Source organism: Pseudomonas putida NBRC 14164, from assembly GCF_000412675.1.
Classification (GTDB): Bacteria; Pseudomonadota; Gammaproteobacteria; order Pseudomonadales; family Pseudomonadaceae; genus Aquipseudomonas; species Aquipseudomonas putida.
Genome location: NC_021505.1, coordinates 4165958 through 4222021, shown reverse-complemented (window position 1 = coordinate 4222021; position 56064 = coordinate 4165958). Strand labels below are relative to the sequence as shown.

The 56064-nt window shown below is 61.6% G+C and carries 55 protein-coding genes and 3 pseudogenes (2 of these 58 only partly in view); 33 read left to right on the top strand and 25 right to left on the bottom strand.

Annotated features, from left to right (window positions below; all coding sequences use genetic code 11):
• The 6 genes from fadB to PP4_RS18665 form a co-directional block, all read left to right on the top strand.
• A protein-coding gene (gene fadB / locus PP4_RS18690; RefSeq protein WP_016500746.1) for a fatty acid oxidation complex subunit alpha FadB crosses the window boundary here: on the top strand, positions 1-535 show its final stretch. 1613 nt of this gene lie to the left of the window's left edge; the window shows 535 of its 2148 coding nt (coding positions 1614-2148); its start codon lies beyond the left edge, outside the window; its stop codon occupies positions 533-535.
• A gap of 31 nt (positions 536-566) precedes the next feature.
• A complete protein-coding gene (gene fadA, locus PP4_RS18685; RefSeq protein ID WP_016500745.1) occupies positions 567-1742 on the top strand; it encodes an acetyl-CoA C-acyltransferase FadA in 1176 nt (391 codons plus the stop codon).
• Positions 1743-1818: 76 nt separating this feature from the next.
• Positions 1819-2070, top strand: a complete 252-nt coding sequence (locus tag PP4_RS18680; protein WP_016500744.1) for a DUF1653 domain-containing protein — start codon at positions 1819-1821, stop codon at positions 2068-2070.
• A gap of 100 nt (positions 2071-2170) precedes the next feature.
• Positions 2171-4780 (top strand): type I DNA topoisomerase, encoded by a 2610-nt coding sequence (gene topA, locus PP4_RS18675; RefSeq protein WP_016500743.1) that lies wholly within the window; start codon positions 2171-2173, stop codon positions 4778-4780.
• Between the two features lie 172 nt (positions 4781-4952).
• Positions 4953-5468: a DUF6586 family protein gene (locus PP4_RS18670; protein WP_016500742.1), complete on the top strand. Its 516-nt coding sequence runs from the start codon at positions 4953-4955 to the stop codon at positions 5466-5468.
• Between the two features lie 50 nt (positions 5469-5518).
• Positions 5519-5752, top strand: coding sequence for a hypothetical protein (locus PP4_RS18665; protein ID WP_004376430.1), 234 nt, complete (start codon positions 5519-5521; stop codon positions 5750-5752).
• 50 nt (positions 5753-5802) lie between these two features.
• Here PP4_RS18665 and sulA read toward each other — a convergent pair whose 3' ends face one another.
• Together sulA and lexA are read right to left on the bottom strand one after the other, a co-directional pair.
• Positions 5803-6279: an SOS-induced cell division inhibitor SulA gene (sulA, locus tag PP4_RS18660; protein ID WP_016500741.1), complete on the bottom strand. Its 477-nt coding sequence runs from the start codon at positions 6277-6279 to the stop codon at positions 5803-5805.
• A 13-nt stretch (positions 6280-6292) separates the two neighbouring features.
• Positions 6293-6901, bottom strand: a complete 609-nt coding sequence (gene lexA / locus PP4_RS18655) for a transcriptional repressor LexA (RefSeq protein ID WP_016500740.1) — start codon at positions 6899-6901, stop codon at positions 6293-6295.
• 216 nt (positions 6902-7117) lie between these two features.
• Between lexA and PP4_RS18650 the strand changes: the two genes are divergently transcribed.
• From PP4_RS18650 to nagZ, 3 genes are read left to right on the top strand one after another with little or no spacing between them, the layout of a single operon-like run.
• Positions 7118-7825 (top strand): TetR/AcrR family transcriptional regulator, encoded by a 708-nt coding sequence (locus tag PP4_RS18650; RefSeq protein ID WP_016500739.1) that lies wholly within the window; start codon positions 7118-7120, stop codon positions 7823-7825.
• Positions 7826-7865: 40 nt separating this feature from the next.
• Positions 7866-8390, top strand: coding sequence for a L,D-transpeptidase (locus PP4_RS18645; RefSeq protein ID WP_016500738.1), 525 nt, complete (start codon positions 7866-7868; stop codon positions 8388-8390).
• 22 nt (positions 8391-8412) lie between these two features.
• On the top strand, positions 8413-9411 hold the full coding sequence (nagZ, locus tag PP4_RS18640; RefSeq protein ID WP_172439606.1) for a beta-N-acetylhexosaminidase: 999 nt from the start codon (positions 8413-8415) through the stop codon (positions 9409-9411).
• Between the two features lie 196 nt (positions 9412-9607).
• On the opposite strand, the gene PP4_RS18635 is transcribed toward nagZ, so the two are convergent.
• Genes PP4_RS18635 through mfd form a run of 3 tightly spaced genes read right to left on the bottom strand, consistent with a single transcriptional unit; the run spans position 9608 to position 16961 of the window.
• A complete protein-coding gene (locus PP4_RS18635; protein ID WP_016500736.1) occupies positions 9608-12925 on the bottom strand; it encodes a DEAD/DEAH box helicase in 3318 nt (1105 codons plus the stop codon).
• 4 nt (positions 12926-12929) lie between these two features.
• Positions 12930-13502, bottom strand: coding sequence for a CsiV family protein (locus PP4_RS18630; RefSeq protein WP_016500735.1), 573 nt, complete (start codon positions 13500-13502; stop codon positions 12930-12932).
• A 9-nt stretch (positions 13503-13511) separates the two neighbouring features.
• Entirely contained in the window at positions 13512-16961 is a 3450-nt protein-coding gene (mfd, locus tag PP4_RS18625) for a transcription-repair coupling factor (protein ID WP_041167814.1), read from the bottom strand.
• Between the two features lie 167 nt (positions 16962-17128).
• On the opposite strand from mfd, the gene PP4_RS18620 reads away from it, so the two are divergent.
• From PP4_RS18620 to sthA, 3 genes are all read left to right on the top strand, one after another.
• Complete coding sequence (locus PP4_RS18620) at positions 17129-18592, top strand: glyceraldehyde-3-phosphate dehydrogenase (RefSeq protein ID WP_041167813.1); 1464 nt, start codon at positions 17129-17131, stop codon at positions 18590-18592.
• Positions 18593-18803: 211 nt separating this feature from the next.
• Positions 18804-19802 (top strand): FAD:protein FMN transferase, encoded by a 999-nt coding sequence (locus PP4_RS18615; RefSeq protein ID WP_016500732.1) that lies wholly within the window; start codon positions 18804-18806, stop codon positions 19800-19802.
• A 203-nt stretch (positions 19803-20005) separates the two neighbouring features.
• Positions 20006-21400: a Si-specific NAD(P)(+) transhydrogenase gene (gene sthA, locus PP4_RS18610; RefSeq protein ID WP_016500731.1), complete on the top strand. Its 1395-nt coding sequence runs from the start codon at positions 20006-20008 to the stop codon at positions 21398-21400.
• 48 nt (positions 21401-21448) lie between these two features.
• On the opposite strand, the gene PP4_RS18605 is transcribed toward sthA, so the two are convergent.
• Both PP4_RS18605 and PP4_RS18600 read right to left on the bottom strand, forming a co-directional pair.
• Complete coding sequence (locus PP4_RS18605) at positions 21449-22165, bottom strand: glycerophosphodiester phosphodiesterase (protein ID WP_016500730.1); 717 nt, start codon at positions 22163-22165, stop codon at positions 21449-21451.
• A 31-nt stretch (positions 22166-22196) separates the two neighbouring features.
• Positions 22197-22781, bottom strand: a complete 585-nt coding sequence (locus PP4_RS18600) for a PilZ domain-containing protein (RefSeq protein ID WP_041167812.1) — start codon at positions 22779-22781, stop codon at positions 22197-22199.
• Positions 22782-22874: 93 nt separating this feature from the next.
• On the opposite strand from PP4_RS18600, the gene PP4_RS18595 reads away from it, so the two are divergent.
• The 3 genes from PP4_RS18595 (at position 22875) to PP4_RS18585 (ending at position 26119) form a co-directional block, all read left to right on the top strand.
• Entirely contained in the window at positions 22875-24125 is a 1251-nt protein-coding gene (locus PP4_RS18595) for a lipoprotein-releasing ABC transporter permease subunit (protein ID WP_016500727.1), read from the top strand.
• Between the two features lie 7 nt (positions 24126-24132).
• The gene (lolD, locus tag PP4_RS18590) at positions 24133-24816 is read left to right on the top strand and encodes a lipoprotein-releasing ABC transporter ATP-binding protein LolD (protein WP_169725112.1); all 684 of its coding nucleotides are present in this window, start codon (positions 24133-24135) and stop codon (positions 24814-24816) included.
• Positions 24817-24877: 61 nt separating this feature from the next.
• On the top strand, positions 24878-26119 hold the full coding sequence (locus PP4_RS18585; RefSeq protein WP_016500725.1) for a lipoprotein-releasing ABC transporter permease subunit: 1242 nt from the start codon (positions 24878-24880) through the stop codon (positions 26117-26119).
• Positions 26120-26748: 629 nt separating this feature from the next.
• Here PP4_RS18585 and PP4_RS18580 read toward each other — a convergent pair.
• Together PP4_RS18580 and cinR are read right to left on the bottom strand one after the other, a co-directional pair.
• A complete protein-coding gene (locus PP4_RS18580) occupies positions 26749-28101 on the bottom strand; it encodes a heavy metal sensor histidine kinase (RefSeq protein WP_016500724.1) in 1353 nt (450 codons plus the stop codon).
• Positions 28098-28778, bottom strand: a complete 681-nt coding sequence (gene cinR, locus PP4_RS18575) for a two-component system response regulator CinR (RefSeq protein ID WP_016500723.1) — start codon at positions 28776-28778, stop codon at positions 28098-28100. The genes PP4_RS18580 and cinR overlap by 4 nt, the downstream gene beginning before the upstream one ends.
• Before the next feature lie 182 nt (positions 28779-28960).
• Between cinR and PP4_RS18570 the strand changes: the two genes are divergently transcribed.
• Positions 28961-29470 (top strand): cupredoxin domain-containing protein, encoded by a 510-nt coding sequence (locus PP4_RS18570; RefSeq protein WP_016500722.1) that lies wholly within the window; start codon positions 28961-28963, stop codon positions 29468-29470.
• A gap of 68 nt (positions 29471-29538) precedes the next feature.
• Positions 29539-30369 carry an NADPH-dependent 7-cyano-7-deazaguanine reductase QueF gene (gene queF / locus PP4_RS18565; protein WP_016500721.1) on the top strand — a complete coding sequence of 277 codons (831 nt, stop codon included), beginning with the start codon at positions 29539-29541 and terminating at the stop codon, positions 30367-30369.
• Between the two features lie 143 nt (positions 30370-30512).
• Here queF and PP4_RS18560 read toward each other — a convergent pair whose 3' ends face one another.
• Together PP4_RS18560 and PP4_RS18555 are read right to left on the bottom strand one after the other, a co-directional pair.
• Entirely contained in the window at positions 30513-30776 is a 264-nt protein-coding gene (locus PP4_RS18560) for a DUF4404 family protein (protein ID WP_016500720.1), read from the bottom strand.
• A 122-nt stretch (positions 30777-30898) separates the two neighbouring features.
• Positions 30899-31465: a hypothetical protein gene (locus PP4_RS18555; protein WP_016500719.1), complete on the bottom strand. Its 567-nt coding sequence runs from the start codon at positions 31463-31465 to the stop codon at positions 30899-30901.
• Between the two features lie 201 nt (positions 31466-31666).
• Between PP4_RS18555 and PP4_RS18550 the strand changes: the two genes are divergently transcribed.
• Positions 31667-32374 (top strand): MlaA family lipoprotein, encoded by a 708-nt coding sequence (locus PP4_RS18550; RefSeq protein WP_016500718.1) that lies wholly within the window; start codon positions 31667-31669, stop codon positions 32372-32374.
• Positions 32375-32405: 31 nt separating this feature from the next.
• Here the strand turns inward: PP4_RS18550 and PP4_RS18545 are convergent, their stop codons facing one another.
• A complete protein-coding gene (locus tag PP4_RS18545) occupies positions 32406-32705 on the bottom strand; it encodes a PilZ domain-containing protein (RefSeq protein ID WP_016500717.1) in 300 nt (99 codons plus the stop codon).
• A 271-nt stretch (positions 32706-32976) separates the two neighbouring features.
• Between PP4_RS18545 and rssB the strand changes: the two genes are divergently transcribed.
• Both rssB and rssC read left to right on the top strand, forming a co-directional pair.
• Positions 32977-34158 (top strand): two-component system response regulator RssB, encoded by a 1182-nt coding sequence (rssB, locus tag PP4_RS18540; RefSeq protein WP_016500716.1) that lies wholly within the window; start codon positions 32977-32979, stop codon positions 34156-34158.
• The gene (gene rssC / locus PP4_RS18535) at positions 34155-34637 is read left to right on the top strand and encodes an anti-sigma factor antagonist RssC (RefSeq protein WP_016500715.1); all 483 of its coding nucleotides are present in this window, start codon (positions 34155-34157) and stop codon (positions 34635-34637) included. The genes rssB and rssC overlap by 4 nt, the downstream gene beginning before the upstream one ends.
• Positions 34638-34705: 68 nt before the next feature.
• On the opposite strand, the gene PP4_RS18530 is transcribed toward rssC, so the two are convergent.
• The 5 genes from PP4_RS18530 to PP4_RS18510 all read right to left on the bottom strand — a co-directional run bounded on the left by PP4_RS18530 (position 34706) and on the right by PP4_RS18510 (position 40406).
• Complete coding sequence (locus PP4_RS18530) at positions 34706-36544, bottom strand: alkaline phosphatase D family protein (protein ID WP_016500714.1); 1839 nt, start codon at positions 36542-36544, stop codon at positions 34706-34708.
• 219 nt (positions 36545-36763) lie between these two features.
• Entirely contained in the window at positions 36764-37690 is a 927-nt protein-coding gene (tal, locus tag PP4_RS18525; RefSeq protein ID WP_016500713.1) for a transaldolase, read from the bottom strand.
• A 203-nt stretch (positions 37691-37893) separates the two neighbouring features.
• Complete coding sequence (dusA, locus tag PP4_RS18520) at positions 37894-38904, bottom strand: tRNA dihydrouridine(20/20a) synthase DusA (RefSeq protein ID WP_041167810.1); 1011 nt, start codon at positions 38902-38904, stop codon at positions 37894-37896.
• Between the two features lie 408 nt (positions 38905-39312).
• Positions 39313-39603, bottom strand: a complete 291-nt coding sequence (locus tag PP4_RS18515; RefSeq protein WP_016500711.1) for a DUF1330 domain-containing protein — start codon at positions 39601-39603, stop codon at positions 39313-39315.
• The gene (locus tag PP4_RS18510; protein ID WP_049824920.1) at positions 39600-40406 is read right to left on the bottom strand and encodes an NAD(P)H-dependent oxidoreductase; all 807 of its coding nucleotides are present in this window, start codon (positions 40404-40406) and stop codon (positions 39600-39602) included. The genes PP4_RS18515 and PP4_RS18510 overlap by 4 nt, the downstream gene beginning before the upstream one ends.
• Positions 40407-40454: 48 nt before the next feature.
• Between PP4_RS18510 and PP4_RS18505 the strand changes: the two genes are divergently transcribed.
• Positions 40455-41411 (top strand): LysR substrate-binding domain-containing protein, encoded by a 957-nt coding sequence (locus PP4_RS18505; protein ID WP_016500709.1) that lies wholly within the window; start codon positions 40455-40457, stop codon positions 41409-41411.
• Here the strand turns inward: PP4_RS18505 and PP4_RS18500 are convergent.
• Complete coding sequence (locus tag PP4_RS18500; protein ID WP_016500708.1) at positions 41393-42262, bottom strand: AraC family transcriptional regulator; 870 nt, start codon at positions 42260-42262, stop codon at positions 41393-41395. The two genes, PP4_RS18505 and PP4_RS18500, sit on opposite strands and share 19 nt — an antisense overlap.
• 129 nt (positions 42263-42391) lie before the next feature.
• Positions 42392-42808, bottom strand: coding sequence for a GFA family protein (locus PP4_RS28140; protein WP_080642804.1), 417 nt, complete (start codon positions 42806-42808; stop codon positions 42392-42394).
• A gap of 208 nt (positions 42809-43016) precedes the next feature.
• Here PP4_RS28140 and PP4_RS18495 point away from each other — a divergent pair, with 208 nt between their 5' ends.
• The 5 genes from PP4_RS18495 to PP4_RS18475 all read left to right on the top strand — a co-directional run bounded on the left by PP4_RS18495 (position 43017) and on the right by PP4_RS18475 (position 46871).
• Positions 43017-43544 (top strand): DUF3455 domain-containing protein, encoded by a 528-nt coding sequence (locus tag PP4_RS18495; protein ID WP_016500706.1) that lies wholly within the window; start codon positions 43017-43019, stop codon positions 43542-43544.
• A gap of 108 nt (positions 43545-43652) precedes the next feature.
• Positions 43653-44201: a sigma-70 family RNA polymerase sigma factor gene (locus PP4_RS18490; RefSeq protein ID WP_041168100.1), complete on the top strand. Its 549-nt coding sequence runs from the start codon at positions 43653-43655 to the stop codon at positions 44199-44201.
• Positions 44198-44905 carry an anti-sigma factor gene (locus PP4_RS18485; protein ID WP_016500704.1) on the top strand — a complete coding sequence of 236 codons (708 nt, stop codon included), beginning with the start codon at positions 44198-44200 and terminating at the stop codon, positions 44903-44905. Before PP4_RS18490 ends, PP4_RS18485 begins: the two co-directional genes overlap by 4 nt.
• A gap of 95 nt (positions 44906-45000) precedes the next feature.
• Positions 45001-45462, top strand: coding sequence for a MerR family transcriptional regulator (locus PP4_RS18480; protein ID WP_016500703.1), 462 nt, complete (start codon positions 45001-45003; stop codon positions 45460-45462).
• Between the two features lie 155 nt (positions 45463-45617).
• Complete coding sequence (locus PP4_RS18475) at positions 45618-46871, top strand: NADH:flavin oxidoreductase/NADH oxidase family protein (RefSeq protein ID WP_016500702.1); 1254 nt, start codon at positions 45618-45620, stop codon at positions 46869-46871.
• 28 nt (positions 46872-46899) lie between these two features.
• Here PP4_RS18475 and PP4_RS18470 read toward each other — a convergent pair whose 3' ends face one another.
• From PP4_RS18470 to PP4_RS18455, 4 genes are all read right to left on the bottom strand, one after another.
• The gene (locus PP4_RS18470; protein ID WP_016500701.1) at positions 46900-48123 is read right to left on the bottom strand and encodes an amidohydrolase family protein; all 1224 of its coding nucleotides are present in this window, start codon (positions 48121-48123) and stop codon (positions 46900-46902) included.
• A gap of 47 nt (positions 48124-48170) precedes the next feature.
• The gene (locus tag PP4_RS18465; RefSeq protein ID WP_016500700.1) at positions 48171-48428 is read right to left on the bottom strand and encodes a DUF2790 domain-containing protein; all 258 of its coding nucleotides are present in this window, start codon (positions 48426-48428) and stop codon (positions 48171-48173) included.
• A 66-nt stretch (positions 48429-48494) separates the two neighbouring features.
• Positions 48495-48965: a cyanase gene (gene cynS / locus PP4_RS18460; RefSeq protein WP_016500699.1), complete on the bottom strand. Its 471-nt coding sequence runs from the start codon at positions 48963-48965 to the stop codon at positions 48495-48497.
• A gap of 26 nt (positions 48966-48991) precedes the next feature.
• A complete protein-coding gene (locus PP4_RS18455; protein ID WP_016500698.1) occupies positions 48992-49651 on the bottom strand; it encodes a carbonic anhydrase in 660 nt (219 codons plus the stop codon).
• A gap of 112 nt (positions 49652-49763) precedes the next feature.
• On the opposite strand from PP4_RS18455, the gene cynR reads away from it, so the two are divergent.
• The 5 genes and pseudogenes from cynR to PP4_RS28945 form a co-directional block, all read left to right on the top strand.
• Positions 49764-50675, top strand: a complete 912-nt coding sequence (gene cynR / locus PP4_RS18450; RefSeq protein ID WP_016500697.1) for a transcriptional regulator CynR — start codon at positions 49764-49766, stop codon at positions 50673-50675.
• A 465-nt stretch (positions 50676-51140) separates the two neighbouring features.
• A pseudogene (locus PP4_RS18440) lies at positions 51141-51630 on the top strand (Hcp family type VI secretion system effector).
• A gap of 9 nt (positions 51631-51639) precedes the next feature.
• Positions 51640-52617 carry a hypothetical protein gene (locus PP4_RS18435; protein WP_016500694.1) on the top strand — a complete coding sequence of 326 codons (978 nt, stop codon included), beginning with the start codon at positions 51640-51642 and terminating at the stop codon, positions 52615-52617.
• Positions 52614-52979: a hypothetical protein gene (locus tag PP4_RS18430; protein ID WP_041167808.1), complete on the top strand. Its 366-nt coding sequence runs from the start codon at positions 52614-52616 to the stop codon at positions 52977-52979. The genes PP4_RS18435 and PP4_RS18430 overlap by 4 nt, the downstream gene beginning before the upstream one ends.
• Before the next feature lie 92 nt (positions 52980-53071).
• A pseudogene (locus PP4_RS28945) lies at positions 53072-53240 on the top strand (IS5/IS1182 family transposase); the annotation flags it as partial.
• A gap of 1 nt (position 53241) precedes the next feature.
• Here the strand turns inward: PP4_RS28945 and PP4_RS29725 are convergent.
• A pseudogene (locus PP4_RS29725) lies at positions 53242-53681 on the bottom strand (DUF3592 domain-containing protein); the annotation flags it as partial.
• A gap of 359 nt (positions 53682-54040) precedes the next feature.
• Here PP4_RS29725 and PP4_RS28130 point away from each other — a divergent pair.
• Together PP4_RS28130 and dmeF are read left to right on the top strand one after the other, a co-directional pair.
• Positions 54041-54316 carry a metal/formaldehyde-sensitive transcriptional repressor gene (locus PP4_RS28130; protein WP_016500693.1) on the top strand — a complete coding sequence of 92 codons (276 nt, stop codon included), beginning with the start codon at positions 54041-54043 and terminating at the stop codon, positions 54314-54316.
• A 20-nt stretch (positions 54317-54336) separates the two neighbouring features.
• Entirely contained in the window at positions 54337-55269 is a 933-nt protein-coding gene (gene dmeF, locus PP4_RS18420) for a CDF family Co(II)/Ni(II) efflux transporter DmeF (RefSeq protein ID WP_016500692.1), read from the top strand.
• 86 nt (positions 55270-55355) lie between these two features.
• Here dmeF and PP4_RS18415 read toward each other — a convergent pair whose 3' ends face one another.
• Positions 55356-56064 carry the 3' portion of a LysR family transcriptional regulator gene (locus PP4_RS18415; protein ID WP_016500691.1) on the bottom strand. Its footprint extends 260 nt past the window's final position, so only the last 709 of its 969 coding nucleotides appear in the window; the start codon falls outside the window, past its right edge; its stop codon occupies positions 55356-55358.

Genomic DNA, 56064 nt, shown 5'->3' with positions numbered 1-56064 from the left:
CTACCTGATGGACGTGGTCGGCATCGACACCGGCCACCACGGGCGTGACGTGATGGCCGAAGGCTTCCCGGACCGCATGAAGGACGAGCGCCGCTCGGCCGTCGACGCGCTGTACGAGGCGAACCGCCTGGGCCAGAAGAACGGCAAGGGCTTCTATGCCTACGAAACCGACAAGCGCGGCAAGCCGAAGAAAGTCTTCGACGCCGCCGTGCTGGACGTGCTCAAGCCAATCGTGTTCGAACAGCGCGAAGTCACCGACGAAGACATCATCAACTGGATGATGGTCCCGCTGTGCCTGGAGACCGTGCGCTGCCTGGAAGACGGCATTGTCGAAACCGCCGCCGAAGCCGACATGGGCCTGGTGTATGGCATTGGTTTCCCTCCCTTCCGCGGTGGTGCGCTGCGTTACATCGACTCGATCGGTGTGGCCGAATTCGTCGCCCTGGCCGATCAGTACGCCGATCTGGGGCCGCTGTACCACCCGACTGCGAAGCTGCGTGAAATGGCCAAGAACGGCCAGCGCTTCTTCAACTGAGCGGTCAACGAGCTAGAGCGAGAGATTTGATATGAGCCTGAATCCAAGAGACGTGGTGATTGTCGACTTCGGTCGCACGCCAATGGGCCGCTCCAAGGGTGGCATGCACCGCAATACCCGCGCCGAGGACATGTCGGCGCACCTGATCAGCAAGCTGCTGGAGCGTAACGACAAGGTCGACCCGAAGGAAGTCGAGGACGTGATCTGGGGCTGCGTCAACCAGACCCTGGAGCAGGGGTGGAACATCGCCCGCATGGCGTCGCTGATGACCCCGATCCCGCACACTTCTGCAGCGCAGACCGTCAGCCGCCTGTGCGGCTCGTCGATGAGCGCACTGCACACCGCTGCCCAGGCGATCATGACCGGTAACGGCGATGTGTTCGTGATTGGCGGGGTGGAGCACATGGGCCACGTCAGCATGATGCACGGCGTCGACCCCAACCCGCACCTGTCCTTGCATGCTGCCAAGGCTTCCGGGATGATGGGCCTGACTGCGGAAATGCTCGGCAAGATGCACGGCATCACCCGTGAGCAGCAGGACCTGTTCGGCGTGCGTTCGCACCAGTTGGCCCACAAGGCCACGGTCGAAGGCAAGTTCAAGGACGAGATCATCCCGATGCAGGGCTATGACGAGAACGGCTTCCTGAAGGTGTTCGATTTCGACGAAACCATTCGCCCGGAAACCACCCTCGAAGGCCTGGCGTCGCTCAAGCCCGCGTTTAACCCGAAAGGCGGTACCGTCACTGCCGGTACCTCGTCGCAGATCACCGACGGCGCTTCGTGCATGATCGTCATGTCCGGCCAGCGTGCGATGGACCTGGGTATCCAGCCATTGGCGGTGATCCGTTCGATGGCGGTGGCCGGTGTCGATCCGGCGATCATGGGTTATGGCCCGGTGCCGTCGACCCAAAAAGCCCTCAAGCGCGCCGGGCTGACCATGGCCGACATCGACTTCATCGAGCTCAACGAAGCCTTTGCTGCACAGGCCTTGCCAGTGCTGAAAGACTTGAAAGTGCTCGACAAGATGGATGAGAAGGTTAACCTGCACGGCGGCGCCATTGCTTTGGGCCACCCGTTCGGTTGCTCCGGGGCACGTATTTCGGGCACCCTGCTCAACGTCATGAAGCAGAATGGCGGTACCCTGGGGGTGGCGACCATGTGCGTCGGCCTCGGTCAAGGTATCACCACTGTCTTTGAACGCGTCTGATCGCGTTGCGGGACAGCAACCGGGGCCTTGTGCCCCGGTTTTGTTTTTACAGGATTAATTAAAGAGGGTGGGCAACATGCAGATACAACCAGGCGTATACCGGCATTACAAAGGGCCTGAGTACCGTGTCTTCAGTGTTGCGCGGCATTCCGAGAACGAAGAGTGGATGGTGTTCTACCAATGCCTGTATGGTGATTACAGCTTCTGGGTGCGCCCCCTTTTCATGTTCCAGGAGTCTGTCGAGGTTGACGGCGAGCAGGTGCCACGCTTTGCTTTGGTCAAGGCCGAAGAAGGCCTGCCTGGGTTGCTGGGCAAGTCGCACGAGTGATCACCCGAGCTTGACCTCACACTTTTGCCACTATATATAGCGGTGCCGCGTTTGGTACCTGACGCGTTTTTCATTTTCAGATTCAGGAATACTCCGATCCATGGGCAAATCGCTGGTCATTGTGGAATCCCCGGCCAAGGCCAAGACCATCAACAAGTATTTGGGCAACCAGTACGTGGTGAAGTCGAGTATCGGCCATATCCGAGACCTCCCCACCAGCGGTTCGGCCAGCGCAAGCAAAGAGCCAGCCGCCAAGCGTGGCAAGGCCGCGGGTGAGGCTCCGGCGCTGTCGCCGAAAGAAAAGGCCCGCCGCCAGTTGGTGGCACGCATGGGCGTCGACCCGGATCACGGCTGGAAGGCCAAGTACGAGATCCTGCCTGGCAAGGAAAAGGTGATCGAAGAGCTGCGCCGCCTGGCCAAGGACGCCGACACCATCTATCTCGCAACCGACTTGGACCGCGAGGGGGAAGCCATTGCCTGGCACCTGCGCGAAGCCATCGGCGGTGACGACACCCGCTACAAGCGCGTGGTGTTCAACGAAATTACCAAGAAGGCCATCCAGGAGGCTTTCTCGCAGCCAGGCGAGCTGGACATCGACCGGGTCAATGCCCAGCAGGCGCGGCGGTTCCTCGACCGTGTGGTCGGTTACATGGTTTCGCCGCTGCTGTGGGCCAAGATTGCCCGCGGCCTGTCCGCTGGCCGTGTTCAGTCGGTCGCGGTGAAACTGGTGGTGGAGCGCGAGCGTGAAATCCGCGCATTCATCCCGGAAGAGTATTGGGAGATCCACGCCGACCTCGGTACCGCCAAGAACGCCAAGGTGCGTTTCGAGGTGGCGCGCGAGAAGGGCGAGGCCTTCAAGCCGCTGAACGAAGCGCAGGCCATGGCTGCGCTGGAGAAGCTCAAGGCTTCCAGCTACAGCGTGGTCAAGCGTGAAGACCGCCCGACCAGCAGCAAGCCATCGGCGCCGTTCATTACCTCCACCCTGCAGCAGGCGGCCAGTAACCGCCTGGGCTTCGGGGTGAAGAAGACCATGATGATGGCCCAGCGCTTGTATGAAGCCGGCTACATCACTTACATGCGTACAGACTCGACCAACCTGTCGGTCGACGCCCTGGACATGGCGCGCAACTATATCGAGCGCGAGTTCGGCAAACAGTACCTGCCGGATGCACCGCTGGTATACGGCAGCAAGGAAGGGGCCCAGGAGGCGCACGAAGCAATTCGTCCTTCCGATGTGAACACCCACCCGACCAAGCTCAGTGGCATGGAGCGCGACGCCGAGCGCCTGTACGAGCTGATCTGGCGCCAGTTCCTGGCCTGCCAGATGCCGCCGGCACAGTACCTGTCCACCAGCGTCACCGTGGCTGCTGGCGACTTCGAACTGCGTGCCAAGGGCCGTATCCTCAAGTTCGACGGTTATACCCGTGTGTTGCCGCAGCAGAGCAAGCCGGGCGAAGACGACGTGCTGCCAGAGATGGTCCAGGGCGAAGCGCTGAAGCTGATCCAGATCGACCCGAGCCAGCACTTCACCAAGCCACCGGCGCGCTTCACTGAAGCCAGCCTGGTCAAGGAAATGGAAAAGCGCGGTATTGGTCGCCCGTCGACTTACGCGGCGATCATCTCCACCATCCAGGACCGTGGCTATGTGACGTTGCACAACCGCCGTTTCTATTCCGAGAAAATGGGCGACATCGTCACCGAGCGCCTGTCGGAAAGCTTCTCCAACCTGATGGACTATGGTTTTACCGCCGACATGGAGGAGAACCTCGACGACGTGGCCCAGGGCGAACGTGACTGGAAGAACGTGCTCGACGAGTTCTACGGCGACTTCAGCAAGAAGCTGCAGACTGCCGAGTCCAGCGAAGGCGGGATGCGCGCCAACCAGCCGACCATGACCAACATTCCGTGCAAGGAATGTGGCCGGCCGATGATGATTCGCACCGCGTCCACAGGTGTGTTCCTGGGTTGCTCGGGTTACACCTTGCCGCCAAAAGAGCGCTGCAAGGCCACCGTCAACCTGGTGCCGGGTGACGAGATTGCCGCTGACGACGAGGGTGAATCGGAATCCCGCGTGCTGCTGGGCAAGCACCGTTGCCCGATCTGCGCCACGGCGATGGACGCCTACCTGCTGGATGAGAAGCACAAGCTGCACATTTGCGGTAACAACCCGGATTGCGTTGGCTACGAGATCGAAGAGGGCAGCTACCGCATCAAGGGTTACGAAGGGCCGAGCCTGGAGTGCGACAAGTGTGGCAGCGAGATGCAGTTGAAGACCGGCCGTTTTGGCAAGTTCTTCGGCTGCACCAATCCAACCTGCAAGAACACCCGCAAGCTGCTCAAGAGTGGCGAGGCGGCACCACCGAAGATGGACAAGGTGGACATGCCGGAACTCAAGTGCGAGAAGGTCGACGACACTTACGTGCTTCGTGACGGCGCTTCGGGGTTGTTCCTGGCCGCCAGCCAGTTCCCGAAAAACCGCGAAACCCGTGCGCCGCTGGTGATGGAAATCGTGCCGCACAAGCACGAAATCGATCCGAAGTACCACTTCCTGTGCGATGCGCCGCAGAAAGACCCGGATGGCCGCCCGACGGTAATCCGCTACAGCCGCAAGACCAAGGAGCAGTACGTGCAGTCCGAAGTCGATGGCAAGCCGACCGGCTGGAAGGCGTTCTACGACGGCAATGCGTGGAAGGTTGAAGACAAGCGCTGATCTTTCAGTGCTTTAATTGGGGCCGCTTCGCGCCCCTTCGCGGCACAATGCCGCTCCTGCAAGGAATCGCGTTCTCTTGTAGGGGCGGCCTTGTGCTGCGGAGGGGCGCGAAGCGGCCCCAATCATTTATGATGCATGTATTCGCCTTGCAGCCTGATGGGAGGGCACAGAAATGGCCCAGGAAACCTACACCCGCACCAACCAGAAACTGTTCTTCGCCGGTCTCGCCCTCGAGTCCATGGCCAAGGCTGAACAAAACCAGGCCATGAACGCCCAAGGCCTGGTTCAGGCTGAGCGCGAGTCGGCGCTGTTTCACCTGTATGGCGCGCTGCTGGGCCTATGCCATGAAATCGGAGTCTTCTACCGACTGCCGGTCGTCGCAACGGTCGAGCAGGCGCTGGCCGACGATGCGCTCAATGGCATCGCCATACCGGAAGTGGCCGAGTTGCTGGAATTGGCCCGCCAGCGCGAAACCTGGCTGGCGCAGATGCTGAGTGCTTATGCCGATTTGTTCCGACCACCGGTCGCCAGGAAAGCGCCAAAAACCGACGTCACCCAGCCATTGATCCAGGCCGTCAATCTCGATGAGCCCGAGCATCCTGCGCTGTCGCGTGCCGAGCTGGAAAGCTGGCGCAACAACCTCAAGGGCCTGGTGAGACGTTTCCGCGATGCGTTGAGTGAGTGCTGATAGCCGTTACGGCTGGTACAATATTCGCCTTTCGCGGAGAACTGCCATTTATGTCTACGTCTTTTCTGGAAATTGTCGAGTTGCCTGATGGCCGCATCGAACTGCGTCGCGCCGAGGATGAGGGCTCCCTGGTAACCTTGGATTTCTCGGAAGACGCCAAGGCGTTCCTGCAGGGCCAGCATGTAGAAGTGGCCAAGGCCATGCTCAGCGTGGGTGTGCAGATGGCAGGTCGCCTCATGGATGGCGAGCTTGAGCGTGATGAAGGGCCGCGCGTGCTGCACTGAGGGTGCAGCAGGGCATCAGGTTTGTTCAAATGACAGGCAAAGCCTGAACATCAGCCGAGGCGGATGTTCAGGCTTTGTGCGTTTCCGACACTGGCAGCGCGCTGCAATTGCTGGCGTGCAGTGGCGTTGACGTTGCCCAGCCAGCTGACCACGGTGTGGCTGAGGCCCAGGCGCAGGGCTTCGCAGGCCAGTTGCAGCGGGGTTTGGTTACCGCGAGGTTGCAGCAGCAGGATGCGTTCACGGTTGAGCCCTGCATCGCGCAGCCAAGCCTGGGTCAGGCTCGACGGCGGGGCGATCAGGGTCAGCCAGCGGGCCTCGTCCTCTTCGCTCAGCTCGCGCAGTACCGGTGCCAGCAGGCTTTGGCAGTGCCCGGGGGCGCCGCGCAGCGACAATTCGCTGAACAGTTCGGGCTGGTTGCTCTTGCGCGCCAGTTCGCTGGCTTTCAGGCCCGGTAGTACGGGCTGGGCGAGGAATGCTTCGAACAGGGGCAACTGGGCTTGCTCGGGTGCGTGAATGAACTGCTGCATGACGCCTCCTGGATCAGCGGCGAATGACGCCGACGCTCAAGCCCTCAATCACCAGTTCCTGATCTTTCAGGTCAACTTCGATGGGGGCGAATTCGGGGTTTTCGGCAAGCAGCCAGACCTTGCTGCCTTCACGCTTGAAGCGCTTGACGGTCACTTCGTCACCGATGCGGGCCACGACGATCTGGCCGTTGCGGGCTTCGCGGCAGGTGTGAACGGCCAGGAGGTCGCCGTCGAAGATGCCGACGTCCTTCATGCTCATGCCGTGGACGCGCAGCAAATAGTCGGCCTGGGGGTGGAAGAAGGCAGGGTTGATATTGCAGGATTGCTCAATGTGCTGTTCGGCAAGAATTGGCGCACCGGCAGCAACCCTGCCGATGATCGGCAAGCCGCTTTCTTCTGCCTTGGTATCCAGGCCTGGGATGCGGATGCCGCGGGAGGCGCCCGGGGTCATCTCGATCGCGCCCTTGCGGGCGAGGGCCTTGAGGTGCTCCTCGGCAGCGTTGGGCGATTTGAAGCCCAGCTCCTGAGCGATCTCGGCGCGGGTCGGCGGGAAGCCGTTGTCTTCCAGGCAGCGCTTGATGAACGCGAGAATTTCGGCTTGGCGTGGCGTCAGTTTCAACATGGTGAGCGCTCTGTCTTTTTGTACAGTGACTGGGATTATATACAGTACTGGATGCGCTGCAAGCCAAATGGCGCAATAAACCTGAGCGGTGGCGCTTGCAGCCCGCAGCCAGGCTGCTTTTAAATGGCGACCGCCCGGTCACCGAGCCTTGACAGAAGCAGGCCTGAAACGTATGTTTCAAACACCTGTTTGTCTGGCGGAGCACGCGGAGTAGTCATGGCCCAATCGGAAACCGTTGAACGCATTCTCGATGCTGCCGAGCAGCTGTTCGCGGAAAGGGGGTTCGCCGAGACCTCGTTGCGGCTGATCACCAGCAAGGCCGGGGTCAACCTGGCGGCGGTCAACTATCACTTCGGCTCCAAGAAGGCACTTATCCAGGCCGTGTTCTCGCGCTTCCTCGGGCCGTTCTGCGCCAGCCTCGAGCGCGAACTGGAGCGGCGCCAGGCCAAGCCGGAGCACAAGCCCAGCCTCGAAGAACTGCTGGAAATGCTGGTGGAGCAGGCGTTGGCCGTGCAGCCTCGCAGCAATAACGACCTGTCGATCTTCATGCGCCTGCTGGGCCTGGCCTTCAGCCAGAGCCAGGGCCACCTGCGGCGTTACCTGGAAGACATGTACGGCAAAGTGTTCCGCCGCTACATGCTGCTGGTCAACGAGGCCGCGCCTCGTATTCCGCCACTGGAACTGTTCTGGCGCGTGCACTTCATGCTGGGTGCCGCCGCCTTCAGCATGTCCGGTATCAAGGCCCTGCGGGCAATTGCCGAGACCGACTTTGGCATCAACACCTCGATCGAGCAGGTGATGCGCCTGATGGTACCGTTCCTGGCCGCAGGCATGCGTGCCGACAGCGGCGTCACCGACGAGGCCATGGCCACGGCGCAGCTGCGACCACGCAGCAAGACTACCGCGATCACCGCCAAGGCCTGAAGGCTGGGCGGGGCAGGGCGCTTCGGCTAAGCTAGCGCCCATGCCCGATCTCGACCTGCTGCACATTTCCCTCGCCGACCAATGCCTGTATGGCTTTGCCCGTGACCAGCTGCGCGTGCGCCTGCCGGTTTCCACGGCGCGCAACGGTGCCGGCGAGCGCAATGGCTCGGGCTGCACGCCGCGTGGCTTGCACCAGGTGCGGGCGAAGATCGGCGCGGGCCTGCCGCTTGATGCGGTGCTGGTCGGGCGGCGCTGGACGGGTGAGGTGTGGTCGCCGGCGTTGCACGCGCAATACCCCGGGCGCGACTGGATCCTGACTCGCATCCTTTGGCTAAGCGGCTGCGAACCTGGCGTCAATCGCCTGGGCGCGGTCGACACCTTCCGGCGCTTTATCTACCTGCACGGCACTCCGGATACGGAACCCATGGGCGTAGCGCTGTCCCATGGCTGCATACGCCTGCGCAACACTGACTTGCTTGGCCTGTTCGACCGTATCGGGTTGCATTGCCCGGTGCAGGTCGCAGAGGCCGCATGCCCTGATTGGGCTTCTCTCGTTCTGCAATGAAGGATTACCTATGACCGTCAGCCTGCAAGGCTCCCTGATGGTGGATATCGCCGGTAAATGGCTGACCGCCGAAGACCGTCACTTGCTGCGCCAACCCGAAGTGGCCGGCCTGATCATCTTTGCCCGCAACATCGACAGCCCGCGTCAGGTGCGTGAGCTGTGCGCGTCGATCCGTGCCATCCGCCCCGACCTGATTCTGGCGGTGGACCAGGAAGGTGGTCGCGTGCAGCGTCTGCGTCAGGGTTTCGTGCGCCTGCCGGCCATGCGTGCGCTGGCCGACAATGACAACGCCGAATACCTGGCGGAGCAGTGCGGTTGGCTGATGGCGACCGAGGTGCTGGCGGTTGGCCTGGACCTCAGCTTTGCCCCGGTGCTCGACCTGGACCACCAGCGTAGCGCCGTGGTCGGCAGCCGTGCCTTCGAGGGTGACCCGCTGCGTGCCACGCAACTGGCCGGGGCGTTCATTCGCGGTATGAATGCGGCGGGCATGGCTGCCTGTGGCAAACACTTCCCGGGGCATGGCTGGGCCGAGGCTGACTCGCATGTGGCCATTCCCACCGATGAGCGCAGCCTTGAACAATTGCGCCAGGTCGACCTGGTGCCATTCTCGCGCCTGAGCGGGCAATTGGCGGCGGTGATGCCGGCGCATGTCATCTACCCGCAGGTCGACAACCAGCCAGCCGGTTTCTCCCGGCGTTGGCTGCAGGACATCCTGCGCGGCGAGCTGGGCTTTGACGGGGTGATCTTCAGTGATGACCTGTCGATGGCCGGTGCGCATGTGGTGGGTGATGCGGCCAGCCGTATCGAGGCGGCATTGAGCGCCGGCTGTGACATGGGCCTGGTGTGCAATGACCGAGCGGCAGCAGAGCTGGCCCTGAGTGCGGCGCAGCGCATGAAGGTCAAGCCATCGCCGCGGATTGCGCGGATGCGCGGGCAAGGGTTTGCGCGGACCGACTATCGCCAACAGCCGCGCTGGCTGGAGGCGTTGGGGGCGTTGAAGGAAGCTCAGCTGGTCGATTGACTGCGCCGGCCTCTTCGCGGGCATGCCCGCTCCCACAGGTACGATGCCGGTTTTAAGGTCGGTGTTGTGCCTGTGCTGGCCTCTTCGCGGGTGAACCCGCTCCCACAGGTACTGCGTAGCCCTCGGCAGCGGTGCGGTCCTTGTGGGAGCGGGTTTACCCGCGAAGATGCCAGTACAGGCAGTACAACATGCTGAATTACCGCCCGCGCTTGCCTGGCAATGGCGCAAACAGTGCCTCGATTTCTTCATCGCCCATGCGCCATTGCCCAGCCTGCCCGCCATCCAGCAAGCTGGCTGCCAGCGCCGCTTTTTCCTGCTGCAGCAACTGGATCTTCTCTTCAACCGTACCCCGGGTAATCAGCTTGAACACGAACACCGGCTTGTCCTGGCCAATGCGGTAGGCGCGGTCGGTGGCCTGGTTTTCGCTGGCCGGGTTCCACCAGGGGTCGAAGTGGATCACCGTGTCCGCGGCCGTCAGGTTCAAGCCCACGCCACCGGCCTTGAGGCTGATCAGGAACACTTCGCTGTCACCCTGCTGGAACTGCTGCACAGGCGTGCGACGGTCCCGTGTATCACCGGTCAGCAGGCTGTAGCGGATACTGCGTTTTTCCAGCTCCTGCTGGATCAGCGCCAGCATCGAGGTGAACTGCGAGAACAGCAGCACCCGGCGCCCTTCGCTTAACAGCTCGTCGAGCATTTCCAGCAGTGCGCCCAGCTTGCCCTTGTCGGCCTGGTTGCCTTTGCTTTCCACGCCCTTGACCAGCCGCAGGTCGCAGCACACCTGGCGCAGTTTGAGCAGCGCGTCGAGGATGACGATCTGGCTGCGTGCCGCGCCATTGCGGGCGATTTCGTCGCGGACTTTCTTGTCCATGGCCACCCGCACCGCCTCGTAGGTATCGCGCTGGGCGTCGCTGAGCTCGACCCAGTGCACCATCTCGGTCTTGGCCGGCAACTCGGTGGCCACCTGCTCCTTGGTGCGGCGCAGCAGGAACGGGCGGATGCGCGTGACCAGATGGCCCAGCCGCTCAGCGTCGCCATGGCGTTCGATCGGGGTGCGGTAGTCCTGGTTGAAGCGTTTGACATCGCCCAGCCAGCCGGGCATCAGGAAGTGGAAGATCGACCACAGCTCGCCCAGGTTGTTTTCCATCGGCGTGCCGGTCAGGCACAGGCGCTGGCCGGCCTGTAGCTCGCAGACGGCGAGGGCGGCCTTGCTGGTGCTGCTCTTGATGTTCTGTGCCTCGTCCAGCACCAGCACGTGCCAGGCCTGGGCGCGCAGGTGTTCGAGGTCGCGTGGCACCAGGGCATAGGTGGTCAGGACCAGGTCGTATTCATGCAGCTTGGCAAAATGCTTGCTGCGACCCGGCCCATGCAGTGCCAGCACGCGCAGGTCGGGGGCAAAGCGCTGGGCTTCGTCCAGCCAGTTGGGTATCAGGCTGGTGGGCATGACCGCCAGGGCTGGTGCCTCCAGGCGCCCGGCCTCTTTCTCCAGCAGCAGGTGTGCCAGGGCCTGCAGGGTCTTGCCCAGGCCCATGTCGTCACCGAGGATGCCCCCGGTGCCCATCTCTTGCAGTGCCTGCAGCCAGTTCAGGCCCTGCTGTTGATAGGGGCGCAAGCTGGCCTGCAGCCCGGCGGGTGGGGCCACTTGCAGGTCGCGGGCATCACGCAGGCGGCGGCCCAGATCGCGCACGTGCTGGCCACCTTCCCAGTGCAGGGGCAGGCCTTCGATGTCGTTCAGGCGCGCGGCGTCGGCGCGCTCCATGCGCAGCGCCGGGCCCGCAGTGTCTTCGTGCAGGTACAGCTCGCCCAAGGTGCCCATCACGGCCTTGATGCGGCCGTAGGGCAGGGCGACGCGCAACGCCGGTGCATCCAGGCGGCCGCGGTTCAGGTCGATCAGCAGGTGTTCATCGTCACTGCGCCGGGCCAGTTCGTTGGGGCGCAGCAGCTCCGGGCTGCTGCGCAGCAGTTGCAGCACGATTGGCAGCAAGCTGTGACGCTGGCCGTCGACCACGATGCCCAGTTCCAGGTCGAACCATTCATGGCCGGGCGCTTCGTCGATGGTGGCGTACCAGTCGTCCACCTCCTGCAGGTTGAAGGCGAAGTCACGGTGGACGTCTATGTTCCAACCGGCTTGCCGCAGGCGTGGCAGGCCCTCACGGGCGAAGCGCAGCCAGGCTTCGTCGTCGGGCAGTTGGAACATTTCGCCGGCACTGTCGGGCAGGGCCTTGCTCTGGCGAGTGGCGGGTTTGAAGCCCAGGTCACGTAACGCCTTGCGCAGGGCCAGCTCGGCTTGCGGCTGTCGGCGAATTCGCTGGCTGGTGCTGCCCGCCAGTCGGGTCAGCGGCTTCTCGTCGGTGCCGCTGACCTGCAAACCGTCATAGTCGAATGCCAATGCGGCGCGATGTTGCATTTGCCGTTGCATGCGACCGGTTTTCGGCATGTATGCGGTGTATTCAAGGCTGCCGAGCGAAAGAAGGGGCTTGGGCTGGATGTGATCGAGCAACTGCTCCTGCACTGGCGTCGGCGTCGGCACCTTGTGGCTGAGGGCATTGAGCTTGTGGCTGAGGGGTACGACCAGGTGCTCGGGTACATCGGGGGCAATAGTCAGCTGCACGGCGACATGCGGATCCAGGCTGTGCTCGACCTTGCCCACTTCACTGGTCAGCAGATCGAAGTAGTAAAGTGGCAGCAGCGGGATGACGCAGTGCAGCATTTCCTCGCCGCTGTACCACAGTCCCCGGTAGTTTCCGTTGTCCAGGCGTACCCAGCGAAACTCGGCACGGCGCACCGGGCCTTGATGAAGCGGTGGGAAGCCGACATCGTAAAACATGCGCCCGGTTTCGAGTGCGCGCTGGAACAACTCGCCACCTTCCTGGCCCTTCAGTTTATAGCCGCGGTCCTGGCCGCCGCCCTGATTCAGGGCCGAGAGCAGGCGGAGAATGCGGGTGTCTTCTTCCGTCACGAAGCGCGGTGGCTCGTAGAGAAAGTCGTAAAGTGACTGGACGCGGCTGAAGCGTATGCCGTCCTCGGTTCGCGTGCCCTTGCGCACCAGCAGGGCGCAGCCGGCATCATCGGTGAGATCGAGCTGGTAGCACACCATGCGCCCGCGTTTGTCTTCGGTTGCGTTGGGCTTGGGCGGGGCCTGTTCCAGGCCGCTCAACCAGTGCTGCAGTTCGGCGGACAACGTTCCCGGGTCGGCTTGCGTGGCCTCATGATTGGACCAAGGGTCGCTTATGCAGAACAGTGCAGCGGCGCAATGCTTGCAGTTTTGCCCTACAGGGCAATCGCATTCACCGTGCACATGGCAACGGCCGCCGGCTACGTGCAACTCGATGCTTTGCCGATAGTGGTTGTCGCCACTCCCTTGGCAATTGGCCGTGATGGTCGGCCCATAGAAGCCTTCCAGTTCGACCCTGCCTTCCTCGGCATAGCGCTCACCGCGTTGCAGGGCAGCTTTGCTGAACGATTGGGTCCAGTTCGGATAAGCGTTCACCATCTCGGCGGCATCTTGCTTCATCGGCTTACTGCTCCATCATCTCCGGGTCCATCACCGGCATTTTCGGCGTGCCCGGTGGCGTGACTTTCAGCAGCACCGCCAGGTGCCCGCCGTCGAGGAAGGTCAGCTGGCCGCCCTTGACGTTGCTGTTGCTCTGCTTGAACTGCTCGCTTTGCAGGACGTTGCCGTTGCTGTCCAGCTGATTGACCCAGAAGTTGGCCTCGACCGCGATGAAGCGGCCTTCGGCGATGCTCAGGTTGCCTTCGATGGGGAAGTGGCCGAACTGTTCGGTGCCTTCGCCCAGGGCGATGCGGCCAGGCTCGCTGCCGACCTGCTGCTGCCAGGCCTTGTGCATCAATACGGTGTAGTCGGCAGTGGCTTCCAGGCGGGTGGCTTCGTCTTCCAACGCCAGGCGGCGCTCGGCGTCCTTCGCCAGGCGCGGGGCACCGGCGCTCCAGTCTTCAGGGGAAAACGGGCTGGTGAAGGCAGGCACGCTGTTCTGCCGCACCAAAATCATTTCTACCTGATACAGGCCTTCGGCGAAGGCGGCTGGCGCGAACAGCGCCAGCAGCAGGGTCAGGCAACGGATGGCACGCATGGATCTTCCTTAGGCAGGCTGTGGTGTCAGGCGCTCGAACAGCGCCTCCAGGGTATTGAAGCGTTCGTCGGGGCGTTCCATCGGGACCAGGAAGCGGAACTGGGTGGCGCCTTCGAACTTGTAGCGTTTGGGCTGGCCCTGGATCAGCTTGATCAGGGTCAGCGGGTCGACCGGGGTTTCGGCTTCGAACTCGAGCTTGCCGCCATTGGGGCCTGCATCGACTTTCTTGATGCCGAGCTTTTCTGCGTGCAGCTTGAGCGAAGTCAGGCGCATCAGGTTCTTGGTCGGCTCTGGCAGCAGGCCGAAGCGGTCGATCATTTCCACTTGCAGGTCCTTTAGGCCTTCTTCGTCAGCGGCCGAGGCAATGCGCTTGTACAGGATCAGCCGCGCATGCACGTCGGGCAGGTAGCTCTCGGGGATCAGCGCCGGCAGGCGCAGGTTGATCTCCGGGCCGCCGCCCAGCGGCTGCTCCAGATTTGGCTGGGTACCCTTGCGGATCGCCTTGACCGCGCGCTCGAGCATTTCCATGTACAGGGTGAAGCCCACCGCCTGGATCTGCCCGCTCTGACCTTCGCCCAGCAGCTCGCCCGCACCGCGGATTTCCAGGTCGTTGGTGGCCAGCACGAAACCGGCACCCAGGTCCTGGGTGTTGGCGATGGCCTCCAGGCGCTTTTCAGCGTCGGCGCTGACTTTTTGCCGGGTAGGCGTCAGCAGGTAGGCGTAGGCCTGGTGGTGGCTACGGCCGACCCGGCCACGCAGCTGGTGCAGCTGCGCCAGGCCAAATTTGTCGGCGCGCTCGATGACGATGGTGTTGGCGCTGGGCACGTCGATGCCGGTTTCGATGATGGTCGACGCCACCAGCACGTTGAAGCGCTTGTGGTAGAAATCGCTCATCACCTGTTCCAGCTCGCGCTCGCGCATTTGCCCGTGGCCGATGCCGATACGTGCCTCGGGCACCAGTTCGGCAAGGTCGGCGGCGCATTTTTCGATGGTTTTCACATCGTTGTGCAGGTAGTACACCTGGCCACCGCGCAGCAGCTCACGCAGCAGCGCCTCCTTCACGGTGCTGTTGTTGTGCTCCATGACGAAGGTGCGCACCGACAAGCGGCGCGCCGGCGGCGTGGCGATGATCGACAGGTCGCGCATACCGGCCACTGCCATGTTCAGCGTGCGAGGGATCGGCGTGGCGGTCAGGGTGAGGATGTCGACCTCGCTGCGCAGGGCCTTCAGCTGCTCCTTCTGGCGCACGCCAAAGCGGTGCTCTTCGTCGATGATGGCCAGGCCCAGGTCCTTGAAACGCACATCGTCCTGCAGCAGCTTGTGGGTGCCGATGAGGATGTCGATCTTGCCTTCGGCCAGGTCGGCGGCGGCGGCGGCCACCTCTTTGGCCGACTTGAAGCGGCTCATCACTTCCACGGTCACCGGCCAGTCGGCAAAACGGTCGCGGAAGCTGTTGTAGTGTTGCTGGGCGAGCAGGGTAGTGGGCACCAGCACCGCTACCTGGCGACCACTGTGCACGGCGATGAACGCTGCGCGCATGGCCACTTCGGTCTTGCCGAAGCCGACGTCGCCGCACACCAGACGGTCCATTGGCTTGGGCGCGAGCATGTCGGCCCGCACGGCCTCGATGGCGGTTTGCTGGTCCGGGGTTTCTTCGAACGGGAAGCCGGCGCTGAAGGTGGCGTAGTCGGCGGACGGGTCGGCAAACGCATAACCCTTGCGCGCGGCGCGGCGGGCATAGATGTCGAGCAGTTCGGCGGCCACGTCGCGCACCTGTTCGGCGGCCTTGCGCTTGGCTTTCTGCCAGGCCTCGGAGCCCAGCCGGTGCAATGGTGCCAGGGCATCGTCGCTGCCGGTGTAGCGGGCGATCAGGTGCAGGTTGGCCACCGGTACGTACAGCTTGGCGTTCTCGGCGTATTCCAGGGTGAGGAACTCGGCAGCCTGGCCGTCGATCTCCAGGGTGGCCAGGCCCAGGTAGCGGCCCACGCCATGGTCGATGTGCACCACTGGCGCGCCTTCGCGCAGCTCGGTGAGGTTCTTGATGACCGCGTCGTTGGCGGTTTCGCCGCGCTTGTCGCGGCGGCGGCGCTGCATCACTCGCTGGCCGAACAACGGGCTTTCCGCGACCAGGGCCAGGCCTGGGTCGTCCAGCACCAGGCCGTCATCCAGCGGGGCGATGGTGATCGCCAGGCGCTCGCTGCCAGTGATGAAGTCGGCCCAGCCGTCGACGGTGTGCGGGCGCAGTTTCAGCCGTTCCAGCAACTCCAGCAGCACTTCGCGGCGGCCGGCCGACTCGGCGGTGAACAGCACGCGGCCGGGGAACTGGTCGAGGAAGCTGGCCAGTTCGGCCAGCGGCTGATTGGCCTTGGCCTCGATGGCCAGGTTGGGCAGGGCGCGGGCCGGGAAGCGCTCGCGACCCACGCCCGGTTCGATGTCCTCGCTGCTGACCACCACCCGCGGCCATTGCTTGAGCCGGGCGAAGCAGTCTTCCACCGGCATGAACAGCTCGGCGGGCGGCAGCAGCGGGCGGCTGAGGTCGCCGCGGCGGTCTTCATAACGCCCGCGCACGTCGTTCCAGAAGTGTTCGGCGGCCTGTTCCACACCGGGCAGCGAAAACACCTGGGTATCGGCTGGCAGGTAGTCGAACAGGGTGGAGGTTTCTTCAAAGAACAGCGGCAGGTAGTACTCGATGCCGGCAGGGATGATACCGCTGGCCAGGTCCTGGAAGATTGCGCTGCGGCGGAAGTCGACGTCGAAGCGTTCACGGAAGCGTGCCTTGAAGCGGGTCACTTCCTCTTTCTGCATGGGAAATTCGCGTGCCGGCAGCAGGCGCACCGAATCCACCTTGTCGATCGAGCGCTGGGTCTCGGGGTCGAAGGTGCGCAGTGTCTCGATCTCGTCGTCGAACAGGTCGATGCGGTAGGGCAGCCTGCTGCCCATCGGGAACAGGTCGATCAGCGCGCCGCGCACGGCGAACTCGCCATGTTCATAGACGGTGTCGACGCAACGATAGCCACTGGCCTCCAGACGCGTGCGCATCTGCTCCACGTCGATGGTCTGGCCCACGTCCAGCACCAGGCTGCTGCCCAGCAGGAAGCGCGTGGGCGCCAGGCGGTGCAGGGCGGTGGTGACCGGCACCACCAGGATGCCGTGGCTCAGCTCCGGCAGGCGGTACAGGCTGGCGATGCGCTGGGAAATGATGTCCTGGTGTGGCGAGAACAGGTCGTAGGGCAGGGTTTCCCAGTCGGGGAACGGCAGCACTGGCAGGTCGGGGGCGAAGAAGCGCAGTTCCTGCTCCAGACGGTCGGCGGCCTGGCTGTCGGCGGTCAGCAGCAGGGTGAAGCGGCCAGCGTTGCTGGCAGCCTCGGCGATGGCAAGGCTGAGGGCGGCACCGGGCAGGTTACCCCAGGTTTGTTTGCCGGCCGTGGCCGACATGTGCGGTAGGCGCAGAACTGACACGGGAGATTGCACTCCAAGCGTTGCGGCAAAGACACCGATTGTACCGGTGAGCGTGCCGGCTGTCAGGCTCGAAAGGGCGTGAACGCTGGCTTGCATCGCTACGACAGGCGCTCATTGCCGGTTCCGCGTCGGGGCGTCATAATGTAGCCCCTTTTTTCTGTCCCTACATGTGGAAGGTTCCCGTGACTCAGAAGCCCGACCAGTGTCTTGGTGAGTGGATTGATCGTGAAGCTCTGGCTGAAGCGATGATCCCGCTTATCGGTCAGCTCTACCGCAACAATAACGTGGTGAGCTCGATTTATGGCCGTAGCCTGATCAACCGTTCGGTTATCTCGATCCTCAAGGCGCACCGCTTTGCGCGTCATCGTCAAACCGACGAAACCGAACTGTCCGTCCACGAGACATTCCCCCTGCTCAAGGCCATGAGCGAGCTGAAACTGGGCGCCGCTTCGGTCGACCTGGGCAAGCTGGCCAACAAGTTCAAGCAGGAAGGCAATGGCCGCACTGCCGAGCAGTTCGTCCGTGAAGAGCTGGCCGACGTGGTTGGCCAGCAGAACGCTTCGGCGCGCAAAGGCACCGACGTTGTCCTGTACGGCTTCGGCCGCATCGGCCGCCTGCTGGCGCGCATCCTGATCGAGAAGACCGGTGGCGGCGACGGCCTGCGCCTGCGTGCCATCGTCGTGCGCAAAGGCGCCGAGAACGACCTGGTCAAGCGTGCCAGCCTGCTGCGTCGTGACTCGGTACACGGCCCGTTCGATGGCACCATCACCATCGACGAAGCCAACAACACCATCACCGCCAACGGCAACCTGATCCAGGTTATCTACGCCAAGAGCCCGAGCGAAGTCGACTACACCCAGTACGGCATCGACAACGCGCTGATCGTCGACAACACCGGCGTATGGCGTGATGCCGACGGCCTTGGCCAGCACCTGGCCTGCCCGGGCGCTGCCCGCGTGATCCTCACCGCACCTGGCAAGGGCGCGCTGAAGAACATCGTGCACGGCATCAACCACGGTGACATCGCTGCTGATGACAAGATCATCTCGGCGGCCTCCTGCACCACCAACGCCATCGTGCCGGTGCTGAAGGCGGTCAACGACAAGTACGGCATCATCAACGGCCACGTCGAAACCGTTCACTCGTTCACCAACGACCAGAACCTGATCGACAACTTCCACAAGGGCAGCCGCCGTGGTCGTGCCGCGCCGCTGAACATGGTCATCACCGAAACCGGCGCCGCCACTGCTGCTGCCAAGGCGCTGCCAGTGCTGAAGGGCAAGCTGACCGGCAACGCCATTCGTGTGCCGACGCCAAACGTATCGATGGCCATCCTGAACCTGAACCTGGAAAAGGCCACCAACCGCGACGAGATCAACGAGTACCTGCGCCAGACGGCCATGCACTCGGAGCTGCACAAGCAGATCGACTACGTCAGCTCGCAGGAAGTGGTTTCGACCGACTTCGTTGGCTCGCGCCACGCCGGTGTGGTTGATGCTGAAGCCACCATCGCCAACGACAACCGCGTTGTCCTGTACGTCTGGTACGACAACGAATTCGGTTACAGCTGCCAGGTGGTTCGCGTGATGGAAGACATGGCCGGTGTGAACCCGCCAGCGTTTCCACGCTGATTCGCTTGTAAGGCAATGAAAAAACGGGAACCTTCGGGTTCCCGTTTTTTTTGCCTGATGAACTGATCGGGCATCTACTGTGTCTGTACTGGCCTCATCGCCGGCAAGCCAGCTCCCACAGGTACTGCACAGTCATCAGGCTCGGCTCAGTACTTGTGGGAGCTGGCTTGGACGGCGATGAGGCCAGTGCAGGCAACCGAGAGCCCGAACCTTGCGCATAGCCTTACTGTTCATCCTCCTGCTGCTCACCGCCTGCGACCAGGGCCCCACCCTGGAGCGCCTGGGTGGCCCGGCCATGGGTAGCAGCTACAGCATCCAATACGTCCGCGAGCCCGGTGGCCCGGCGCCGGCCCAGGTACAGGCGGCGGTCGAAACCATCCTTGGCGACATCGACCGGCACTATTCCACCTACCGCAGCGACTCCACCGTCAGCCGTTTCAACCAGCTGCCCGCCAACCAGTGCCTGGCCCTGCCGCCCGACATGCTCGAGCTGGTTGCCCTCGGCCAGCACCTGGCCGAGCAAAGTGATGGCGCCTTTGACCTCACCGTCGAGCCCTTGCTCGACCTCTGGGGCTTCGGCCCCCAGGCCCGCCACGAGCAGGTGCCCGACCCGCAAGCACTGGCCCAGGTTCGTCAGCGTGTGGGTCATCGGCACTTGCATATCGAAGGCCAGGCCCTGTGCAAGGACGCCCCGGTGCAGCTCGACTTCAACAGCATCGCCGCCGGCCATGCCGTGGACTTGATCGCCGCGCGCCTGCTTGCCATGGGTGTCGCCAGTTTTGTCGCCGAGGCCACTGGCGAGCTCAAGGCGGTTGGCCGCAAACCCGACGGCAGCCCCTGGCGGATCGCCCTGGAATTGCCCCGCGAAGACCGTCAGATCGCCCGGCAGATCATTGCGGTCAATGGCCTTTCGGTCTCAACCTCGGGTGACTATCGGCACTATTTCGAGGAGAATGGCCGGCGCTATTCGCACACCTTCGATGCCCGTCTCGGGCGCCCTGTGCAGCACGACCTGGCCGCAGCCACCGTGCTGGATGTCTCGGCGTTGCAGGCCGACGGCTACTCGACACTGCTGCTGATCCTTGGCCCTGAGCGTGGCTGGGATTATGCCGTGGCGCATGGCCTGGCCGCGGTATTGGTGACTCGGGCCGAGGGTGGCTTCGTCTCTCGAGCTACGCCCGCATTCGAACGGGCAGTGAAAGGCGATTGAAAGCGCAGGCAGGGATGATTGCCGCCAGGGAATGGGTGAACCATATGTAGTGCGGGCAAAATTGGCCTACGACGCGACCAAGGGTTAATGTGCGCGGCGTTCACGCTTGATTAGACTGCACCCGAATTTTCTCATGACGCCCCGGCGGCATGATCGCGCCCCGCGAGCGACCGTGGCTTGCGGGCAGTTCTGAAGGAGTACGCATGGCTGTCTACAACTACGACGTAGTGGTGCTGGGTTCTGGCCCGGCCGGTGAAGGCGCGGCAATGAACGCCGCCAAAGCAGGGCGCAAGGTAGCGATGGTCGATGACCGTCGCCAAGTCGGTGGCAACTGCACGCACCTGGGTACCATCCCGTCCAAGGCACTGCGTCACTCGGTGCGGCAGATCATGCAGTTCAACACCAACCCGATGTTCCGGGCCATCGGTGAGCCGCGCTGGTTCTCGTTCCCGGACGTGCTGAAAAGCGCCGAGAAGGTGATTTCCAAGCAAGTGGCATCGCGCACCGGCTACTACGCCCGCAACCGTGTCGATGTGTTCTTCGGCACCGGCAGCTTCGCCGACGAGCAAACCGTTGAAGTGGTGTGCCCGAACGGTGTGGTCGAAAAGCTCAACGCCAAGCACATCATCATTGCCACCGGCTCGCGCCCGTACCGCCCGGCCGATATCGACTTCCACCACCCGCGCGTCTACGACAGCGACACCATCCTCAGCCTCAGCCACACCCCGCGCAAGCTGATCGTGTACGGCGCTGGCGTGATCGGTTGCGAATATGCGTCGATCTTCAGCGGCCTGGGCGTGCTGGTAGAGCTGGTGGACAACCGTGGCCAGTTGTTGAGCTTCCTGGATTCGGAAATTTCCCAGGCACTGAGCTACCACTTCAGCAACAACAACATCACCGTGCGCCACAACGAAGAGTATGAGCGCGTCGAAGGCCTGGACAACGGGGTGATCCTGCACCTGAAATCGGGCAAGAAGATCAAGGCCGACGCCTTGCTGTGGTGCAACGGCCGTACCGGCAACACCGACAAGCTGGGCCTGGAAAACATCGGCATCAAGGTCAACAGTCGTGGCCAGATCGAGGTTGACCAGGCTTACCGCACCACCGTGCCGAACATCTACGGCGCCGGTGACGTGATCGGCTGGCCGAGCCTGGCCAGTGCCGCCCATGACCAGGGTCGCTCTGCGGCTGGCAGCATCGTCGACAACGGCAGCTGGCGCTTCGTCAACGACGTACCGACCGGCATCTACACCATTCCGGAAATCAGCTCGATCGGCAAGAACGAGCAGGAACTGACCCAGGCCAAGGTGCCGTACGAAGTGGGCAAGGCCTTCTTCAAGGGCATGGCGCGTGCGCAGATCGCCGGCGAGCCGCAGGGCATGCTGAAGATCCTGTTCCACCGTGAAACCCTGGAAATCCTCGGCGTACACTGCTTCGGCTACCAGGCTTCGGAAATCGTCCACATTGGCCAGGCGATCATGAATCAGCCGGGTGAGCTGAACAACCTGAAGTACTTCGTCAACACCACGTTCAACTACCCGACCATGGCCGAAGCCTACCGGGTAGCTGCCTACGACGGCCTGAACCGGCTTTTTTGAGCGGCTCCGACCGGTGGCCTGAGCCGGTCGGAGAGACCGATTTCAACCCTACCCGAGGGTGGTCTTGGCCAAACCGGGAAAGTCTGTAATCAGGCTGTCCACGCCAAAGTCAGCGAGCCGGCGCATAAGCGCGGGTTCGTTGACCGTCCACACCGACACGTGCAAACCCTGGCCCTGTGCTTTCAGCAGGCGCTCGGGGGTGCACAGTGTCCAGTTCAATGCCAGCAGCTCGCAACCGTAGTTCTGTGCCACCTTCAGCGGGTCGAGCCAGGCGTACTCGGCGACCAGCCCGCGTTTCACGTCCGGCACCAGCTCCACGGCCGCGCCCAGCACTTCGCGTGAGCTGGAGGTGATGGTGACCTTGTCCAGCAGGCCGTATTGCTGGGCCAGTTCGCGAATCGCCAGCACGGTAGTGGCGGCGCGGGTGCGCGAAGCGCTTTTCACTTCCAGCTGCCAGTGCTCGAACGGGCATTTCTCGAACAGCTCTTCCAGTTTCGGGATAGGGCAGGGCTGCACGTGGCCCGGGCCGCCGTTGCGCGCATCGATCTTCACCAGGTCGGCGGCTGGGTGATCGACCACCTTGCCGCGTCGGCCGGTGGTGCGCTTGAGGGTTGGGTCGTGGATCACCATCAGCTCGTTGTCGGCCGACAGGTGCAGGTCCAGTTCGCAGCGCGTGACGCCGTGGGACAGGCACTGGCGGAAGCTGTGCAGGGTGTTCTCGGGCGCTTCGCCCTTGGCGCCGCGATGGCCGTAGATCAGGGTCACGTTCGTTCCTTCAAATCAGAGAAAAACAGGGTCATGAGGCGGGATCGTTCTGTTCCAGCTGCTGGCGCCGTTGTTGTTGCTGGCGCTGCAGGATGTAGCGAGCCAGCAGTTGGCGCTGGGCGTCGGTCATGTCGATGAATTCGGTGCCGACCTCGAAGCCGCCCTCGGGGCAGGGGTCGCAATGGGTGACCTTGCCGCGCAGCAGCAAGCCGTGGGCGCGCGGCATCAGCACCATCTTCACTTTTACCCGGGTGCCCGGGGCAATGTGCGTCGCCTGCGCGAATTCGATACCGCCTTCGGAGAGGACCACCGGCAGAGGCTGGCCTACTTCGCCGAGCAGGGTCTGGGCAACGACTGCGCTGAGCAGGTCGAGGCGTTTGTTCTGCGCCCGCAGGAAGGCCGCGAGGGTGCGGTCCTTGTCGCTTAGCTGACGCAGCAGGTGCTGCGACTCGAAGTCGGACAGGTGCAGCTCGCTGAGCAGGTTGAACAGCGGGGAATCATCTTGCAATACATCTGGCTCAAGGGCTTCGGCCGCGCTGAGGGGGCTGATTTGAAGTGCGATCCGATCTTCGATGCGGTAGTATTCGCGGCGATCTTCTTCGTCTAATGTCGTCATGGCGAACCCAAGGTAGCGGCGGTGGTCCGAGTGTAAAGCCGCCGTAGGCGCCTCGCCACAAGGACGTTCCCTTTCATCCGAACAAGCCCCGACATGTTCAGACCTCTTTTCGCATTCATAGGCACGCGTTATACCCGTGCCAAACGCCGTAATCACTTCGTCTCGTTCATTTCCCTGACCTCGATGATCGGCCTCGCCCTGGGCGTGGTGGTGATGATCGTGGTGCTGTCGGTGATGAACGGTTTCGACCACGAAATGCGCACCCGCGTGCTGGGCATGATCCCCCATGCCACGCTGGAGAGCGGCCAGCCCATTGCTGACTGGCCTGCCCTTGCCCAACAAGTAAAGCAGAATCCGCAGGTGGTGGCGGTTGCGCCGTTCACCCAGATGCAGGGCCTGCTGACCCATGATGGCAAGGTGCAGAAGGTGCTGCTCAACGGCATCGACCCGGCCCGCGAGCGCGAGGTGTCGATCATCGACAACTTCGTCCTGCAAGGCCGCCTCGACCAACTGGCGCCGGGTGAGTGGGGCATCATGATCGGCGACAAGGCTGCGGCCAAGCTGGGTGTGGCCATCGGCGACAAACTCACCTTCGTCGCCCCCGAGGTCAGCGTGACGCCGGCTGGCATGTTCCCGCGCATGAAGCGCTTCACCGTGGTTGGCACCTTCCACGTGGGCGCGGGCGAGATCGACGGTTACCTGGGGTTGACCAACATCAGCGACCTTTCCCGCCTGCACCGCTGGAAGCCCGACCAGGTGCAGGGCCTGCGCCTGAAGTTCGACGACCTGTTCCAGGCGCCGCGCGTGGCCTGGAGCATCGCACAACAGCTGGGTGACCAGGAATTCTATAGCCGTGACTGGACCCGCACCCACGGCAACCTGTACCAGGCCATCCGCATGGAAAAGGCCATGATCGGCCTGCTGTTGCTGCTGATCGTGGCGGTGGCGGCGTTCAACATCATTTCCACCCTGGTGATGGTGGTCAACGACAAGCGCGGCGACATTGCAATCTTGCGCACGCTGGGCGCCACCCCCGGGCAGATCATGCTCATCTTCATGGTCCAGGGCACGGTGATCGGGGTGATCGGTACCCTGATCGGCGCCGTGGTCGGGATCGTTGCCGCGCTGAACGTGAGTGCGGCGATCGCCGGCATCGAGAAGCTGATCGGGCACAAGTTCCTGAACGCCGACGTGTACTTCATCGATTACCTGCCGTCGCAGATCCAGTCCCAGGACGTGTACATGGTCTGCGGTGCGGCGCTGGTCCTGAGTTTCTTCGCCACCCTGTACCCGGCCTGGCGTGCGGCCCGCACCCAGCCTGCAGAGGCGCTACGTTATGAGTGAGTCGCGCATGAGTGATAAAGCCGTTCTGAGTTGCCGCAACCTGGGCAAGTCTTACGACGAAGGCCCGGAATCGGTGAAGGTGCTGTCCGGGCTCAACCTTGAGCTGCATGCCGGTGAGCGGGTGGCCATTGTCGGTAGCTCCGGCTCGGGCAAGAGTACCTTGCTCAACCTGCTGGGCGGCCTTGATCGGCCGACCCAGGGCAGTGTCTGGCTGGCTGGCGAAGAGCTGTCGGCGCTGGGTGAACGTGCCCGTGGCCTGCTGCGCAACCGTGAGCTGGGATTTGTCTATCAGTTTCACCACCTGTTGCCGGAATTCACCGCCATCGAGAACGTGTGCATGCCGCTGCTGATCGGCCGCACGCCCATCCCCGAGGCCCGGGAGCGTGCCGAAGCGCTGCTCAAGCGCGTGGGCCTGGGCCACCGCCTGAGCCACAAGCCGGCCGAGCTGTCCGGCGGTGAGCGCCAGCGTGTGGCGATTGCCCGGGCACTGGTCAACCGCCCCGGCCTGGTGATGCTCGATGAGCCTACCGGCAACCTCGACCACCATACCGCCCAAGGTATCCAGGAGCTTATGCAAGAGCTGTCCAGTTCGTCGCGCACGGCGTTCCTGGTGGTGACCCACGACCTCAACCTGGCGCGTCAGATGGACCGTGTATTGAAGCTCGACGACGGCCACCTGGTGGCGATCTGATCGACTGCTCGGGGTGGCAGGTGCCGCCCCGTTTTCCTGTTTTCATTGGGTGATTTCGTACATGTTCAGACCCTTGCCCATCTTCATCGGCGCGCGCTACACCCGAGCCAAGCGCCGCAACCACTTCATCTCGTTCATCTCGATGACCTCGATGATCGGCCTGTCGCTGGGCGTGCTGGCGATGATCGTGGTGCTGTCGGTGATGAACGGCTTCCAGCGCGAAATGAGCTCGCGCATTCTCGGCCTGGTACCGCATGCCGCCATCCTCGGCGTGCAGCCGCTGGACGACTGGCACAAGGTGGCCGACGCAGCCCTGCAGAACCCGGCGGTGGTGGCGGCTGCGCCGATTACCGAAATGGAGGGCATGCTGTCGTACAAGGGTGCGATGCAGCCGATCCAGGTGGGCGGTATCGACCCGGCCGAAGAGGGCAAGGTCTCGATCGTTGGCCAGCACATTGTCCAGGGCCGCCTGCAGGACCTGCAGCCGGGTGAGTTCGGTGTGGTAATCGGTGAATTGACCGCGCGGCGCTTCCGCCTTAACACCGGCGACAAACTGACCCTGATCGTGCCGGAAATCAGCAAGGAACCGGGTGGTATCACCCCGCGCATGCAGCGCCTGACGGTGGTTGGTATCTTCAAGGTCGGCGCCGAGCTGGATGGTTCGCAGGCCTATATCCACGTGGCTGATGCCGGCGAGATGCAACGCTGGGCACCGGGCCAGGTGCAGGGCGTGCGCCTGAAGCTGCATGACCTGTATGCGGCCCCGCAGGTGTCCAGGGCGATTGCAGCCGGGCTGGGTGATGCCTACCGCGCCGATGACTGGTCGCACACCCAGGGCAGCCTGTTCAGCGCCATGAAGATGGAAAAGACCATGATCGGGCTGCTGCTGATGATGATCATCGCCGTGGCGGCCTTCAATATCATTGCCACCTTGGTGATGGTGGTGAACGACAAGGGGCCGGACATTGCCATTCTGCGTACCTTGGGTGCTACACCCGCGCAGATCATGGGCACGTTCATGGTCCAGGGCAGCCTGATTGGTGTGGTCGGGACGTTGATCGGCGGCGTGCTGGGCGTGATTGCGGCGTTCAATGTCAGCCAGATCGTGGGTTGGCTGGAGCGGGTGAGTGGGCAGCACATCTTTACGTCGGACGTGTACTTCGTCAGCAGCTTGCCGTCGCAATTGCAGTGGGGCGATGTGGTGATGATCTGCACGGCCGGGTTGGTGATGAGCTTCCTGGCGACCATTTACCCGGCTTATCGGGCGTCGCAGGTGCAGCCGGCGATTGGACTGGCGGTTTGAGGTAGGTTCGAGGGCCTTATCGCCGGCAAGCCAGCTCCCACAGGTACCGGGCAGGCTCTCGGCTTGATGCGTACCTGTGGGGGCGGCTTGCAGGCAATGGGCAGCACAGCAGCCCCAGTTCCTACAGGTACCGGGCAGGCTCTCGGCTTGATGCGTACCTGTGGGGGGCGGCTTGCAGGCAATGGGCAGCACAGCAGCCCCAGCTCCTACAGGTACCGCGCAGGCTCTCGGCTTGATGCGTACCTGTGGGGGGCGCTTGCAGGCAATGGGCAGCACAGCAGCCCCAGCTCCTACAGGTACCGCGCAGGCTCTCGGCTTGATGCGTACCTGTGGGGGGCGGCTTGCAGGTAATGGGCAGCACAGCAGCCCCAGCTCCTACAGGTACCGCGCAGGCTCTCGGCTTGATGCGTACCTGTGGGGGCGGCTTGCAGGCAATGGGCAGCACAGCAGCCCCAGCTCCTACAGGTACCGCGCAGGCTCTCGGCTTGATGCGTACCTGTGGGGGGCGGCTTGCAGGCAATGGGCAGCACAGCAGCCCCAGCTCCCACAGGTACCGCGCAGGCTTTCGGGCTTGATGCAGTCCTGTGGGAGCTGGCTTGCCGGCGATGGGCTGCGAAGCAGCCCCGATTTCACCGATCCTGGCTGAACTCGATGACGAACCGTGTCCACCCATTTTCACATTCCGCCCGAATGCCCCCGCCATGGGCCTGCACGATTGACCGGGTAATCGCCAAGCCCAACCCAGCATGCTCGCTACTGCCTTCGCGCCGTGCCGGGTCCACACGGTAAAAGCGGTCGAACAACCGCGGCAAAGCAGCTGGCTCGATGGCCGGCCCGGTATTGGCCACGCTGATTCTCGGCCCAGACGCCAGCGTTACCCTTATCTGCCCACCCGCCGGGGTAAAGCGCATGGCGTTATCCAGCAGGTTGGACAGCGCCCGGCGCAGCATATGCCGGTCACCGTGCAGCACAGCCTCCCCCTCGCGCAGCATCTGCACATTGTTGTCTTCGGCCAGCGGCGCGTAGTACTCCAGCAGCGCATCCACCTCGTCATGCAACGCCAAAGGCGCTTGCCCTGGCACCAGCAGGCCGTGGTCGGCCTTGGCCAGGAACAACATGTCGTTGATCATCTGCGCCATCCACTGCAGTTCTTCCAGGTTGCCATGCAGCGCTTCGCGGTACTCCTCAAGGCTGCGCGGGCGGGTGAGGGTAACCTGGGTATGAGTTAGCAGATTGGACAGCGGCGTGCGCAGCTCATGGGCAATGTCGGCAGAAAATGCCGACAGGCGCTGGAAGGCATCGTCCAGGCGCTGCAGCATGGCGTTCATGCTGGTGGCCAGTTCGGCCAGCTCTTCGGGCATTTGCGCCACCGGCAGGCGTGTGGTGAGCGAGCGTGCCGACACGCTGGCGGCCACCTGGCCCATCTGCCGTAACGGACGCAGGCCGCTGCGTACCGCCCAGGCGCCGAGCAGCGCGGTGGCCAGCGCTGAAAGGCCGACTGTCAGCCAGATCAGGCGTTGCATGCCCTGCAGGAAATGCTGGTGGTGGGTGATGTCGAGGTACAGGGCCAGTTGTGGCGACTGCACGGCGCCCTGCGCCAGGTGCACAGCCACGCTGCGGTAGTCGGTGCCTTGTGCATGCAGGGTGGCCAGCCCGGCGGGCAGCGGTGCCTGCGGTAGCCCGGTGCGGCTTTCGAACCAGGTGGTGCCGTCGCTGCCGCTGATGCGCAGCGCCAGGTCGGCCTGGTGGCTCAGCTCATCGCGCAGGGCGGGCAGCCGTGCCTGCAGCTCGGTTGGGGTGGTGATGCCAGCCAGTTGCGTACGGAACAGTGACAGGCGCGAGTCCAGCAGTTGCTGGTCGAGTTCGACGAAGTGCTGCTCGCTGGCCCGGTTGAACAACACGCCGGCGCCCAGCGAAACGGCGGCGGTGCAGGCGGCGAACAACAGGGCCAGACGGCTGCCGAGGGAAACCCTGCGCATCATTCCGTGCGCTCTTCGAGCACATAGCCCATGCCACGTACGGTGTGGATCAGCTTGTTCGGGTGCGGGTCGTCGATTTTCAGGCGCAGGCGGCGGATCGCCACTTCGATCACGTTGGTGTCGCTGTCGAAATTCATGTCCCACACCTGCGATGCGATCAGCGATTTTGGCAATACCTCGCCCTGGCGGCGCAGCAGCAGTTCGAGCAGGGCGAACTCCTTGGCGGTCAGGTCGATGCGCTGGCCGGCGCGCTCGGCGCGGCGGCGGATCAGGTCCAGGCGCAGGTCGGCCAGGTTCAGGGTGGTGTCCTGGCTGGGGCTGGTGCCACGGCGCAGCAGGCTGCGCACCCGGGCCAGCAGTTCGGAAAAGGCGAACGGCTTGACCAGATAGTCGTCGGCGCCCAGCTCCAGGCCATGCACGCGGTCCTCGACGGCATCGCGGGCGGTGAGGAACAGCACTGGCGTATCCAGGCCGGCCTGGCGCACGGCCTGGAGGATCTGCCAGCCGTCACGGCCAGGCAACATTACGTCGAGGATCAGCAGGTCGTGGTCGCCGGTCAGGGCCAGTAACTGGCCGGTTTCGCCATCGGTGGCCAGCTCGGTGGCGAAGCCGGCCTCGCTCAAGCCCTGGCTCAGGTACTGGCCGGTGCGGGCCTGGTCTTCGACGATCAGCAGTTTCATGCACTGTCCATAATTTGAAAGTTTGTACCTGCCCTGTGGAGGCAGGCGGTGTAGTGGCTGAAATGATACGTGACGAAGCGCAGGCACGCCCAAGCTGACAAAGTTGTAATCTCCCTGTCAGGTAGCTGCCAGTCGCCCGTGACTAAGGTGGCCTCATCCTGTTGTACATTTCCGGAGTCATCATGAAACGCCTGTTCATCGCCGCCGCCCTCGCCCTGGCCAGCCTGCCGACCTTTGCCGGCGAGGCGCAAACTTTCGCCTTTGGCGAGCCGGCCCCGGCGAACAAAGCCACCCGCACGGTGAACGTGGTGCTCAAGGACATCGCCTTCGAGCCCAAAAACCTGCAGGTAAAAGCCGGCGAGACGGTGCGCTTCGTACTGGTCAACGAGGGTAAGCTGCCGCATGAATTCAACCTGGGTGACAAGGCCATGCATGCCGAGCACCAGAAGGAAATGGTCGCCATGCAAGGCAAGATGTTCACCGAGGCCATGAACCACGAAGGCATGGACCACGGGCAGATGATGGATCACGGCGTCGGCCATGGCCACGGTGGTGGCAACACGGTGCTGGTCATGCCAGGCCAGCGCGCCGAGCTGACCTGGGCCTTCCGCAAGTCGGCGCCCATCGAGTTTGCCTGCAACGTGCCGGGGCATTATCAGGCTGGCATGGTCGGGGCGTTGACCATCGAGTGACTTGCGCTCCAAGGCAGGGTGCAAAACCGGTAGACTAGGGGCAATTTCGAACCTCTAGGTCAGTTTCCATGCATCCTGCTGCCGAACACTCGCCGCTGGGCAAGTCCAGCGAATACATCGCCACCTACTCCCCGGAGCAGTTGTTCCCGATCCCGCGTACTGCCAAGTGGGCCGAGCTGGGCGTCACCGCGCAGACCTTGCCCTGGCAGGGCGTGGATTACTGGAACTGCTTCGAGCTGAGCTGGCTGCTGCCGTCGGGCAAACCGGTGGTGGCGATCGGCGAGTTCGCCATCCCGGCCGACTCGCCGAACATCATCGAGTCCAAGTCGTTCAAGCTGTACCTCAACTCGCTGAACCAGACGGTGTTTGCCTCCCTGGGCGAATTGCAGGCCTGCCTGGAGAAAGACCTGTCTGCCGCGGCTGGCAAGCCGGTGGGGGTGAAGGTTCGTACCTTGGCTGAAGTCGAGGCCCAAGGCGTGGAAGCCTTGCCGGGGCTGTGCATCGATGCGCTGGACGTTGCCATCAGCAACTACGAGCAGCCGCAGCCAGAGCTGCTGCGCTGCAACCCGGAGCACGTGGTGGAAGAAACCTTGCACAGCCACCTGCTGAAGTCCAACTGCCCGGTAACCGGCCAGCCGGACTGGGGCAGCGTGGTGGTCGAGTACAAGGGCAGGGCGCTGGACCACGCCAGCCTGCTGACTTACCTGATCAGCTTCCGACAGCACGCCGACTTCCATGAGCAATGCGTCGAGCGCATTTACCTGGATTTGAAGAACCTGCTGCAGCCGGAGCATCTGACGGTGTATGCGCGGTATGTGCGCCGGGGTGGGCTGGATATCAACCCGTACCGTAGCACCGGGGCGATCAGCCCGGATAACAAGCGGCTGGTTCGGCAGTAAGGCTCAAGTACATTGGGGGCGCTCTGCGCCCCTTTCGCGACACAAGGCCGCTCCCACAGTTTCAGCGCATGATCAGGGTTTTGCGCTGAACCTGTGGGAGCAGCCTTGTGCTGCGAATGGGCTGCCGAGCAGCCCCAGCTGTTTCAGATCCCCATGCTGTGCAGCGAGTTGACAATGCTGCGCAGAGTTGCCGTGGCGTCCGGGTGATCGGCCTCGAAGCGTTCGATTGCCAGATGCACGCTGTCTACCAGGTTGTTGTCTGGCGTGGCTTCCTCCAGTTTCAGTTGCGCCTCGATCTGACGCGCCTCTTCGTGCAACGTGGTCAGCTCTTCTTCTGTAAGCGGTACGTTGCGGTCCAGTTGCTCGCGCAAGCTGTTCAGGCGCTCTTGCAATTCGCGGGCAGGCATTGGTAGTTCTCCATCAAGGGCTTGGCAAACCATGGACCTCAGCGAAGCGGCAAAGGTTCTGGCCTGTCTTCAGCGTAATCCACCTGCCGCCGCTTTGCATGATCCGCGTCAAAGGTGCTGTATCAGGGTTTTTCACCTTTGCGCCGGCGCTGGGCGATGTCCTGCAGGCAGGTGTCCAGCGCCTCCAGGTGGTCGATTACCGAGTGCACGCCCAGGCCGAACAGTTCCAGCGTTGCCTTGCCACGGGCCACGTCCTGTTGCTGCGAGGTCATGGCTTGCCATTGCCGCGAGCTGCGGTCGCAGAACGGGCTGCAGGCGGCCAGGCCCACCGTCCACAAGCCCGCGTTAAGCCCGGACTGCAGCAGGCGCGGGTCGCCGCTGACCAGCACGCAGCCATCCAGGCGTTCGCTGTCCAGGGTCATCAGTGCCTGCCAACAGGCGTTGGGCGCCGGCCAGCGTACGCCGTTTACCGAATGCCCCGGCAGCCAGTCGGGCAGTACGTGTGCCAGGCGCTTGCTTTGGGTGGCGCTGAGGTCATCCAGCCAGATGCACGGCACCTGGTGCTGGCGCAGGCTGGCGAGGGCAGCCAGGGCGCCGGGTGCGGGCGAGGGGGCGCCACCATTGGCGGCCTGCACCAGGCAGCCGCGCAAGCCGAACAGCACAGCAGTGAAGGCGGGTGCAGCGTCCATGGCAACTTCCCCCAAATAGTCCGCAGGCTATTCGGTGATTGTTACCGCCCTGTGACATCGGCGCCCCTGCAACAGTTGTTCACAAAATATTGAGCAAACATGTGTAAAGCTGTTTATCAGGCCGCAAGCCTCTATACTGCCGCCTTACCAGCAGCGCGACCCGTTGCGTTTGCGGCCGAGAAATTCGATGGAGAGACATCTATGCGTAGGATCGGTGCCAGTGTGATCGAACGAGTCACCCAGGCCTGTGTCTGCGCCAGCATGCTGCTGGCGCCCGTGGCAGCCACCCAGGCAGCCACCGAGGAAGATCCCTGGGAAGCGGTCAACCGGCCGATCTTCCGCTTCAACGATACCCTCGACACCTATGCCCTCAAGCCATTGGCCAAGGGCTACCAGGCGGTCACTCCGCAGTTCCTTGAAGATGGCATCCACAACATCTTCCGCAACCTGGGTGATGTGACCAACCTGGCCAACGACGTGTTGCAGCTCAAGCCTCATGCTGCGGGGGTGGATACGGCGCGGCTGATCGTCAACACCACCTTCGGCCTGGGCGGTTTCTTCGACGTGGGCACCAAGATGGGCCTGCAGCGCAATGACGAAGACTTCGGCCAGACCCTGGGCTACTGGGGTATGCCGAGCGGCCCGTACGTGGTCATCCCGCTGCTGGGGCCCAGCACGGTGCGTGACGGCGTTGCCAAGTACCCGGACAGCTACACCAAGCCTTACCGCTACATCGACCATGTGCCGACGCGCAATTCGATCTTTGCCCTGGACGTGATCGACACGCGTGCCGACCTGCTCTCTGCCGAGAAGCTGATACAGGGTGACAAGTACATCTTCATTCGTAACGCCTACCTGCAGAACCGCGAGTTCAAGGTCAAGGATGGCGAAGTCGAAGACGACTTCTGATCTGTGAACAGGGGCCGCTTCAGGCCCCTTTTCAATGCATGGCCAGCACGCGCAGCCCGAACTTCTGCTGCCCACCCGGCTGGTCGGCAATCCATACCACTTCGGTGCTGGCATGCAGCCCTTTCAGCGCCGGGTGGTCGGACTCGATCCGCACCTCGATATGATCCCCCACCTGGAAGCGTTGCGGCGCCTGCACTTGCATGCCGCTGCTGGACAGGTCCAGGCACACGGCTGCGATCACCTGGCCCTCATGCAGCAGGCTGACCGCGGTATCGATGCGCATGCGGATGAAATCGCGTTTTTCGCTGTGGCTGGAGGGTGTGTGCGGCATGCTGCATCCTTCCCATCGGGGTACGCTGGTCGACTTTCTTATAACTCCCAGTGATTTGCCCTGTAAAGAGCGGCGAGGTCGACCCTCGCATGCTTGAAACGCCTGCCGGATGGGAGTACCGTCTGCGCCTTACAAGGTACCTCTGAACAGTTGCCGGGCAGGTGTTCTTGTCCTACAACTCAAGTAGAGTGTGACCACAGAGAATTCCCGTAGCTGGCCGTCTGCTTTGCCGACACCGCTGCACCCACCCAAATCGGCGCCGTTCGCCCACATGCAGAAAACCAGTGCAACGCTGCTGATTATCGATGACGACGACGTGGTCCGTGCGAGCCTCGCCGCCTATCTTGAAGACAGTGGCTTCAGCGTCCTCCAGGCCGGTAATGGCCAGCAGGGGCTTCAGGTCTTCGAAGAACACCAGCCCGACCTCGTGATCTGCGATCTGCGCATGCCGCAGATGGGCGGCCTCGAACTGATCCGTCAGGTCAGCGAGCGTGCGCCGCAGTTGCCGGTGATCGTGGTGTCTGGGGCCGGTGTCATGAGTGATGCGGTGGAAGCCTTGCGCCTGGGCGCCGCCGACTACCTGATCAAGCCGCTGGAAGATCTGGCCGTGCTTGAGCATTCGGTGCGCCGCGCCCTCGACCGCTCGCGACTGGTGCTGGAAAACCAACGCTACCGCGACAAGCTCGAAACGGCCAACCGCGAACTGGAAGCCAGCCTGCACCTGCTGCAGGAGGACCAGACCGCCGGTCGCCAGGTGCAGATGAACATGCTGCCGGAAAGCCCCTGGGTAGCTGGCGAGTTCGCCTTCGAGCACCAGATCATCCCGTCGTTGTACCTGTCGGGTGATTTTGTCGATTACTTCCGCGTCGACGAGCGGCGTATTGCCTTCTACCTCGCCGATGTATCCGGGCATGGCGCGTCGTCGGCCTTTGTCACCGTGCTGTTGAAATTCATGACCACGCGGCTCATGTTTGAGCTAAAGCGCAGCAGGATGCGCGAGTTCAAACCGTCCGAAGTGCTCAGCCACATCAACCGCGGCCTGATCAATAGCAAGCTGGGCAAGCACGTGACCATGGTTGGCGGGGTGATCGACGAAGAGGCTGGTCTGTTGACCTACGCCGTGGGTGGCCACTTGCCGCTGCCCGTGCTGCATACCCCCGGGCATACCCGTTACCTGGAAGGCCGTGGCCTGCCGGTGGGGCTGTTCGACGAGGCTACCTACCAGGACTTGGTGGTGGAGCTGCCACCTCAGTTCAGCCTCAGCCTGATGTCCGATGGCATTCTGGACCTTTTGCCGGGTGACACGCTCAAAGATAAAGAGGCTGCCTTGCCGGAGATCGTCAAGGCAGCAGGTGGCAGCCTGGATGGGCTGCGTCAACGATTCGGATTAGCTACGCTTGGGGATATGCCGGATGATATCGCCCTATTGGTGTTGAGCAGGAACCTTCAATGAGTACCGGTAGAATCCAGTTCGCCGAGCAGAGTGGTACCTTCGTATTGAAGTTCGTCGGTGAAGTGCGCCTGACCCTGTGTTCGGCGCTGGATGCGACGATCGAGAAGATATTCACGGCGTTGAACTTCTCGGCGATTGTCATCGACCTTACCGAAACCGAGAGTATCGACAGCACCACCTTGGGCCTGCTGGCCAAGCTGTCGATCCTGTCGCGGCAGAAGGTAGGCCTGTTGCCGACCGTGGTCACCACCAACCCGGACATTTCCCGGTTGTTGCAGTCGATGGGTTTCGATCAGGTGTTCAACATCGTCGATCGCCCGATTCCGTGCCCCGAGTGCCTGACCGACCTGCCGTCGCAGGACCAGAACGAAGAGGTGGTGCGCTCAAAGGTGCTGGAGGCGCACAAGATCCTCATGGGCCTGAACGACTCCAACCGCGAAGCCTTCCATGACCTGGTCAATGCGCTGGAGCGCACCTGATTCTTGACCTGTGCCGGCCTCTTCGCGGGTTTACCCGCGAAGAGGCCAGCACAGACTGAAGACCAGACTCAGCCAGTAAACTCGGTAGCCTCACCCCCACCCGCATCGAGCTGATACACCCGCATCGGCCGCCCCTGCTCATCAAAGAACACCTGCCCCAGCCCCGCACCGTTCCACAAACGCTCCCCGGCCTTGCTGTGGCTGGGCGTACGCGGCACCACTTCCATCTCCCGGCGCTTGGTAAACCAGTTCAGCGGCGAGCGCGGTGCATACAGCCAGCGGTTGAGCCGGTCGAGTACATCCAGCAGGCGCCGGGGGAACTCGTTCTTGATCCCGCTGCTGGTCACCTGCCACAAATGCGGGCTGCGCTGGCGGTGGCGGATCAGCACTTCATAGACGAACGAATAGTGCACATCCCCGGACAACACCACGTAGTGCCCCGGCGTGCGCGAGTGGCGGAAGATGTTGAGGATGACCTGCGCCGCACCTCGGTGGGCCATCCAGTTTTCGGCATCCACCAAAAGCGGGTACCCCAGCCAGCTGAACACCTTCTGCACAGTCTCGATCAGCTTCACGCCAAAAATTGGCGCAGGCGAGACAATCACCGCTGACGGGTGGTCGAGCAGGGCCTGCTGCAACTCGCTCAGCGCTTCCCAGTCAAGCAGGCCGGACGGCTTGGCCAGGTTGCTTTCGCTGCGCCAGCGGCGGGTACGGGTGTCCAGTACCAGCAAGGGAGGGTTTGTCGGCAAGCTGAATTGCCAGCCCTGAAAGCGCAGCAGTTCGCCGATCAGTTCATCGCGGGCCTGGCTGCACAAGGCCTGGCATTGCCTGACCAGGGGCTTGCAGCTGTCCGGATCGTTGCCCCAGGCCTGACACAGCAGGTAGCCAAGCAGTGCGTTGCCAATGATCCGCCGCGAGAAGGGGTGGCCGTAGGCGGTTTCTTCCCACTGTGCCGAGAGGTTCCAGTCGTCGGTGATGTCGTGGTCGTCGAAGATCATCAGGCAGGGCAGGTGGGCCATCACCCGCGCCACCTGGCCAAGGTTCCCGGCAAACCCCTGGATAAGCGGCAGCTCCTGTCGATAACGTGCCTGGCGCTGGTCGGTCAGCCCGCTGGGCATCGCCATGTCCACCAGCTGCCACGGCACGGGTGACCACACCAGCAGGTACATGGCCATGACCTCGGCGAAGGTCACCAGGTGGTTGTCGGCGTTGCTGGACGAAAAAATCGGCTTGCGCTTGCCGCCAAAAAACCGCTCGCGCAAGGTGTCGTTGGTTTCCTGCGCCGGCAGCAGGTCGGCGCGGTGGTAGTAGCTGGCCGGGTGCTGGTACAGCGCCTGGCTGTCGGCAACCACGGCGCCATCCAGCTGCTCGTCGAACAGGCCCAGGCGCTCAATCAGGCTATGGATAGCACGCAGCATCGGGCCGGCGACATCGTCGGCGTACACCTGGTCGCCGGTCATCAGCAGCACGGCCGGGCGATCTTCAGGCTGCTCGCAGGCCTGCAGCAGGCGGTCAGCGCACAGCAAGCCATCGGCAGCGGGGTGGTGCGGCTTGCGGCAAGAACCGTGCAGCAAGTGGTCGAGACGGTCGCGCAGCACCAGGCTCGGGCGCTGGGTGCCGGGGTAGAGCAGGTGCGGCGCCCAGCCCGCGATGCCCTGGCCGTTGATGAGCAGGTCGTAGTCGAGCTGCTGGTTGCAGGGCAGGGGGTTGGCGAAGTGGATTTCCAGCAGGTGAATGAAAGCGTGCTGGCCGACCGGGACGACCTGGCAATCCACCTTGGCCTCGCTTGCCGGGAAGATGAATTCGGGTTGCAGCGGTTGGGTGGCGACCAGCCAGATGGCCAGGCGCTGGGGTTCCAGGCGGCGCAGTACCGGGCCGGTGAGTACAAGGGGCAAGGATGGGGTCATCAACAGCTCTGAAGGCTAGTCGACCCCTTCGCGGGCAAGCCCGCTCCCACAGGTACGGCACTGCACTCAAGGGCTGCACTTTACCTGTGGGAGCGGGCTTGTCCGCGAAAGGGCCCTTGGATTCAAGAAAATGCTAAAGCCTGGCGCGGAAACGATAGCAAACAAAAACGGGCGGAAAATGCTGAACACTTCCCGCCCGTCAGGCAAATTCGATATGTGTCAGGCTTTTTCAGCCATCAACTTCTCCAGTTTTTCCTGGTCCCGCGCAAACTGGCGAATACCCTCGGCCAGCTTCTCGGTGCCCATGGCATCTTCGTTCATTGCCCAGCGGAACTGGCTTTCATTCAGCTGCTGCTTGGCCTCGCCGGCATTGCCTGGCTTGAGCACGCGCGGCAGTTCACCCTGGTCATCGCTCAACTTCTGCAACAGTTCAGGGCTGATGGTCAGGCGGTCGCAGCCCGCCAGTTGTTCGATCTGGCCGATATTGCGGAAGCTGGCGCCCATGACCACGGTGTCGTAGCCATTGGCCTTGTAGTAGTCATAGATGCGCGTCACCGACTGCACGCCTGGGTCGTCGGCGCCCACATAATCCGTGCCGGTGCTCTTCTTGTACCAGTCGTAGATACGGCCCACAAATGGCGAAATCAGGAACACCCCTGCATCGGCACAGGCTTGGGCCTGGGCGAAGGAGAACAGCAGGGTGAGGTTGGTCTGGATGCCTTCCTTCTCCAGCTGCTCGGCAGCACGGATGCCTTCCCAGGTGGAGGCCAGCTTGATCAGCACGCGGTCTTTGGAGACCCCGGCCGCGTCATACAGCCCGATCAGCTGGCGGGCCTTGTTCAGCAGCGCCGGTTCATCGAACGACAGGCGAGCATCCACCTCGGTGGAGATACGCCCCGGAATGACCTTGAGAATGCCTGAACCCACGGCGACCGCGAACTTGTCGCAGGCCAGGTCGACATCGCCCTTGGCATCGGCCTTCACCTGCTTGAGCAGGTCGGCGTAGCCCGGGATGGCGGCGGCCTTTAGCAGCAGGGACGGGTTGGTGGTGGCATCGACCGGCTTCAGCCGGGTGATGGCGTCCAGGTCCCCGGTGTCGGCGACCACGGTGGTGAACTGCTTCAGTTGTTCCAGCTTGGAAGTCATGGGCGTGCTCTGTCCTGTGCATTTACTCGACATTACCCGAGCCCCGACAGCCGCTCAAGGGCCTGTAGAAGCGGGCTTGCCCACGAAGGGCTGTACATAAGGTGAAGATTCGAGTGCCCGGCTGCCTTGAGGTTCCACATACTGCAATTCTCAAGCTCGCACGATCGTCTGTAGGAGCCGCCGGGTTGCGTGCACGGGTAGTATCACCGGCCTTGCAGCAATTCCACCGCCTGGTCAAACACTGCCAGCGGCTGCGCCGCCTTGTGAATGTCTGCCGACAGCAACTGACGGAAGCGCCGCGCCCCTTTGAACCCTTGGGCCAGCCCCAGAATATGCCGGGTAACGTGGTGCATCGCGCCACCGCTTTCCATGTGCGCCACGATATATGGCCGCAACTGCGCCAACGCCTCGCTACGGCTGATCACCGGCGCATCGCTGCCAAACAGCTGCTGGTCGACCTCGGCCAGCAGGTAAGGGTTGTGATACGCCTCACGCCCCAGCATCACACCATCGAAGGTTTCAAGGTGTGCCTGGCATTCTGCCAGGGTCTTGATCCCGCCATTGAGCACGATTTCCAAGTCCGGGAAGTCCGCCTTCAGCTGCGCCGCGACGTCATAGCGCAGGGGCGGAACCTCGCGGTTTTCCTTCGGCGACAGCCCCTCCAGAATCGCGATACGCGCATGCACGGTAAAACTCCGGCACCCAGCCTCACGTACCTGTCCGACGAAATCGCACAGTTCGGCGTAGCTGTCGCGGCCATTGATGCCGATACGGTGCTTGACCGTCACCGGTGTCGACACCGCATCCCGCATGGCCTTCACGCAATCGGCCACCAGCGCCGGGTGAGCCATCAGGCAAGCGCCGATCATGTTGTTCTGCACCCGGTCGCTCGGGCAGCCGACATTGAGGTTGACCTCGTCATAGCCCGCGTCCTCGGCCAGGCGTGCGCAGGCTGCGAGGTCGGCGGGTACGCTACCGCCCAGTTGCAGGGCCAGCGGGTGCTCGGAGGCATCGTGGCGCAGGAAACGGTGGGCGTCGTTGTGCAGCAGGGCACCGGTGGTGACCATTTCGGTGTAGAGCAAGGTTTGACTGGAGAGCAGGCGCAGGAAGAAGCGGCAGTGGCGGTCTGTCCAGTCCATCATCGGTGCAACGCTGAAGCGGCGTGACGGCTCAGGGCGCGTGGTTTCTGGCTTTGGGGCTGATTCTAGGGGCATTCTGGTCTACGCATTTTGGTACCATTTTTCGGGGTTTTGGGCGCTTTTTGGTTGCGCACTGGTACGATGTACCAATGCCAATCACGCTTGTACCACCGAAAACCATGGCAACTATCAGAGCAAGGAAAAAGGCTGCTGGGACGGTGAGCTATACCGTCCAGATCTGCCTCAAGAAAAAGGTGTATTAGTCTACCAAGAAGCCCAGACGTTCGCCCGGGAGCAGCTAGCTCAGGTTTGAACAAAACGACGAGAAGGGCCGGAGGGGGCTGGCCACAAACTGGCTAAAGCATGACGAGACTATCGACATCCGCCGCTAAGCGACGCGGCACTACAGCAATGAGGTCGCTCGCCTTCAGTATCCCGGAAAGCTCTGGGCCCTGACGCCGATAGTCTCCCCTAGCGATGAGGCTAGGCGAGATCGCCTTCAATAATGATCAGTTCGCGGCAATAGGCGCGAAGCGCGAACTGTTTTGCGGCGGTGTAATCAGGATCGCTATAACAGTTCTTGGCTTGCGCGTAGCTAGGGAACTCGACCACAAGCACGCGCTGGCTGGATTGGGCCTCGACCAATGTCCCAGGCTTCAGAACCTTGACCTTGGCATTGTACTTCTCACTGATGGGTGCCCACAGTCGGCCATATTCCTGCTGTGCATCGGCGTCGTTTACCTCGGCACCGAAAATGATCCAATAGCCCTTCACGATGATTCTCCATTTGCAGCACTATCAAAATTCTTGCTCGCAGACGCTTCGAAGGTCTGGCCAGCGCGGGGATTCCACTGGACGCCCGAACGGGCGGGTATGCCTGGCTTGAGCTGTTGATGCTCGTCGTAATCCTGCCGTGGATGAAAGAACAGCGGTTGCATATCGCCCAGCCGTGATAGCCGCTCGGCATACTGCAGCAGATAATCCTCCCGTTGCTGTTGGCTGACCTGGGCGGGCATCCACGCGGCAAAGGGGGGGAGCACGGTAAAACCGGTGTACGCCAGTATGCCGTTGTGAATGGGCCAGAGAATGTGGTGCAGATCACCGTCAATGCCGTTGGGTGCGTACAGGGTGCTTGCGGTACCTGTGGTGAGGCTGAGCATTGCGCATTTGCCCTTGAGGTGTCCGGTATCGTACTTGCGCCCGGTGGAATAGGCGAAACCGCGGCTCAAGACACGATCAACCCAGCCCTTGAGCATGGCTGGCATGGAAAACCACCACATCGGAAACTGGAAAATCACCAGCTCGGCCCATGCGACCTTGTCCTGCTCGGCCTTAACCTCGCTACATACCGTCGCAGTAACCTGAGCGTGCGCCTGCTCCGTGGCGGGGTCAAAAAAGTGCCCATCGACCCGCTCGGAGAAATCCTCTGCCTGCAGTACGGCGTTCCAGCCCATGGCATAAAGGTCACTTACCCGCACTTCATGGTTTAGCCGGGTAAGCGTACGCACCGCAGTCCGGGTCATGGCGCCATTGAAGGAGCAAGGTTCGGGATGGGCATGGATAATCAGAACGTTCACGTGTTGTACCCCTCGGGCCGGCAAGATTGCTGAGGTGATTGTGGTGAGATGGCCAACCCGGTACAAATCATCTCTCGTGACGGTATGAAAGAGAAAAACTACGCTATGCGAGCCGATACCCCGATGAAGGCCATTGTCTGTTTCGACGCTGTCATGCGCACCGGCAGTGCGGTACTGGCAGCTCAGCAACTGTTCGTTACGCCTGGGGCGGTGGGACAACAGATTCGCAAGCTGGAAGACTGGCTGGGTACCTCTCTGTTCGTGCGCAGCGTGCGCAGGCTACAGCCGACCGAACAAGCACTGCGCTATTGGGCGCAAGTCAAGCCAGCGCTTCAGCAGCTTGAACACGCCAATCTTGCGCTGCAGCGCAGCGGCGAATTCGACGTGCATCTGAGCCTGCCACCCGCGTTCGCGAACACTTGGTTTGCCCGCCGGATGCCTGACCTGACCCGTTCGTATCCAGAGTTGAAGCTTCACGTGAGCGCATCCGTGGCGCCTGTCGACTTTCAGTCGGGCACTTATGATCTGGCCGTACGCCATTTCGACGGCCAAGCCCTCGACCTCCAGGTGAAGTTGCTGCTGCGTGATGAAGCTCGCGTCTATTGCAGCCCTGAATACCGCGAGCGTCTGCAACTGTCCGTCATCGAGGACATGGTACGCGCGACGGTGCTCTATACCACCTCTCACGCCAATTGGTCGCGATGGTTAGGGCAAGTCGGAATGTCCTTCGACAGGTTGAAGAGCGACTTGCGTTTCGATCAGTCGGAAATGGCCATCGATGCTGCACGGCGCAGCCAGGGCATTGTGCTGACCAGCCCTTGGTTGGTGGAGGACGACGTGGCGCAGGGCAGTTTGGTACAGCTGTTCCCCCATGTCCTGCTGACTGGGAAAAACTATTACCTGGTCCATAGTAACGACCGGCCTTTGGGCGCGGCTGCTCGGCAGTTGTTTGAGTGGCTGGCTGCTGCTGCCACCCTTGGCCCGGCCTACTTCAGCGGCACATAGATATCCGTTTCCCACTGCTCCAGTGGCGTTTCCGGATACACGCTCAGGTATTGGAAGAACAACGGATGGTCGCGCAGTTCTTCATTGCTCGACGGCAACCAGTCCCGGTACAGCGGGTAGATGGTTTCGCCAATGTAGTCAGGCGAGCCGCTATGCCGAATCACGGCACAACGGCCCGCCGGTATAACCCGTTCATGCACACCGAACTCATTGGGCTGCACGGCCTCGTTCATCTCCCCACAAACGGCGAAGCGAAAGGCGTGGGGCGGGGTGGTGTCGGGGTTGTCGTAGGGGATGCCGAAGGTGCGGCTGCTGGCCACCGGCGACTGGCCGCTGTTTATGCGCCATTGGCGAAAACGCGCAACGCTTTCACCGACCAGGCTGGGCGGCCCTCGGTGTTCGAGCGCGGCCACGCGGGTTTCGGCGAACTCCACTATACGGATCTGCATGGTGATACTCCTGCAAAGGCGTGGAACAACGAATACCGCACTCCAGGCCTGCCAGTTCGGCGCCTTGGCGAACACGCTCGGCGCCATGCCGAACGCACGCTTGAACGCCCTGGAAAAGGCTTCGGGGCTTTCGAAGCCGGCGCCGAATGCGGCGTCCAGAACGGGTGTTGCGGGCAAGGCGACCAGTTGGTGCGCCGCACGTCGAAGCCTCATCAGTTGCACATACCGTGAAACCGGAACGCCCATGTATGCCGTGAACTGCCGGTGAAAGTGAAACGCCGAAAAGTTGGCGATGCGGCTCAAGGCATTCACCGACAGGTCACCTTCGAGGTGGCTGTCGATGTAGGCAAGCACGGCTTCGAACCGTTTTGCATAGGCAGGGCTGTGCTGTGAGTCAGTCAACGAGCGAAGTCTCCGGAGGGTGCGGTGAGCGCTAGCATCCGTTGTTCAGGCATCGAGGTGCCTAGCCGTGATTGCTCTGTTGCGGATTATCCTGACGCCACCGTGGATGGCAGCGCCGTTGCATCGAACTCAGCGGTCAACTGATCTGCTCTTGCAATCAGACGGGATGAACGGAAAGCACCAAGGGGCAGCAGAGTCGACGTGCAGATGTTTCTGCTTCTTGGGCAGGAACGGTGTATCAAGCGTGCCAAGTGCTATCGAAACCCAGTCGGCAAACTCACCTTCGGAGCGTGACCAGAACAAGGTCGAGCCGCACTCTACGCAAAATTCCCGCACCACCGTCGGCGAAGACGCATAGGTCTTGATACTGGTGGCGCCACGAAGGATGCGCAGCATGCTACGCGGAACGCTGCCGTATGAAGCGAATGCTGCCCCGTGCCCTTTGCGGCACTGGCTGCAATGGCAGTGGCTCACAGCTTTTGGCGTGGTAAGCAGCAGGTAACTGACCGCTGCGCACAAGCAGCTTCCTTGGTATGACTCTTTCACTGGCGCTTCCGTGCAGGTGGAAAACGCCAGCGTAACCGCCCCGGCGTGATCAGTCGACCGTGGCACGCCTGCTTCGCTGTCAGCACGGTATCGATAACGCGCATGCAAAATTATTGTTGAGCCGGTGCATCCAGAACGGCACCCGATGGGTAGTTCTTATCAGGCAGTCGGTGATTGCCTGACCCATGACCCCCACGGAGTTCGCCCCATGATCATCAAGCCCGCTTTCTCCCTGCTCGCCGCCTGCCTTGTACTGGCATCTGCCCCCGCCCATGCCCAGTCGGGCGTCCCGGAGGCGGTCAAGGTTCCCGATGGCCACGCCATCATGCTGGAAACCGTCGGTGTCGGTGAGATCACCTACGAATGCCGCGACAAGGCCAATGCGCCAGGCCAGACGGAGTGGACCTTCGTCGGCCCCAAGGCGGTGCTCAATGATCGCAGCGGCAAACCTGTAGGTGACTATTTTGGTCCTCCGGCCACCTGGCAGGCCAAGGACGGTTCGAAAGTCACCGGCACCCAGCTTGCCGTCGCCCCGGCGGCCAAAGGCGATATCCCGTATCAACTGGTCAAGGCCAACCCTGCCGAGGGCAATGGCGCGATGCAAGGAGTCAGCTACATCCAGCGCCTGGCGACTCGCGGTGGCGTAGCGCCTTCTGTGGACTGTACGGCGCAGAGCAAAGGCGCGCAGCAGAGGGTCAAGTACCAGGCGGACTACGTGTTCTGGTCCGCCAAGTGACGAGGGTTTGAGCGGCACGCCAGCGATTGATCATCTACGCTGCTGGACGTGCCCCAGGCCGCTAAGCCAGGGCACCGTCCAGGTTTCATGATGAAGGAACGCCCCATTTTGAATTCGCCCGTTGTTCCATTTGATTTCGAGGGCTGTCTTGCCGCTTGTGCCCAAGGAGACCGCCACGCCTTGCAGGCGCTGTATGAGCATGAGGGGGCACGTTTGCTGGGCGTCGCACGGCGCATCGTGCGCGATCAGGCGAGCGCGGAGGACATCGTTCACGATGCCTTTGTGCGTATCTGGACACGTGCTGCCAGCTATGACCCATCGCGCGGTTCAGCCCGAGGCTGGGTGTACAGCATCACCCGTCACCTGGCGCTGAACTTCGTGCGTGACGGCCGCTGGGAAACCGACCTGGGCGAGCCTGGCGTGATCGCGGCTGTAACCCTGGCCCCGGAGCTGGACGACCTGCAACTATGGTCAGGCTCGGCGAAAATCTATCGCTGCCTTGAGCAACTGCAACCCGCTCCCCAGCGTTGCATCCTGCATGCGTATGTGGATGGTTGCAGCAATGCCGAAATCGCAACCCTGCTGGGTGCGCCGTTGGGCACCGTGAAGGCATGGATCAAGCGAAGCCTGAAGGCCCTGCGGGAGTGCATGACATGAAGCGTACCCCAGGTGATGACAGCGCCGAGGACCTGGACGACCTGGCAGCCGAGTATGTGCTGGGTACCTTGAGTGGCGAGCAGCGTGCTGCCATGCAGGACCGGTTGAAAACGGAGCCGGCCGTACGAGCTGCAGTTGATGCCTGGGAGGCCCGCCTGCTCGAACTGACCACGCAAGTTGAACCCATCACGCCAAGCCACCGCTTGTGGGGCCGGATCGAGCGCAGCCTTGAAGAGGCTTTCCCGCCAGTGCATCCACGCGCTGGCTGGTGGCAGCGGCTTGGACTCTGGCAGGGCTTGAGCGCTGCGGGGCTTGCAGCGAGTTTGCTTCTGGCCTTGGCGCTGTTGACCAAGGCACCGCCTGTGACCACCTACATGGTGGTGCTCGTGGCGCCGTCGGGCCAGGCCCCGGGTTGGGTAGTGCAAGCCAACGATGCCAGCATGATCGAACTGATCCCCCTAGGCGTGGACGATGTGCCCGAAGGCATGACTTTGCAGTTCTGGACCAAGGGTGAGCAGTGGCGCGCACCTGTTTCGCTGGGGTTGGTCAAACCGGGCGAACAGTACCGCGTGCCGCTGAGGCGCTTGCCTGCGCTTGAGCCGAACCAGTTGTTCGAGCTGACCCTTGAGAAAGCGGGGGGCTCTCCTACGGGTGCTCCAACAGGCCCGGTCAAGTTCATCGGCCGCGCAGTGAAAGTAATATGACGTAGGCGGGCCCCAGGCAATACTGATTCGCTTGGCTGACCGACGACTCCAGCTTTAAAGTCAACTCAGGGTCGATAGCATTTTCAGGGTGGGTTATGAGAATTGGCGAACTGGCGAAAATCAGCGGGCTGGCACCGTCACGCATCCGGTTCTACGAGGCAAGCGGCTTGATCAGATCTGTCGAGCGCAAAGCGAATGGCTACAGGGACTACGCGCCTGAGACCCAATGGGTGCTGGAAATCATCACCGGAGCGCAGGCGGCGGGGTTTTCATTGGAAGAAATACGGCAACTGATGCCGACGAATGCCAGCGGCTGGCACCACGACCAGTTGCTCAGTGGACTCAAGCAGAAGGTTGAGGAAATTGGTGTTCTGCAGCACCGGCTAGCGCAGAACAAAGCGCAGCTTCTTCTCGTCATCCAAGGCATCGAGGGTAAGCCCGAAGGTATGGAGTGTGCGGAAAATGCGCAAATGCTGATCAATCGTTTGCGTGAAGAAGGGGTTGGCCAAGCCTCAGGCAAGCGTGCAGTGAAATCCGCGTCCCGGCGGGCGCCGTGACAGGGCTGGCAAGACAGCTGTCGGCCAGGATCAGGGTATACATGTCGATCAGGTAGCGAGCTTGCCAGGGGCTGGTGCGATGAACCTGAAAAAGCTGTTGACCTTAAAGTTTACTTTAATCTTAAGGTGGCCTCATCTTCAGTTGAGGACTGCCCATGAACGTATTCGACACCCTGATGCTTCCCAACGGTTCGACCATCAAGAACCGAATCGCCAAAGCCGCCATGGAAGAGAACATGGCGGACGCCGATCAGGCGCCTTCCGAAGCACTGATGCGTCTCTATCAAGCATGGGCCGACGGTGGGGCCGGCCTGATCATCACCGGCAACGTGATGGTCGACGGCCGCGCGATGACCGGGCCGGGTGGCGTGGTGTTGCAGGACGACCAGCAACTGCACAAATTCAAGCGCTGGGCGCGTGTGGGGCGATCCGGCGGCGCGCAGTTCTGGTTGCAGATCAATCACCCAGGCCGGCAGATGCAGGCCAACCTTGGGCAAAAAACCTGGGCACCTTCAGCAGTGCCGCTGGAGCTTGGCAAGATGTCCAAGCATTTTGTCACGCCGTATGCAATGACCCCTGGCGTGATCGAAGAGGTTATCCAGCGCTTTGCGAATACCGCACGCCTCGGCGAGCGCGCAGGGTTCACTGGCGTGGAAATCCACGCTGCCCATGGCTATTTACTGAGCCAGTTTCTGTCGCCGTTGACCAACCAGAGGACGGACGAGTGGGGCGGGGCTCTGGAAAACAGGGCACGCCTGTTGCTCGAAATCGTCAAGGCGGTCAGGGCTGTGGTTTCTGCGGATTTTGCAGTGGCGGTCAAGCTCAACTCGGCTGACTTCCAGCGCGGAGGCTTCAGCGCCGATGACGCGAAAAGGGTAGTTGGGTGGCTCAACGACCTGGGCGTGGATATGGTGGAGTTGTCGGGAGGCAGTTACGAAGTACCGGCCATGCAAGGTGAAGCGCGCGATGGCCGTACCCTGGCTCGCGAAGCATATTTCGTCGAGTTCGCCCGTGAGATCCAGACCGTCGCCAGGATGCCGGTGATGGTCACCGGCGGTATACGTCGCCGCCCGGTGGCCGAAAGCGTCGTGCAGCGTGGTGTGGACATGGTGGGCATCGGAACCGCGTTGGCCATCGATCCGCATTTGCCTCGTGACTGGCTGCAAGGCAAGGAAAATGCCCCGCAATTGCCGCCGATCACCTGGAAAAACAAAGCCCTGGCAGCCTTGGCGAACATGGCAGTAGTGAAGTACCAATTGCGCAAACTCAGCCGAGCTAAAAAGCCCGACCCGAGTGTTTCACCAGTACGCGCGCTGATCTTGCAACAGCTCTCCATGGCCGTTCGTACTCGCCAGTATCGGAGATGGGTCGAAAAGGCTTCGCATAATGGGCTGGGAGACGCAGGATGAGCATGCCCTGGAACACTCCCCGATGGCCTCAGAATGCGACTGACCTGCGGTGCTCAGCGGTTGCCACCACGCTGCCGCGCTTGAGTACCATCAGCCGTGTCGGCAGGTCGAGAATGACGTCGGCCACAGCCCGGCAATCCACCATCACCAGGTCGGCATCATTGCCCACCGCCAAACCATGGCGTTTCAAGCCCAACGCTTTGGCAGGGTTGGTCGTGAGCATCGACAACACGGTGGCCTGATCATCCGCGCCGCCCAAGTGGCACGCGGGAATGGCCAGTTGCGCAATGTGCAGCAGGTCGCCAGTGCCATACGGTGTGAATGCGTTGCGGATGTTGTTGGTGGCCAGGCAAACCGTGACACCGCCGTCGCGCAGTGCACGCACCGGTGTCAGGGTGCGTCTGACATTGTGACTGTCACCCCGAGCTCCCAGGTGCAGGTCGGTGGCGGGCAGGCACATCACGCTGATGTCGGCCTCACGTAGCAACGCAATCACTTGTGCCTGTCGCGCTGGCGAGGCAGCGGCCAGGCTGGTCAGATGCCCAACGCAGAACCGTCCTTGGTAGCCTTCGGCAATGGTTCGACGTGCCACGTACTCGATGGTCATGTGCTCGGCGTCATCGGCGAAGTCCTGGTGCAAGTCGATGTCTTTGCCGTAGCGCTTGGCCAAGTCAAAGACGAAATCAATGTGCTCCAGCGGCGACACGTCGTTGTAGGGAATGCCGCCCACCACATCGGCGCCCATCTCCATTGCCTGGGCCATCATGGCCTGCATGCCAGGCAGCTTGAGAATGCCTTCTTGCGGAAAGGCCACGACCTGGATGTCGATCACCTCTCGGAACTGCTCGCGCAACTCCAGCACCACTTCGAGCCCGGTGAAGCCTTGGGCGGGGTCGAACTCGGCATGGGCACGTACATGCGTGGTACCGGCCTGAACCAGTGCGCGCAGCACCTGGATCGAACGTTCGCGGATATCCTCACGGGTCAGTGTGGGCTTCAGTTCGGCGGTGACGGCGATCGCTTCCTTCAAGGTGCCGGAACGGTTGGCCTTGCGGTGCATCACGTTGGCTTTTTCCAGGTGCAGGTGGCCCTCGACAAACCCGGCAACAAGCACTTTGCCGTCGCCTTGGATTTCGTGCGCTGCGGTGGTGGCGATGTGCTGCTCGATGTCGGCGATTTTGCCTGCTTGCACGGCCACATCTACCAGTGGTTGGGCGTCGTCAATGCGTACATTGCGAAAGATAAGGTCCATCAACTTCAGTCCTCATATAGAGTGCTGCCGCGCTGCGAAGGCCGGGCTCAGTTATTCGAGCAACCATTGCCCATCACGCGGTACTCAAGCACATGCTCATTGCCTTGGGAGTCTTCGTACGTCATGCGAGCGGGTACCACCTCGCAGACATCAGGTACCTGGCTCATGGAAATGACGCGAGCGATATCGAGGTGCCGGGAGTAGCTGTATTGTTCAACCGGTGCCTGCTCGACCTGTTGCTCGACTTCGGTCGCCATCGCCACGTTACACAGCCCGCCTAGTATCAATGCGAACAACGCTTTCAATTTTGATCACCTTCAGGTTGTGGCTCGGCCGCAACATTGCGGCCGAGCCCATGTGTTGCAGCCAGATCAGAACGGTTTGGTGGGCAGGTATTTGCCATCCAGGGTGATCACCGCGCGCGAGCCACCCTCGGGGTCTTCGACTTTCTGGATGTCCAGCTTGAAATTGATGGCACTGATGATGCCGTCGCCGAACTTTTCATGAACCAGCGCCTTCAAGGTGGTGCCGTACACCTGCAACATCTCGTAAAAGCGGTAGATGGTCGGGTCGGTCGGGACGCCATTTTGAATGCTGCCGCGCAGTGGCACGGTCTGCAGCAGTGCGATGCCGTCAGCGTCGAGGCCGAGCTTGTCACCCACCACCTGGGCGGCGGTCGCCGGCAACGGGTGCTGGCCCAGCAGTGCTGCGGTGACGAACGCTTCGGACAAGCCGGTGCCTTCGGTGATCTGGGAGAACGACAGGTCTTTGCGGGCTTTGGCCAGAAGGATGACTTCGCTCAGGGCAAGGCGGGTGTTCTGGCTGATTTGCGATTGGATCATGGTGTTTCTCCTTGGTTGAAAAATACTTAGGCAACGCGCTTGGGTTGATGGGAAACGGCGTGTACTTCGGGGTTGTGGGCGAGGGATACGAATGTGCCTGTACCGCCATCGAAGGCCTCGATCAGCCCGCTTTCGATGTCGTAGATCCAGCCATGCAATGTCACGCGGCCTTCTTCCAGGGCCAGGCGCACCGAGGGGTGGGTCTGGATGTTGGCAAGCTGGGCGATCACGTTTTCGCGCACCATGGCCTCGACCTTGGCCTGCGGGCCGAAATGGTTGCGGGCTTCGTTTACCACTCGTGCGGAATCGGCGTAGCGCAGCCAGCCGGCCACTGCGGGCATGTGGTCCAGGCACTTGCAGGTGGCGATGGCCGTCATGGCACCGCAATCGGAGTGGCCGCAGATGACGATGTCGGAAACCTGCAGGGCCGCCACGGCGTATTCCACCGAGGCCGATACGCCTCCAGGCTCGGGGCCGTAGGACGGCACGATGTTGCCTGCATTGCGGATGACGAACAGGTCTCCGGGTTCACGCTGGGTGACCAGCTCCGGCACCAGGCGGCTGTCGGAGCATGAAATGAACAGGGCACGTGGGCTTTGCTGGCTGGCCAGGTCCTTGAACAGTTTGACGCGCTCGGGGTAGGCCTCTTTCTGGAACTTCAGAAACCCGTCGATGATGTCTTTCATGGTTGACTCCTTGAATGACGCGATGTGTTGAAGCAAAGGTTACGCAGCCCTTTCAATAAGGTAAAAGTCTGATTTATGATCTAATAGATCAGATAATCTTATAGGTGCGTCCATGCTTGCCCGACACATCCAGTACTTCATCGCAGTGGCAAACCATCTCAGTTTCACCCGCGCCGCAGCGGCGCTGCATGTGTCTCAACCGGCCTTGTCGCAGCAGGTCCGGCAGCTGGAAGAGAGCCTCGGCACAACCTTGTTCGATCGCTCCGGCCGCACCACGCGGCTGACGGATGCCGGCGAGGTGTATCTGCGCTATGCCAAGCGGGCCGCGCAGGAACTGCAGGAGGCAAAACGAGCCATTGATGACCTCGGCGATCTGAGCCGCGGGTCACTTAGGGTGGGGGTAACGCCGACATTCACCAGCTATCTCGTTGGCCCGCTGGTTGAAGCGTTCCATGGCTGCTACCCGAACATCACGCTGGTGGTGCGAGAGATCGCCCAAGAGGCGATGGAGGAATTGTTGTTGGCCGACGAGGTTGATGTGGGCATAGCGTTCGACAACGGCCATCATCTGGACCTGGAGGCCCAAGCGCTCCTGGTCGAAACCCTCGCGCTGGTGGTAGGCAAGCGGCATCCCCTCGCCACGACGGCCAGTATTGGCGTGGAGGCGTTGAACTCAGAATCGCTGATACTCTTGAGCGCCGAATTTGCCACGCGTGAGCAGATCGACAGCTATTGCCGCCAGCACAACATTCGGCCTCACGTACAAGTGGAAGCCAATACCATCAGTGCGCTTATCGAAGTGGTCAGCAGGACCAAGCTCTCGACCTTGTTGCCGGCCACCATCGCCCAGGCTCACGAGCAGTTGGTCGCTATCGAGCTTGACCAGCAGCGCTTGCAGCGCACTGCTGTTCTGATGCAACGAAAAGGGGTTTATCAAACGGCTGCAGCGAGAGCCTTTGTCGAACTGGCAATGAAAGTGGCCAAGCAACTTGAGGCGCCCGGCTGCTCCGCCCGGTTGATGTAGAAGGGCGCGATAGGCTGTTATCGACCCAAAGCTGCCCTCGTGGTAAACGAATTCCACTGCCAGCCCCTTACGGTAGCCCCAGGAGATATAAACACCATGGACTTTGTAGCAATCGTGCTTCTTGGCATGTGGCTTTACGCCATCGGGTCACTTATCACATTGCCGTGCAAGATCTTCGGCATGAAGAAGCACTCCCAGGACGTTTGGGCCTTTCTGACGCGGGGCAACTACTCCAGTAATAGGCTACGCATCGCTCCAAGGCTTTCTAATCCTCTCTCAGCAGGTAGTAAATTGCGCGGATCGTGCGCTAGCGTCCCCCAATTCCTAGGAAGGGCTATCCCAACACAGGTCAGCCTGTGCTGACTTGATCGGAAAACCCATAACGTGCCCAGAAACTTTTTTTTGATATAAGTGTCACACTCTTCCTTCGAGAATTATTCCAACCATTACCAAGGAGCGGTAAATATGGCTTTCGATGCCTACATCCAAATCGACGGTATCCCTGGCGAAGCGCTGGATGAGCAGTACACCAACTGGATCGAGATCAATAGCTACAATTTCGCCGTCAATCAAAGCACATCTGCCACCGCGAGCTCTTCTGGCGGTGCGACATCCGGATCGTACGATCCTGACCAATTTCACCTTCACTAAGTTTCTCGACAGCGCGAGTTGCAAGCTGCTGGAAGCAAGCTGTGCGGGCCAACATCTGAAAGAAGTGAAGCTCGTGCTTTGCCGGGCAGGCACAGACAAGCTGAAGTACTACGAAGTTGTCTTGGAAGAAGTGATCATTGCCGACTACTCGCAGAACGCCGGCTCGGGCGTTCCTATCGAGGTCGTTCAGCTGAACTACGGACGCATCAAGACCACCTACACCCGGCAGAAACGAACTGATGGTAGCGCTGGAGGGAATGTGACGGGGGGCTGGGACCGGATCAACAATAAGAAGTATGCGTGAGGTAAGACGATGAGTGAGGCACGCAGCTTCATCAACTCCAGGACCCAGTCCTACCACGCTTTGAAGGCCAGCACACCGGTATCGGGGCATGCTCAGGGCAAATTCGATGTTCTGAATGCGCACATTGCCAACAGTGTGGTTATGGGCGGGGAGCTGGTGATCGTCGGCGACCCCGATACACCCTCTTGCACCAGCCACGAAGCTTTCCTCATGGCCAAGGCTGCTCAGGTGCACGCTGGCTTGCTTACAAGTGGGGTGGACGCGGATGATTTTTTCCTGGAGCACTTCGACTTGCTGCAAAGCGTTCTTGCCAACGCTTCAATGGGAGTTGGTGCAGTCGGTGAAGGCTGGAGCAGGCATCTGCAAAATATCAAGGACACACTTGAGGAGATCGAGAAATTACATCGCGAGTACCTCGGCTCTGGCACCTTGAGTGCCCGCGACGCGTTTTATGCCAAGCGCACCGCTTTGTTCATGAAGCTCGAAAAGCAGCTGGGAAACTTCGCCGCGTACGGTTCAGGGTTACGTAACCAAGGAAAGGTCAAGCAGGCATTGGGCATCTCGACCCGCAGCTACCTCCACTCAGGCGAGATCGCCGGTTATGCCGACAAGGTATCTGGTGTTGCCAAAGCGTCGAATTTGGTCAAGAAAGGCACGTATATCGGTACTGCGCTGGATGTGGCTGCCACAGGCTTGTCGATTCATAAAGCCTGCACAATGGGCCGGGAGGACCAGTGCCGCCGCGCCAAATATGTTGAAAGCTCGGCGTTGATAGGTGGCCTGGGAGGTGGCAGCCTCGGTGGGTATGCGGGAGGTATGGCAGGAGCTGGTGCTTGTGTAGTCGTTCTGGGGGTTACTACAGGCGGCCCTGGAGCGCTGGTTTGTGCTGTGGTAGGCGGTGCAGTTGGCGGTAAAATCTTCGGAGACATCGGGAGCTGGGGAGGTGAGATGGTGGGTGATTTTTTATATCGTGAGGTATCGGAGTGAATGCAGTTGACCCTGGATTGATTGCGCTGTTGATCCTTGCGCCCATAGTTCTGTCTATGATCGTGCTGTGTTACATCGCACATAAATACACTGAGCACTTTGAGTCGTTACTCCCGAACTGTACGTACGTGGCCGGCAATAAAAAAATATTCCAGCATGCAGGCTTACTGGGCAAAGTCATGCGCACGGGGTCGATCTCTTTGGTGCTGGCGATACCGTCAATCTTTTTGCGCAGAGGCTTGATTGACTTAAATGAAGTTAAACGTTTTCCGCCCAACATGAGACGATTATTGGTGAGCATGTTAGTCATCCAAATGGTACTGCTCATTGCTCTAACCATTTTCCATTATGTATATCGTTGAAGCTTAGGGATTCTCCAATCAAGTCAGCACAGGCCGTCTGACCTGTGCTGAAATAGCCCTCCGTCCACTGCCCTCTACAAGCCCTCCGTCTCATGAGTCAGATGAGCTTTTCCGATTTCGAGTAACGCCGGTAAGCGCAAGCAAACCCTTCGCGAGCGTTTCATGGCCGAGATGGAGCAGATGCTGCCGTGGAGCTGATTGGTGGCATTGATTGAGGCGCACTACCCAAAGGCCGGCGGTGGTCGCAACCCATTTCAACTGGTTGCGCCATCCGGCGTCGGTAAATCCATGCGGCCAGGTGGTAGCGGCTACCTCCCAACGCGAATACGCAAGCGAACAGACCGGCCAGCAGGCTCGCGCCCCACAGCGCGCCTCGGTCATCGATGAGTGCGGTCGTAGCGGGCGCTTCAGGGCGGTACAACACGTTAACCCGGTCGCCTATGGCGTAGCCGAACATCAACCCAGTTTCGGGTGAGCTGATCACTCTGCCAGTGGCGTCCCTAAAGTCGATTTGTGGATGACTGCCGCCCGCGTTCACAGCGCTGACATTGCCTCGGGCGCGTTGGGCGTGAACTACAAAGCCCAAGCGGTCCAAGCGGTCTTCAACCAACCAAAATGTAAGGCAGACCAGAAACAAGCCCACCGGAATGAAAACCGAGGCACGGAGGATGTCCCCCGGGAACAGGATGGCGTCTTGCCCATGGCTGGTTCCTTGGTTCGTCCCCTAAACGCATTTCATTGCAGTGAATATGAAGAGTGCTGTCAAGCCAGAGCCAGCAGTAATGGCGATCGGAGGCCTCGGTTTGCAGTACTCCTTTCCGTGAGTGTCTGCAATGGGTCGAAAGTGGTCTGTCGTGACCGGCTGCTTTCGACCCAAAGCGGCCTGTCGCAAGGGGGTAGTAATCGGCGAGAGGCGGCCCCTCCAAACCCCTCGCTTTACCCTCGAAAATGAAGTCACTCCACCCGCAAGGACGTGTAGATAAGCCTTCCATCTGCTAAACCTTGCATACGTATAGGGGGTATACCTATCATGCAGGGAGTATAGGTAGGGGGGGTATCCCATGGGCCACATTGCAGCAAACAGAGACGATCTGCTCAAACGCGTGAAACGTATCGCCGGACAAATCCAAGCCGTTGAGCGGGCATTGGAGTCGGACCTTGATTGCGCGAAAACACTGCACCTTGTTGCCGCTACTCGCGGAGCTATCAATGGCTTGATGGAGGAAATCATCGAAGATCACGCGCGGGAGCATGTCGCGAACCCTGCTCTCAGCGAAGAAGAGCGTAACAAAGGCGTCGAGGAGCTTCTTGAAGCGATTCGCCGTTACTCCAAGTGAACGCATCCAGGATCACGCTCATGACTAGCACGAACATAAATTACGCTCACGATCATGTGTTCCTTGGCTCAGCACATGACGAAAATGCCAAACGTACGCTTTGGGTTGTGGCGCTGACCGTTGTGATGATGGTTGGTGAGATCACCGCTGGCTATATCACGGGCTCGATGGCGTTACTGGCTGATGGCTTTCACATGGCAACTCATGCCGGCGCATTGGGCATCGCAGCGGCAGCTTATGTATACGCAAAACGCCACGCTTCCAGCCAGCGCTACAGTTTCGGTACCGGTAAGGTTGGAGATTTGGGCGGATTCGCCTCGGCGCTGATTCTCGGAATGGTCTCAGTGGGAATGGGCGTTGAGTCTGTCATGCGCCTCATGCAGCCAACAGAAGTTCAGTTCGGCCCCGCGACGCTCATCGCGATTGCCGGTTTGATCGTCAACATTGTCAGTGCCCTGCTGCTAGGTCACGGGCATAGTCATGGGCACGATCACGATCACGATCATGATCACGGCCATGCCCACGCCCATCACGGTAACGACAACAACCTGAAATCGGCCTACGTACACGTCATTGCGGACGCGCTGACTTCCGTTCTGGCTATTGCTGCATTGCTCGCCGGCCAGTATCTCGGCTGGGTGTGGCTGGACCCGGTCATGGGGATTGTCGGCGCCGTAGTTATTGCGCGCTGGGCATGGACCTTGATGGGGGCCACCGCAGGAGTACTGCTGGATCAGACAGATGAACACGTCGCCTTGGAGATCCGCGAACTGGTTGAGAGACAGGGGGATGTCACTATCACGGACTTGCATGTCTGGCGGGTTGGACCACAAGCCCATGCAGCTATCGTAAGCGTCCTTGGTGATGCCACTGCGAACGCCGACACCATTCGTGAACGGCTCAAACCGGTTCACGAAATCAACCATCTGACGGTTGAGTACCGGCCGGTCTGATTTAATTCCTGTTGAAGTGGCTGGATAAACACAGGGTATATGGCTTGCCCTGAATAGCTGCTATGGGTCGATAGCAGCCCCGACCGCTAACGCCCCATAGCGCAAATCCGTTGACGTTCCATGACCTGAATGCCCTGTTCTGTCAGCGTTTGGCGCACACCCACCTGGTAGCTTTCTATCGCGCCACGCAGCCAGATTTCAAACTTTTGGCTCGCGGGGGAACTTGGCCTTTTGGGTTTGAAGAGGGTGTAGTTCTGCGCGCTAACCAGGCCGAGTGGGTAGGGCACGATCAGCTCACCTGCGCGAATGGCAGGCATGGCCAGGAAGCTGTCGCCGATGGTCAGGCCACCCCCAGATGCCGCGACGGACAGGCACAGGGTGGTTTCGTTGAACATCGTCTGCTGGCGTCGTGCGCCGCCGGGGTCGAGCCGGGTCAGGGCGCACCATTCATCCCAGATGTCGTAGTTGGCATCGATCAGGTACGGCGCATCGCAAGGCTTGCGGCCTTCGCCTAGGTAGGTCTGGGCGAAGTCGCGGGTGCAGACCAGCAGATCGATCCAGCGGCACAGCTCGGACGCTTCCAGCCCGCCACCGACCTTGGCGCCATGCATGCCATAGAAAATACGGAAGTCGAAATCTTCGTCGAGGCGGAAGGTCGCGTTTTTCTCTGCGGTGATCTCCACGGAAATTCCAGGGTTGGCGACCAGGAATTTTCCGACCTGGCCGGCCAGCCAGCTCGAGGCGAAGTCACGGCATACCAGCACCCTCAGCTGTTCGCCCTGGCGTGCCCGGCGA

Bases quoted from the DNA above. Each gene is read 5' to 3' on its own strand.
- fadA (WP_016500745.1), top strand. From the start codon at position 567: ATGAGCCTGAATCCAAGAGACGTGGTGATTGTCGACTTCGGTCGCACG.
- PP4_RS18680 (WP_016500744.1), top strand. From the start codon at position 1,819: ATGCAGATACAACCAGGCGTATACCGGCATTACAAAGGGCCTGAGTAC.
- topA (WP_016500743.1), top strand. From the start codon at position 2,171: ATGGGCAAATCGCTGGTCATTGTGGAATCCCCGGCCAAGGCCAAGACC.
- PP4_RS18670 (WP_016500742.1), top strand. From the start codon at position 4,953: ATGGCCCAGGAAACCTACACCCGCACCAACCAGAAACTGTTCTTCGCC.
- PP4_RS18665 (WP_004376430.1), top strand. From the start codon at position 5,519: ATGTCTACGTCTTTTCTGGAAATTGTCGAGTTGCCTGATGGCCGCATC.
- sulA (WP_016500741.1), bottom strand. From the start codon at position 6,279: ATGCAGCAGTTCATTCACGCACCCGAGCAAGCCCAGTTGCCCCTGTTC.
- lexA (WP_016500740.1), bottom strand. From the start codon at position 6,901: ATGTTGAAACTGACGCCACGCCAAGCCGAAATTCTCGCGTTCATCAAG.
- PP4_RS18650 (WP_016500739.1), top strand. From the start codon at position 7,118: ATGGCCCAATCGGAAACCGTTGAACGCATTCTCGATGCTGCCGAGCAG.
- PP4_RS18645 (WP_016500738.1), top strand. From the start codon at position 7,866: ATGCCCGATCTCGACCTGCTGCACATTTCCCTCGCCGACCAATGCCTG.
- PP4_RS18635 (WP_016500736.1), bottom strand. From the start codon at position 12,925: ATGAAGCAAGATGCCGCCGAGATGGTGAACGCTTATCCGAACTGGACC.
- PP4_RS18630 (WP_016500735.1), bottom strand. From the start codon at position 13,502: ATGCGTGCCATCCGTTGCCTGACCCTGCTGCTGGCGCTGTTCGCGCCA.
- PP4_RS18620 (WP_041167813.1), top strand. From the start codon at position 17,129: ATGTGGAAGGTTCCCGTGACTCAGAAGCCCGACCAGTGTCTTGGTGAG.
- sthA (WP_016500731.1), top strand. From the start codon at position 20,006: ATGGCTGTCTACAACTACGACGTAGTGGTGCTGGGTTCTGGCCCGGCC.
- PP4_RS18600 (WP_041167812.1), bottom strand. From the start codon at position 22,781: ATGACGACATTAGACGAAGAAGATCGCCGCGAATACTACCGCATCGAA.
- PP4_RS18595 (WP_016500727.1), top strand. From the start codon at position 22,875: ATGTTCAGACCTCTTTTCGCATTCATAGGCACGCGTTATACCCGTGCC.
- lolD (WP_169725112.1), top strand. From the start codon at position 24,133: ATGAGTGATAAAGCCGTTCTGAGTTGCCGCAACCTGGGCAAGTCTTAC.
- PP4_RS18585 (WP_016500725.1), top strand. From the start codon at position 24,878: ATGTTCAGACCCTTGCCCATCTTCATCGGCGCGCGCTACACCCGAGCC.
- PP4_RS18580 (WP_016500724.1), bottom strand. From the start codon at position 28,101: ATGATGCGCAGGGTTTCCCTCGGCAGCCGTCTGGCCCTGTTGTTCGCC.
- cinR (WP_016500723.1), bottom strand. From the start codon at position 28,778: ATGAAACTGCTGATCGTCGAAGACCAGGCCCGCACCGGCCAGTACCTG.
- PP4_RS18570 (WP_016500722.1), top strand. From the start codon at position 28,961: ATGAAACGCCTGTTCATCGCCGCCGCCCTCGCCCTGGCCAGCCTGCCG.
- queF (WP_016500721.1), top strand. From the start codon at position 29,539: ATGCATCCTGCTGCCGAACACTCGCCGCTGGGCAAGTCCAGCGAATAC.
- PP4_RS18560 (WP_016500720.1), bottom strand. From the start codon at position 30,776: ATGCCTGCCCGCGAATTGCAAGAGCGCCTGAACAGCTTGCGCGAGCAA.
- PP4_RS18555 (WP_016500719.1), bottom strand. From the start codon at position 31,465: ATGGACGCTGCACCCGCCTTCACTGCTGTGCTGTTCGGCTTGCGCGGC.
- PP4_RS18550 (WP_016500718.1), top strand. From the start codon at position 31,667: ATGCGTAGGATCGGTGCCAGTGTGATCGAACGAGTCACCCAGGCCTGT.
- PP4_RS18545 (WP_016500717.1), bottom strand. From the start codon at position 32,705: ATGCCGCACACACCCTCCAGCCACAGCGAAAAACGCGATTTCATCCGC.
- rssB (WP_016500716.1), top strand. From the start codon at position 32,977: ATGCAGAAAACCAGTGCAACGCTGCTGATTATCGATGACGACGACGTG.
- rssC (WP_016500715.1), top strand. From the start codon at position 34,155: ATGAGTACCGGTAGAATCCAGTTCGCCGAGCAGAGTGGTACCTTCGTA.
- PP4_RS18530 (WP_016500714.1), bottom strand. From the start codon at position 36,544: ATGACCCCATCCTTGCCCCTTGTACTCACCGGCCCGGTACTGCGCCGC.
- tal (WP_016500713.1), bottom strand. From the start codon at position 37,690: ATGACTTCCAAGCTGGAACAACTGAAGCAGTTCACCACCGTGGTCGCC.
- dusA (WP_041167810.1), bottom strand. From the start codon at position 38,904: ATGCCCCTAGAATCAGCCCCAAAGCCAGAAACCACGCGCCCTGAGCCG.
- PP4_RS18505 (WP_016500709.1), top strand. From the start codon at position 40,455: ATGGCCAACCCGGTACAAATCATCTCTCGTGACGGTATGAAAGAGAAA.
- PP4_RS18495 (WP_016500706.1), top strand. From the start codon at position 43,017: ATGATCATCAAGCCCGCTTTCTCCCTGCTCGCCGCCTGCCTTGTACTG.
- PP4_RS18485 (WP_016500704.1), top strand. From the start codon at position 44,198: ATGAAGCGTACCCCAGGTGATGACAGCGCCGAGGACCTGGACGACCTG.
- PP4_RS18480 (WP_016500703.1), top strand. From the start codon at position 45,001: ATGAGAATTGGCGAACTGGCGAAAATCAGCGGGCTGGCACCGTCACGC.
- PP4_RS18475 (WP_016500702.1), top strand. From the start codon at position 45,618: ATGAACGTATTCGACACCCTGATGCTTCCCAACGGTTCGACCATCAAG.
- PP4_RS18470 (WP_016500701.1), bottom strand. From the start codon at position 48,123: ATGGACCTTATCTTTCGCAATGTACGCATTGACGACGCCCAACCACTG.
- cynS (WP_016500699.1), bottom strand. From the start codon at position 48,965: ATGATCCAATCGCAAATCAGCCAGAACACCCGCCTTGCCCTGAGCGAA.
- PP4_RS18455 (WP_016500698.1), bottom strand. From the start codon at position 49,651: ATGAAAGACATCATCGACGGGTTTCTGAAGTTCCAGAAAGAGGCCTAC.
- cynR (WP_016500697.1), top strand. From the start codon at position 49,764: ATGCTTGCCCGACACATCCAGTACTTCATCGCAGTGGCAAACCATCTC.
- PP4_RS18435 (WP_016500694.1), top strand. From the start codon at position 51,640: ATGAGTGAGGCACGCAGCTTCATCAACTCCAGGACCCAGTCCTACCAC.
- PP4_RS28130 (WP_016500693.1), top strand. From the start codon at position 54,041: ATGGGCCACATTGCAGCAAACAGAGACGATCTGCTCAAACGCGTGAAA.
- dmeF (WP_016500692.1), top strand. From the start codon at position 54,337: ATGACTAGCACGAACATAAATTACGCTCACGATCATGTGTTCCTTGGC.